This window comes from Microbispora triticiradicis (assembly GCF_005864065.1).
In the GTDB taxonomy this organism is placed as follows: Bacteria; Actinomycetota; Actinomycetes; order Streptosporangiales; family Streptosporangiaceae; genus Microbispora; species Microbispora triticiradicis.
The window spans coordinates 1-56,871 of record NZ_VANP01000017.1 but is presented as its reverse complement, the minus strand read 5'-3'; the positions used below and the strand labels follow the sequence as shown (position 1 = coordinate 56,871).

Sequence of the window (56,871 nt, the reverse complement as noted above, 5' to 3'; positions counted from 1 at the left end):
CGTCGCGGACCGCGGGCTGCGCGTCCTGTTCGCGAACACGGTGCTCGTCTCCGCGCTCATCATGGCGACGGCTCCGCCGCTGACCTTCCTGATGCTGCACGATCTCGGCCTGACGCCGCTGCAGTACGGGCTCGCCTTCGGCGTTCCCTGCCTGGGCGGCATCCTGGGCTCGCGGATCTCCCGCCCGCTCGTCCGCCGGTTCGGGCAGCGGGCGATGCTGCTGACGTTCGGCGTCGCGCGGGTGCCCTGGCTCGTCGGGCTCACGTTCACGGGGCAGGGCCCGGCCGGCCTCGCGCTGATCATGCTGGTCGAGTTCGGCCTGATCACCTGTATGGGCGTCTTCAACCCCGTCTTCGCCACCTACCGTCTCGAACGGGTCGAGGACGGCAAGGTGGCGCGGGTCCTGACCGCCTGGACCATCACCTCGCGGACGACGACCGCCACGCTCACGGCCGTGTGGGGCGTCCTGGCCGGCCTCGCCGGCGCCCGCGCCGCGATCGCGGTCGGCGCGGTGCTGCTCGTCGCGACGGCCGCGGTACTCCCGTGGCGTACCCCGTCTCGCGACGCCGCGCCCGCCCTCGTCACCACGTCTGCCGACTGACTCCCGCCGGACGACCTCGATCTGCGTAACCCCGGCCGTCACCGGAGTGGGCCGCGGGCGGTGCGTGTTCGACCGCCCGCGGCCCGGTCAGGACCTCACGTCAGCTGCGCAGGGTCCACTTCTGGTTGTTTCCGCCGTTGCAGGCCCAGAGGATGAGCTTCGTGCCGTTGGCGGTGCCGGCCGCGTTGGCGTCCAGGCACAGCCCGGACTGCACGCCGGTGATCGTGCCGTTGGAGTTGACGTTCCACTGCTGGTTGGTCTGTCCGTTGCAGTCCCAGATGATCGCCTGGGTGCCGTTCGAGGTGCCCTGGCCGTAGGCGTCCAGGCACTTGTTGCCGAGCACCTGCAGCTGCTTGCCCGAGGTGTACGTCCACCGCTGGTTGGTGCCGCTCCCGCAGTCCCACAGCTGCACCTGGGTGCCGTTGGTGGTGCTGGAGTTCGGCACATCGACGCACCGGCCGGACTGGCCGCCCACGATCTGGACGCCCTGCTGCGGGTTGCTACCGCCGTTCCCCTGCCTGACGAGCGACTTCGACTCGGCCGATCGATTGCCCTGGGCGTCGACGACGTAGAGCCGATACTCACCGTTCGACGCCGGAACGGCGATGGAGGTCGCGGTTCCGCTCGCCGTGGTCATCGTGTTGCCGGCGGAGAAGTTGGTCGTACCCGAGGGAGCCAGCCAGACCGTCTTGCTCGCGTCGCCGGCACTCCGGATCGGAATCGACGTCACACCGGCGGCGACGAACGTGCTGGCGGGCAGGACATAGTCCGGCAGGGAGAGATTGCTCTGCGGGACGATGTTCCGGTACGCGTCCTCGAGTCCGGAGTTCACGGCGATGCCGTAGGCCTGCGACGGCCAGACATAGTCGGAGTACACGAGGATGTCCTGGACCGTGCTGTTCGGCAGGTTCTTGTTGGAGACCTTGTTGATGGGGCCGTAGGTCTGCGTGATGCTCAGGTCGTGCTTACGCCCGAAGTCGTCGGAGTTGATGAGCCACGTGACGTTCTTGTCCACGCTCAGGACGTTGTCGCGGAAGGTGATGTTTCCCGAGCCCTCGTCCGGGTGGAGTCCGTACTTGTGACCGGAGGGGACGCCCTGCAGATAGTTGTTGGTGATCGTGGTACCCGGCTGGTTGCCCAGCGTGTAGATGGGCGCCGTGTCGCTCAGCCGCTGCACCGTGTCGATGAAGTGGTTGTAGCTGATGGTGTTGTTCCTCGCCGTGGTCGTCGGCCGGTTGGGCGCGATCGAGCCTGACGATCCGTCGAAGTTCCACCACCCCCAGCCGAGCGTGATACCGGACCACGGGGTCTTCTCGATGCGGTTGTGCTGGATGGACAGGGTGTCGGCGAAGTACGCCGAGATAGGGCTGTGCCCGTTGAACAACACGGCGCTGTCGTAGATGTAGTTGTTCTTGATCTCGATGTTCTTGGGGGCGCCCTCGACCTGAACGGGATACTTCTCGCGGTTCGAGGAGGTGTAGTCCCCGATGTAGACATGCTGGGGGTGGCCCACGTCGATGGCAGATCCGGCGATGTCGTTGGTGTAGTTACCGATCAACTGGGTGTTCACCACGTCGTTCGCCAAGGTGATTCCGTCGACGCCGGTGTGCTGAATCCGGTTGTTCTGCAGGACGAGCCCGTCGGCGTTCTCGATCTGGATCATGCCGGGCGCCAGGTCGACGTTGCGGTAGTAATAGGCGTGGAAGTTCTGCTTGGCGTACACCTGTGCGCCGAGATTGCCCTGCTGAGCCTGCTTGAACACCGAGCCGGCCACGTTGAACAGGTTCCAGTCGGAGTGCTGGACCGTGAGGCCGGAGAACGTGATGTTCTTGGCGCGGTTGCTCGTGGAGGTGCCGGCGACCTTGATAAGGGTGGACACGTTGTTCGGCGCCCAGACCGCGGCGGTCGTCATGTCCTCCGAGCTCGCCTTGTAGTAGTACAAGGTCCGGCTCGTCTTGTCGAAGAAGAACTCGCCCGGCGCGTCCAGGAACTCGTAGGCGTTCATCACCTTGTGGCTGCCGCCGACCTGGGCGTTGCCGTTGAAGGCACCCTGGGCGATGGCCGCTCCCGGCTGCTGGAACAGAGCTATGCGGTTCGAGCCCTCGGTGGTGACCTGCCGGACACCCACGATGGCCGTGGTCCAGGTCGTCGACGTCTCTATCTCGATGTCGTCCTGGTTGGCGGCGACAGCGGGGAAATCACTGAGGCTGTACTTCGCCCCCGCGCACTGCGAACCCGATTCCCACGCCCAGGACGCCTGCCCCGCCGTGATGTTGTAGGTCCCGTAGCATCCCGCCGAATTCATCGTCTTCGAGGCCATGTACGCCCGCTTGTCGTTGACATAGAGCGCACGGAGCTTGTTGCTGCGATTCAGTGGGGCTTTCCAGATGTTACCGCTGTGCTGCGTCCATCCGGTTACCTGGACGCCTCCGCTGAGGATCGGCGTCTCGTTCTGGTACGCGGCGTATATGACCCGGTAACCATTCGTGCCGGAGTCGGCCGGCGTGAAGTCGATTGTGCTGCCGACCGGATAGTTGCCCCCGCGGAGATACACGTAGATGTCGCCTGACATGCTGGCGTTCACCGTGCGGACGACGTCCCTCGCGCGCTGCAGGGTTTTGAACGGCGACGCTATCGTTCCGGGGTTCGCGTCGTTTCCGTCGGGAGCGACGTAGTAGGTTGCCTGGGTCGCTGCCGAGGCCGGGCCTGCGAAGGTCGGCAGCAACACGGCGGCGACGAACACCGCAAGCGCTGCTAACGCCTTCCCAGTGGTGGACAGGGCTGACTTCACGCTCTGTTCCCTTCGCTGGTTCCGAGCATATTTTCGCCGCGCGATCGACCCGCCACAGGAGAACTCATCGGGGGTGTGCCACTGCGCGGGTGTGGCGCCTGTCTTGTGGTCGAGGACTTCGATCGGAGGGCCGTGCGTCTTTCCGGGCCGAGGAGCCGGCCGTCCTCACGGCATGCGCGGCCATAACACGCCCTAAGAATCCGTGGCAGACATAGCGTTACCGGCTGTGACGCCGTAACGTATGACGTATGCCGTCTGATGTCGATGGGTAATGTGGCATTTTGAGGGGTGCCTCGCAAGAGTCGACGGAGCGTGGGAAGGCGCGCCTTCGCCCACCCCGGTGCCATAAGGCAAAGTGATCTTTCGCGACATAGTGGACTTCACGCGCATCGCGGCTGGGCGCCGCCGGTTATGCGAGCGGCGCACCCTGGCAGCTCCTGGGCACGACCTACCAGGTCAGGGGCAGGCGTCTCTGGCGATGCGCCGATTACCGGCGGCCCGGCGCGATCCGCCATGCGGCGCCAACGACACCCGGATCCCTGCCGGATCAGCCCGTATTCCGGGACAGGACGAGGCAGCGAACCGCTCACATCAGCAGTGGTGGATCACGTGCAATGGTGAAACTTTCAGCCGCGATGTGATCACACTCGTCGGCCCGCTCAGTCTCCCCCGGTCACGGAGCGGAGGCGCCGGCCGACCCCCACCGCCCAGAACCCGGCGGTCGTGTCTGTCCTGATTCGCCTCACGCTCCGCAAGCACGATGGAGCGAACCCGAGGCGACAGTTCGTGCACCAGCCAGGTGAGGGCTCTGGCACGTGCCGCCTCTTTGCGCTTCGGCCGATCGAAGCTGGGCAGGCGCCTAGTGAAGGTGGTCGGAGAGGTAGCGGCGGACGAGGCGTTTGCATTCGGCGATGAGGTCGGGGTCGCCGTCCGGGTGGGCGCGGAAGGCCAGTTTGAGCACGGCGTCGGCGGCCTCGACGGCGACCACGAAGGCGCGGGACAGGCCGTCGCCCGGCACGACGCCGAGCACCTCCACCATCATCGAACGCAGCCGGTCGGCCACGATCACGTTGTTCTCCAGGGCCTCGTCGAGCATCCGCTGGGTGCCGGGCAGGGCCGGGCCGCCGGGGGCGGCGAGCACCTCGCCGAAGTCCACCACCCCGAAGCCGGGCATGGTGCGCTTCATCCGGACGAACTCGTCGATGCCGAGGTCGACCGCGCCGGCCCAGTCGGACAGCCGCGCGTCGGACAGCAGGGTCGCCATCCGGTCCAGGTAGGCCTCCAGGTTCCGCAGCGCGAGCGCGCGGACCAGGCTCTGCTTGTCCGTGAAGAACTGGTAGAAGGTGCCGATCGGCACCTCGGCCCGGCGGGCGACCTCCTTGGTCGTCAGCGCCTCGTACCCCACCTCGTCGAGCAGCCCGGCGCACTCGTCGAGCATGCGCTCCACGCGCTCCTGGCTGCGGCGCTGGGCGGGCCGCCGGCGCAACGTTCCCCCTGTGGTCATGCCGCCATTGTCTCCCGCCCATCAGGCGGATACGTTAACGCGAGTAACGCTCATGATAACGGGAGACGGCATGTTCCTGTGGGGTACGGCCACCGCGTCCTACCAGATCGAAGGAGCCGTCGCGGAGGACGGCCGGGGCCCCTCCGTCTGGGACACCTTCTCCCACACCCCCCACAAGGTCCGTGACGGGCATACCGGCGACGTCGCCTGCGACCACTATCACCGGTACGCCGAGGACGTCGCCCTGATGGCCGGCCTGGGGGTGGACGCCTACCGGTTCTCGATCGCCTGGCCGCGGGTGCTGCCGACCGGCCGGGGCCGAGTCAACCAGGCCGGGCTCGACTTCTACGACCGCCTCGTGGACGCGCTCCACGAGAAGGGGATCACCCCGGTCCCGACGCTCTTCCACTGGGACCTGCCGCAGGCCCTGGAGGACGAGGGCGGCTGGCTCGACCGCGACACGTCGCGGTATTTCGCCGACTACGCCGCCGTCGTGGCCGACCGGCTCGCCGACCGGGTCTCCATGTGGATCACACTGAACGAGCCGTTCGTCCACATGGTGTACGGATACGCCCTCGGCATGCACGCCCCCGGCAGGACGCTCATGCTCGGCGCGCTGCCGACCGCCCACCACCAGCTGCTCGGCCACGGCCTGGCCACGCAGGCGCTGCGGGCGGCCGGAGCGCGCCACGTGCTGATCACGAACAACTGCACGCCCGTCTGGCCGGCCTCCGGCTCCGAGCAGGACCTCGCCGCCGCCGAGGCGTACGACATCCTGCACAACCGGCTGTTCAACGACCCGGTCCTCACCGGCGCCTACCCCGACCTGTCGGCGTACGGCGTGGAACTGCCCGTGAAGACAGGCGACCTGGAGACGATCGCCCAGCCGCTCGACGGCCTGGGCGTCAACTACTACATGCCGACGCGGATCTCCGGCCCCGGCGGGGGCGACCTGCCGTTCGAGTTCGAGCCGATCTCCGGTCATCCCGTGACCGCCTTCGGCTGGCCCGTCGTCCCCGGCGGCCTCCGCGAGCTGCTCGGCTCCCTCACCGCCCGGTACGGCGACGCGCTCCCGCCTGTCTACGTGACCGAGAACGGCTGCTCGTACGACGGCCTGGACGACCAGGAGCGGATCGCCTACCTCGACGGCCACATCCGGGCGATGCGGGAGGCGGACGCGGACGTGCGCGGCTACTTCGTCTGGTCGCTGCTGGACAACTTCGAGTGGGCCGAGGGCTACCACCAGCGGTTCGGCCTGGTCCACGTCGACTTCGAGACCCTGAGGCGCACCCCGAAGGCGTCCTACCACTGGTTCGCGGACTTCCTGAAGGCTCAGAGCACCGACACGTGAACGTGGTCGTAGTGGTTGGCGGTGATCCCCCCGCGGTCCGACATCATCCGCCACCCGGCCCCGGTGCGCATGTCGTAGAAGCGCTGCTGCCAGATGATGTACATGATCCCGTACTGGCTCGCGTGCTGAATGCACCACTGGGCGAGGGCGTCGCCCCGCTCCTTGGCCACCGCGTCGGGCATGCGGCCGCCGCTGCTCATCATGAAGTCGCAGGCGCGGCCCTTGCCGTGTTCGCCCGGGTCCCCCGGCCGCAGGCAGCCGACGCTGAAGGGCATCGGGAACTGCGACATGATCGCGTTGCGAACCGTGATCATGCGCTGGGTCAGGCCGCTGCCGGCGTCGGGGGCCTGGAAGCCGTACTTGGCCATCAGGGTCTCGATCTCGCGCCGCTTCGCCTTCAGCTCCTTGATGTGGCGCTGCAGCTTGTCGATCTCGGCGTCGGCGTCGCGGCTCGCCTTCCGCTGCTTGGCGATCAACGCCCTGATGCCGTTCAGCCGCTCCGACTTCGCGTCGCCCAGGTAGGCCAGCGTCGACAGGGAGCTCAGGTCGCCCGACACCGAGAAGAGCTGTGAGGCGTCCATGCCGCCGCTCATGTAGGAGGTCTGGGCGAACTGGGTGACCGCCCGCTGGGCCGCGAGCAGGTCCACCTTCAGCTTCCCGACCTTGGCGGACGCCTTCTTGGCGGCCAGTTCCGCGTCCTCCAGGCTGAGGATCTCACCGCGGTACTCCTTCTGCAGCGCGGCGGCCTCCTTCGTCAGCCTGCGCAGTTTGGCCTGCTGGCCGGGCTCGGCCGAGGCGGTGAACGCGCCTGAGACAGCGGGTGCGGCGAGGAGCACGGTGGTGACCACCGCCAGTCTGGCCCAGCGTCCCGACCGCACGTCGACCTCCACTCGGATTCGGTCCGAAACTATAGGAGACGATCTTTATGTCTGCTAGCGGAACAGGAGAAACTGTTGGGTTGAAAGCGAGCAATCGTCGGGTTCCGCGTTCTGTGATCGATTCGAGACTTACGCGTCGCCTTACTGCACTTGAACGCGGATTGACCGCGACGGAGATTCGGGAGATCGCTACCCCTCACGAAGGGCTCCTCGATGTCCCGACGAGTGATCGTCTCGACCCTGGCCGCCGTGGCTCTCGGCGCGGCGCTCCTGGCGCCGGCCGCGCCGGCGCAGGCCGGCCAGGGCGACCCGCTCCCGCCCACGGACCAGATCGACCTCTACCAGCTCGACAGCGCGCCCGGAACCGCGGCCACGCTGAACCAGAAGGGCTTCGACGTCGTCCAGCAGCACCCCTCGGGCGACCAGGAGCACGTCGAGCTGACGGCGACGCCCGCCGACGTCAAGAAGCTCCAGATCCTCGGCTACCGGCCGCAACCGGTTCGCAACCCCCAGGGCCAGACGCAGTTGCAGGCGGCCAGGGCCCAGGCGGCCGGCGGATACACCGTCTGGAGGTCCTACTCGGAGAAGGGCGGCATCGCCGACCAGCTCAAGGCCATCGCGGACGCCAACAAGGACGTCGCGAAGCTGGAGTCGATCGGCAAGACCGTCCAGGGTAAGGACATCCTTGCCCTCAAGCTGACCGCGCTGGCCCGGGTGCTGCCCGACGGCCTGAAGCCCGCCGTGCTCTACTCCGCCACCCAGCACGCCCGGGAGTGGATCGCGACCGAGGTCGACATGCGGCTGCTGAAGTATCTGGTGGCCAACAAGGGCAAGTCCGACGTCGCGAAGCTGCTGGCCACCACCGAGGTGTGGTTCGTGCCGGTGGCCAACCCCGACGGCTACGACTTCACCTTCACCGAGGGCAACCGGCTCTGGCGCAAGAACCTCCGCGACAACGACAGCGACGGCCAGATCACCGGCGTCGACGGGGTCGACCCCAACCGCAACTACCCCACCAAGTGGGGATACGACGAGGAGGGCTCCTCCAGCGTCTTCAGCAGCGAGACCTACCGCGGCACCGCCCCGGCGTCGGAGCCGGAGACCCGGGCCCTGGACGGCCTGCTCAAGCGGCTGCGCTTCAAGGCCCAGGTCAACTACCACTCGTACGGCCCGCTGCTGCTCTATCCCGAGGGCTGGCAGGTCCAGACGACGACCGCGGACGATCCCATCTACCTGGCCCTGACCGGGACCGACGAGAAGCCAGCCGTACCCGGCTTCGATCCCGGCGTCGGCGCCGAGCTCTACACCACCAACGGCGAGACCACCGACCACGCGCACAAGGCGTACGGCACGCTCGCCTGGACGCCGGAGCTGGAGGAGGGCTGTGACGGCTGCGGCTTCGTGTTCCCCGACGACGAGGGGCTGGTGCAGGCCGAGTTCGAGAAGCAACTGCCGTTCGCCCTGGACATCGCGAAGTCGGCGCTGAACCCGAGCGAGCCCGTCAGCCACCTCGGCAACACGGTTCCCGACTTCGTCGTCGACCCGTTCGACGTCAGCTACGGCACGGACCAGATCGTGCAGGTCGACGCCAAGCGCAAGCTCGGCCCCGTCGTCCTCAACTACCAGATCAACGGCGGGCGGACGAAGATCGCGCCGACGAGTGAGTGGAAGGGCGGCGAGCGGTACGGCGAGGGCTACGACACCTACTTCCACCGGCTGAGGGGCACGGTGAAGGGCGCCAAGCCCGGTGACCGGGTGAAGGTCTGGTTCACCTCGCTCCTCAGGAAGAGCGACGACTTCACCTACACGGTGTCCACGGACATCGGCGGGAAGGTGCTGGTCGTCGCGGCGGAGGACGTCACGGGGATCAGCCCCGCGCAGGGCGCGACCGAGGCGAAGTACGCCGGGGCCTACACCACGGCGCTGACGGGGTCCGGCTACTCCTCCGACGTGTACGACGTGGACAAGAACGGCCGGAAGGCGCCCCACCCGCTCGGGGTCCTCAGCCACTACAAGGCCGTCGTCTGGGAGACCGGCGACGACATCATCCCCCGCGCGGCCGGGCAGCCCGGCGGCACCGCCGCGAACCTGGCCGAGGAGCTGGAACTCGCGTTCCGCGACTACCTCAACGAGGGCGGCAAACTGCTCGTCACCGGGAAGTACGCGTTGTACGGCCAGAACGTCGACGGCGCCTACTGGTACGAGCCGGACTATCCGGCGCAGCCCGAGTGCACGACGCTGAGCAAGCCGCCGTGCCTGGCGCTCAGCAACGACTTCGTGCAGTACTACCTCGGCGCCTACACCTTCGTGGAAGGCGGCGGCCAGGACGCGGACGGCGCCACGGTGCCGCTGCAGGGCACGAGCGGCGCCTTCGCCGGGTTCCTCGGCACGCTCAACGGCGGCGACTCGCCCGGCAACCAGAACCACACCTCCGCGTTCGTCACGACCTCGTCGGTGCTGCCGGTCGGCCGGTTCCCGCAGTTCGCCAGCGCGGCCCCGCTGAAGTGGCAGTACGCCGGGGGCTCGCCCTTCGCGCCGCACACCGGCGCGTGGGACGTGCAGAGCGGAGAGGCGGACCAGTCGTACAAGCGGCTCACGAGGACGATCGACCTCACCGGCAAGACCAGTGGCGAGCTGTCGTTCTGGACGTCGTACAACACCGAGCCGGACTGGGACTTCCTGACCGTCGAGGCGCACACGGTCGGCCAGGACGACTGGACGACGCTCCCCGACGCGAACGGGCACACCTCGCAGGAGCCCGGTGAGAGCTGCGCCGGCGGCTGGGCGGACCTGCACCCGTTCACCGCCCACTACCAGACGTACGACGGCGCCTCGTCGTGCACGGCGACCGGCACCACCGGCGCCTGGCACGCGGCCTCCGGCGCGTCGAACGGCTGGCAGCAGTGGACGATCGACCTGACGCCGTACGCAGGCAAGCAGGTCGAGGTGTCGATCTCCTACATCAGCGACTGGGGCACCCAGGGCCTCGGCGTCTGGCTGGACGACGCGACGGTCAAGGCCGACGGCGCGGTCGTCTCGCAGACCTCGTTCGAGGACGGCCTCGGCGGCTGGACCGTCGCGGGCCCGCCCCCGGGCTCGGCGGACGCGCTGAACGACTGGACGCGCAGCGACCAGACGCTGGAGGACGGCGCGGGCGTCACGACGAAGGACACGGTCTACTTCGGCTTCGGCGCCGAGGGTGCGACGACCCAGGCCATGCGGACCGACCTGGTCCGCCGGTCGATGCGGCACCTGCTCGGACCGGCCCTTCCGTAGGGCTGCGCCGGAGAACCCGTGGCCCGGTCCTCGCCGTACGGCGGGGGCCGGGCCACGGCCGCGCTCCTGCCGCGCCGGCTCTTGCCAACACCGAGCAGAACATGATTCGGTCTCCGTGTGTGGTCAAGCCCGATCGGGGAGGCAGGCATGCGGCAGCACGACACACTGTTCGTCGGCGGCGACTGGGTGGCCCCCGCGGGCACGGGCACGATCGAGGTGGTCTCCCCGCACACCGAGGAGGTCGTCGGCCGGGTCCCGGACGGCACCGCGGCCGACATGAACCGCGCGGTCGCGGCCGCCAGGGACGCCTTCGACAACGGGCCGTGGCCACGCATGACGATGGCCGAGCGCGCGGCGGTGGTGGGACGCCTCGCGGAGATCTACGAGGCGCGCCAGGCCGAGATGGCCGAGCTGATCACGCTGGAGATGGGCGCCCCGATCACGTTCTCAAGGCTCGCCCAGACCCCGCAGCCGCTGGGGATGCTGAAGTACTTCGCCGGTCTCGGCGCCGCCTTCCCCATCGAGGAGGAGCGGCCCGGCCTGTTCGGCCCCGTGACCGTCCGCCGCGAGCCGGTCGGCGTCGTCGCGGCCGTGGTCCCCTGGAACGTCCCCCAGTTCGTCACGATGAGCAAGCTGGCCCCGGCACTCGTCGCGGGCTGCACCGTCGTGCTCAAGCCCGCCCCCGAGACGCCTCTCGACGCCTACCTGCTCGCCGAGATGATCCACGACGCCGGGATCCCCGCCGGGGTCGTGAACATCGTCCCGGCCGGCCGTGAAGCGGGCGAGCACCTCGTCTCCCACCCGGGCGTCGACAAGGTCGCCTTCACCGGCTCGACCGCGGCCGGCCGCCGGATCGCCGCGATCTGCGGCGAGCGGCTCAAGCGGTGCACGCTGGAGCTGGGCGGCAAGTCGGCGGCGATCATCCTGGACGACTGCGACCTGCCCTCGGCCATGGGCATGCTGTCGATGGCCACGCTGATGAACAACGGCCAGGCGTGCGTGGCGCAGACTCGCGTCCTCGCCTCCCGCGCCCGGTACGACGAGGTCGTCCAGGCCGTCGCCCACATGGTGACGAGCCAGCGGGTGGGCGACCCCGCCGACCCGGCCACCGGCATCGGCCCACTGGTGGCCCGGCGCCAGCAGGAGCGGGTCGAGGGCTACATCAGGTCGGGCGTCGAGGAGGGCGCCAAGCCCGTCGTCGGCGGCCTCGACCGGCCGTACGACCGGGGCTGGTACGTCGCCCCCACCGTCTTCGCCGGCGCCACCAACGACATGCGCATCGCCCGCGAGGAGATCTTCGGCCCGGTCCTCACGGTGATCCCGTACGAGGACGAGGCGGACGCCGTGCGGATCGCCAACGACAGCGACTACGGCCTGTCCGGCTCGGTCTGGACCGGCGACGCCGAACACGGCATGGGGATCGCCCGCCAGGTGCGAACCGGCACGTACGGCGTCAACACGATGCACACGCTCGACCCGAACAGCCCGTTCGGCGGGTTCAAGGCCAGCGGCCTCGGCCGTGAACTCGGCCCCGAGGGCCTTTCGGCCTACCTGGAGCACAAGTCCATCGCCCGCCTGGGCTGATGCGTGCGTCCCTCCGGCCTGGTGCGGCACGCGTGCCGCACCAGGCCGGTGGACCGCCCAGCGCGCCCCCGCGACGCTGGAGGGGTTTCCCCCTTCACCTCCACATAGACGACCCTTATGCGGGTTTGGTTCGCGAAATCCACCGACCAATTCTGCGAATCAGATCGGGGGTGGCCGCCGCCTCGGCGTGGCCGTAGCCGGGCTCGATCCAGAGCTCCTTCGGCTCCCCGGCGCTTTCGTAGAGCTGGTGGGCGTGTTCGATGGGGAAGAACGGGTCCCGGTCCCCGTGCACGATCAGCAAGGGCGTGGGGGCGACCATCGCCGCCGCCTCGTGCGGCGGGAGCGGCACGGGGTCCCATCCTTCGACCGCGATCCTGGTCCGCTTGGCCAGCCGGACCGCCAGCCGCCCGTGCCAGCGCTCGATCGCCCAGTGCACCTGGCGCATGGGCTTGGTGCCCCGGTAGTACCACCGGGCCGGACCGCTCACCGCGACCACCGCGTCCACGCCCCCGTGCAGCGCGGCGTGCCGTACGACGACGGCAGCGCCCATCGAGAAGCCGAGCGTGACGATCCGGCGGTAACCGATCGAGCGGGCCAGCTTGACCGCCGCGTCCACGTCGAGGACTTCCAAGTCACCGACCGTCGACCGGCCGCCGGAGCGTCCGTGGCCCCGGAAATCGAACGACACCACCCCGCCGAACCTCGACAGGACGTGCACGATGCGCCGGGTGTCCGGCCCTCTCCACGTGCCGGTGAACCCGTGCGCGACCACGACGCCGAGGTCGAGAGAGCCGTTGGGCGTGTGCGCCGCGTCGATGCGGACGCCGTCCGCCGTGCGCAGCATCGCTCCGTAAGCAGCAGCGAGAGCCATGCCTCCGACCTTATTTCCCCCCATGTCACTTCTCTCCCGCATGCCTCCCCCACGCGACGGGAAACTGTCACAGGTCGGCGGTCGAGCGCAGCCGGTCCCAGGCGACCCCCAGCCTGACCTCGTCGTCGTCGAGCGACTCGATCTGGTCCCACTCGGCGTACCGGATCTCGCCGTGCATGCGCCGCACGAGGGCGCCGAGCAGCGACGGCCGCCAGAGACCGGGACCGCGCTCGTACCCGAAGAGCCGCCCGGCACGCCGCCGGGCGATCAGCAGACCGGCGAGCCGGAAGGCCTGCCGGACCTCCGCGAGCAGCGGCCCGTCCTGAACGAGGCGGACGTCCGCCGTGTCACCGGCGACCTCCCCCGACGGGCCGCGGACCGTACGGCCGAGCAGTCCGCCGAGCCGCATCGTGTCCGGCCTGTCCTCCTCCCTCTCCCGCACCCTGAGGGTCTTCTCCGACGCGTCCCCCGCCGTGCTTTCGGGAGCATCCTGCTCGGGTGTGCCCGCCGCTCCCGGGATCCGGCCGACGACGTTCCTGGTCAGCCAGCGCTCCAGCGCCAGGTCCTGCGGGTGGCCGGCCACCCGCACGGCGCTGCCGACGTCGGTCACCAGGCTCATGTCGATGCGGTACGGCCCGGGCCGCGCCTCCCCCCGGAACAGGCGGTCGGTTTCCGTCATCAGCCATCCCGGCAGGCCGCCGAGACGTGGACCGAGCGCCAGCGGCCCCGACAGGATCGCCGTGACGTACGGCCGGTCGCCGGGCCGCACCTCCAGGTCGTCCACCTTGCACAGCAGGCGGTCGTCACTCTCCCTGACGACCTGCCGGTCGAGCAGGTGCAGGCGGGCGTGCAGCACCCGCGCGTGCTCGTTCACGGTTCCCTCGCCTCCCGGGTCGTCACTGGCCCGCCTTCGTCGCGATCATCAGGGGGATGGCCGCGAGCGCCACGACGAGCAGCAGCACCATGTAGAAACTGCCCAGCACGTTGCTGAATCTGCCGTTGACCTTCGCCCCCATGTAGTCGGGATCATTGGCGATCATGAGAACCGGCAGGTAGGTGAGCGGCAGGGCCGCGGCCGAGAAGACCAGCGAATACTCGGTCACCTTGATCGGGTCGATGGTGGTGAGGATCAGCGCGGTCGCGACGATCACCGAGGCGAGCACGGTCACGTGGAACCGGGCGGCGCGGCCGGGCACCACATACTTGCCCCACTGCCAGCCGAAATACTGGCTCAGCGAGTAGCCCGACGACAGGGCGGTCTCCAGCGTCGCTCCGAACGTGGCCGCGAAGACCCCGAGGATCACCACACCGAGCCCGACCTTGCCCAGTCCCTCGGCGACCGGCAGCACCATCTGCCCGAGCGAGCCGGGCTCGGCCTCGACCGGCATGAAGACGGTCGCCGCGCACGCCGCGATCGCCAGCGACAGCACGCCGCCGAGGGGGAAGCCGACGAACACGTTCGCCCGCGCGGTCACCAGGTCCTTGCGCGTCCACTTCTCCTCGACGCCGCCCGAGGAGAAGAAGAACACCTCGTACGGCGTCATCGCCCCGCCGAGCAGCGCGATCGCGTAGTAGAGGTAGGTCGGCACCCCCTCGTCCTGCGGCGGCCGGACGAGCTGCGTGGTCAGCTCGCCCCAGTCGGGCCCGAGCTGCCACAGCGCGACGATGAACACGACGAGCGCGAGCCCGGCGAGCCCGAAGACGCGTTCCATGGTCTCGAACTTCACCCGCCACATGACCAGCCAGGCGACCAGGGCCACCGGCGGCACCCACAGCAGGTAGTTGATCCCGGTCACCAGCTCCAGCGCGAGCGCGGAGCCGCCGATCTCGGCCGCGAGCGTGAGCACGTTGATGAAGAACGACGCGCCGAGGTTGACCAGCCCGGCACGCGGACCCATGCGCTCGCGGACGAGGTCGAAGACCGGCCGCTGCGACACCGCCGCGATCCTGCCGGACATCTCGGCGAAGACGCAGATCCCGACGATGCCGACGATCACCACCCACGCGAGGGACATCCCGAACCTCGACCCCACGACGGCGTTGGCGACGAGGTCGCCGATGTCCACGAAGCCGCCGAAGGCCGTCAGGATGCCGAGCGTGACCGCGAGGAGTCTCTTCATCTGTGCTTCTCCGCGAAGTCGCTCAGCTCGCTCGCGAGCCCGTCCAGCTCCCGTACGGCCGCCTCCGGGTCCTTGACCCCGTCGCGACGCCACTGGATGAGCAGGTCCGCCACCTCGCTCTCGGCCTTCTCGGTCAGGCGCAGCACCTCGTCCCTGACGCGGTCCGAGGAGTCCGAGGGCGGTTGCACGCCGCCGAACTGGTCGTTCACGCTGCTCAGGTCCCGCACCGCCTCGGTCAGCACCACCTCGGCGTACGGCCCGGTCATCCGGTCCCGGTGCGCCACGACGGAACGCGCGAACCGCACGGCCGAGACGGCCGACTCGGCCGTCTTCCCGGCCTTGAGCGCGTAGTCGTGGTCGTCCCACGCGGGGCTGACGCAGGCGGACAGCAGGAGTGCCGTCAGGAGGGCGAGCGGCGCCAGCCGAGCAAGCGGGATCATGTGCGCCGCCGCAGCAGGAGGTAGGCGAGGACGAGGAGCGGCACGAGCAACTCCGCCCAGGCGATCAGCAGCACGAGTCCTTCATCCGTCACAGCCGATTCATCTTCCCGGACGGCAGGCCTTTGAACGGAGTGGAATGCGGGCGGCGGCGCCGGCGTTGCTATCGAGGGCCCCGGAGCCGTCGGCGCGTGCCGGCGATCGGGATCAACTAAACTGGTATGGCCGCGTCTTGCGGCTGCTGTGCGTCTCGCTTCGGTCCCGGGACGCGGACGACACCCCGACGAACCAGAGCGAGACTTCCCTATGCCTATGAACACCCGCGACGACCTGCGGAACATCGCGATCATCGCGCACGTCGACCACGGCAAGACCACGCTGGTCGACGCCATGCTCTGGCAGTCCGGCGCGTTCCGGGCCAACCAGGACGTGGACGAGCGCGTCATGGACTCCAACGACCTGGAGCGCGAGAAGGGCATCACCATTCTCGCCAAGAACACCGCCGTCCGGCACGGCGGCATGACGCTGAACATCATCGACACCCCCGGCCACGCCGACTTCGGCGGCGAGGTCGAGCGCGGGCTGTCGATGGTCGACGGCGTCGTGCTCCTGGTGGACGCCTCCGAGGGCCCGCTGCCGCAGACCCGCTTCGTGCTGCGCAAGGCGCTGTCGGCGAAGATGCCGGTCATCCTGTGCATCAACAAGGTCGACCGCCCGGACGCCCGGATCGCCGAGGTCGTCGACGAGGTGTACGAGCTGTTCATCGACCTGGACGCCACCGAGGAGCAGATCGACTTCCCGATCGTGTACGCCTCGGCCAAGGCGGGCCGGGCGTCGCTGGCGCGTCCCGCCGACGGCGGCATGCCCGACTCGCCCGACCTCGAGCCGCTGTTCGAGACGATCAAGAAGACGATCCCGGCGCCGGTGTACGACCCCTCCGCGCCGCTCCAGGCGCACGTCACCAACCTCGACGCCTCCAGCTACCTGGGCCGGATCGCGCTGTGCCGGGTCCACCACGGCACCATCCGCAAGGGCCAGCAGGTCGCCTGGTGCCGCACCGACGGCACCGTCCAGCGCGTCAAGATCTCCGAGCTGCTGATGACCGAGGCGCTGGAGCGCAAGCCCGCCGAGGAGGCCGGGCCGGGCGACATCATCGCCATCGCCGGCATCCCGGAGATCATGATCGGCGAGACGCTGGCCGACCCTGACGACCCGCGCCCGCTGCCGCTGATCACGGTCGACGAGCCGGCGATCTCCATGACGATCGGCACCAACACCAGCCCGCTGGTGGGCAAGGTCAAGGGCGCCAAGGTCACCGCCCGCCTGGTGAAGGACCGCCTCGACAAGGAACTGGTCGGCAACGTCTCGCTGCGCGTGCTGCCCACCGAGACTCCGGACGCGTGGGAGGTCCAGGGCCGCGGCGAGCTCGCCCTGGCCATCCTGGTGGAGCAGATGCGCCGCGAGGGCTACGAGCTGACCGTCGGCAAGCCGCAGGTCGTGACCAGGACGATCGACGGGAAGCTGCACGAGCCGGTCGAGCGCCTCACCGTCGACTGCCCGGAGGAGTACCTGGGCGCGGTCACCCAGCTCCTGGCCGTACGCAAGGGCCGCATGGAGCACATGACGAACCACGGCACCGGCTGGATCCGGATGGAGTTCGTGGTGCCGTCGCGCGGCCTGATCGGCTTCCGCACCGAGTTCCTCACCGAGACCCGCGGCACCGGCCTGGTCCACCACGTCTTCGACGGCTACGAGCCGTGGTTCGGCGAGCTGCGCACCCGCAACACCGGTTCGCTGGTCGCCGACCGGTCGGGCCAGGTCACCGCGTTCGCCATGATGAACCTGCAGGAGCGCGGCACCCTGTTCGTCTCCCCCAGCACCGAGGTGTACGAGGGCATGATCGTCGGCGAGAACTCGCGCTCGGACGACATGGACGTGAACATCACCAAGGAGAAGAAGCTCACGAACATGCGCTCCTCCACCAGCGAGGAGACCGAGAAGCTGATCCCGCCGCGCGTGCTGTCGCTGGAGCAGGCCCTGGAGTTCATCCGCGACGACGAGTGTGTGGAGATCACCCCGCAGACCGTGCGCATCCGGAAGGTCGTCCTGGACTCCGCCCTCCGGGGCCGCGCCGCCGCCCGCGCCAAGCGCGCCAACTGACCTCGTCACCCGGCCGCCCGGCCGCGACGCCAAGAACGGGTAAACGGCGGGCACAGACGGCGTCGTTCGTCCTCCTCGGCCCGGCTCACCGTGCTCTGCTGTCGGATGCGTCAAGCGTCTGAGGAGGACAGCGTTATGCCTCGCCCACCCCGTTTCGCCCTGGGTCTCTCGCTGGGACTCGCCGTGGCCGGTGGCCTCGCCCTGGGACTCGCCGCCACGGCCGTCCCCGGGGCGTCCGCCGCTCCCGCGACACCGTCACGCACCGGTGGGACGGCGGCCGCCGTCGTCAGGGACGCCTCCGGGCGCGTCCTGGGCAGCGTCCGGTTCGAGCGGTACGACCTGGAGAAGACCAGGGTCAGCGTCAGCGTGCGCGGGCTCGCCCCCGGGTTCCACGGCTTCCACATCCACGCGGCGGGCGTGTGCGACCCGCGTGCCGTCGACCGGGCCACGGGCACGCCGTTCTCCAGCGCCGGAAGCCACCTCGGCCCGGGCACGCACGGCGCCGGGGCCGGGGACATGCCTCCGCTGCTGGCCGCGGACGACGGAACCGCCTCCGCCTCCTTCGTGACCGACCGGTTCACGCTGGAGGATCTCGCGGACGCCAACGGAAGCGCGGTCGTGGTGCACGCCGGGCCGGACAACTTCGCCCACATCCCGAAGAGGTACTTCCACCGCCCCGACTCGATGGGGGCCACCGGCCCGGACCTGACCACCCGCAGGACCGGCGACGCCGGCGCGCGCGTCGGCTGCGGTGTCGTCAGGCCGCGCGCCTGACCGGCATGCCCGACCCGCGTGCCCGGGGTGGACGGACAGCGGGGACGCTCCCGGCGCCGAGCCGTCAGCGGTTCGTGTACGTCTTCCCCGGTGCGGGGCTGCCGAGCAGTTCGGAGACGGTGACGTACGTGAAGCCCTTGCGGTCGAGCTCGTCGAGCAGGTGGGGCAGCGCCTGCACGGTGGTGGGGTGGATGTCGTGCATGAGCACGATGTCGCCCGGCTTGGCCGCGGCGCTGCGCTGGGCGATCACGGTGGGATTGCGGTTGAGCCAGTCGAGGGTGTCGACCGCCCACAGGATCTGCGCGAGGCCCTCCTGCTTCGACTCCTCCTCCACCGACTTGTTCGTCGCGCCGTACGGCGGGCGCATGAGCCGCATCCGGACACCGGTGACCGTCCGTACGGCCTCCTGGGTCCGCTCCAGCTCACGCCGAAGGGCCTCGGGCGGGAGGCCGGACAGCGAGGCGTGGTCCCAGGAGTGGTTGCCGAGCTCGTGCCCCTCGGAGGCCATGCGGCGGACGAAGTCCCGGGTCTCCCCCGTGATCATCTGGCCGAGCATGAAGAACGTGGCCCGGGCGTGATGGGCGGCGAGCAGGTCGAGCACGTGCCCGGTGTACTCGGCGGGCCCGTCGTCGAAGGTCAGCGCCACGCACCGGTGCTGCCGGCAGTCGACCTGCCGGGGCGGCGGCACCGCGGGCAGGCGTGCCCCGGGCGCTCCCCGCTGCGCCCCGGCGAGCCGCCAGCGCAGCAGGTCGGCGTCGAACCGCCGCACGGGCCCGAAACGGAAGTGCGGCGCCACGGCCCGCACCGCCTTGCGCTCGGCTCCCCGCAGCGAAGGCCCGGACCGGCTCTGGGCGCATCCGGCGACCAGCGCCAACGACAGCAGCACGAATCCGATCCGCATACGACCCCCCGGAGCAGGCGGGGGGCGACGAACGTCACGGATAGCCGCCGGCGGCTCCCCCCCGCAGAACCCTGTCCAGCTCCTCCCACCAGGGCGGCACGTCCGCTTTCAGTTCGGCGTGTCTGCGAGCCACCCGGACGGCGCACCCTGCGGGATCCGTACCCAGGTGCCGGCACTTCACGGCACCCTCGCGCCAACGGTAAAACCCGTCACGGAAGGTCACGACGAGGCCTATCCACACCGAGAGGGTAGCCTCGTCGCCGATCTCGTACGCGTCGGCCACCCCGAGCGCGGCGAGTTCCGCGCGAAGTTTTTCCACCGCGACCCGCGACTCGCTCACCGGGCACCGCCCCCCTGCCCACCAGACACGTACAAAAAGGGATGTACCCAAGCTTGGGGCGGCGCCTTCCGATTCATTCTGTAATCATCGACCACTCAGCGTCACCGCGCAGCCCTTACTCGTGAGTCATGTGGCCCCAGGCGCGGCCGGATGGCCGCGATCTAGGGCGAGGGCTCCCTGGGTTCGGTGACGACCATCACGAACCGCAGCGGCGCGTCGCCCTCGTTGGCGTACCGGTGCGGGCGGTCGGCGCTGAACACGACCGCGTCGCCGGTCCCGACGACGTGGCTCCGGCCGTACACGCCGAGGGTGAGCCGCCCCTCCAGCACGGTGAGCATCTCGCGGGTGCCCGCGGGGTGCGCGTCGCCGTCGTGATGCTCGCCCGGCGCGAGGCGCCAGTCCCAGAGTTCGAGGATCGCGGGCGCGTCGGTCCCGACGAGCAGGCGGGCCGATCCTCCCCCGGGCTGCTCGAACGTCACGACCTCCGACTCGGGCACGATCCGGACGACCGGCGTGTCGGCGACCTCCACCAGCCGGGCGAGGGTGACGCCGAGCGCGTCGGCGATGCGCGTGAGCGTGTTGACGCTGGGGTTGGTGCGGCCCTGCTCGATCTGCACGAGCATGCCGCGGCTCACGTTCGACCTGGCCGCGAGTTCGTCGAGGGTCATCCCCCGGTGGGCGCGCTGGCCGCGCACGTTCGCGGCGATGGCCGCGGTGATCGTCCCGGGTTCCGGCATGCGTCCATTATATTGGTCTACTATTGCAGTCCATTGCACTATTCATGAAGTTTTCTTGGGGGTTGGTCGTGACGGCGATCACGCTCGCGACCGCATGCGCGGTGATCTTCGGTACGGCCGACTTCTTCGGGGGCCTCGCCACCAGACGATCGAAGGTGCTGGCCGTCGTCGTGCTCTCGCAACTGGGCGGCATGCTGCTGGTCGTCGCCCTCCTCCCGATCCTGCCGGGGCACGCCAGTACGGCGGCGCTGCTCTGGGGGACGGCGTCGGGCGTCGCCGGGGCCTTCGGCATCGTGCTGTTCTACCGCGGCCTGGCCACCGGCATGATGTCCGTGGTCGCCCCCACCACCGCCACGACCGCGATGGCGGTCCCGGTGGTCTTCGGCCTGCTCACCGGCGACCGTCCGTCGCCCCTGGCCCTGGGCGGGGTCGCGCTCGGCCTGTTCGCCGTCCTGCTGGTCAGCCGGGAGCCGGGCGGCGGGGCGAGCCGTCCGAGGCTCGGCCCAGTCGTCGCCGCGCTGGTGTCGGGAGCGGGCTTCGGCGGGTTCTTCGTGCTGCTCAAGCTGGCCCCGGCCGACTCGGGGGCCTGGCCGCTGCTGGGGGCGAGGCTCGCGTCGATCACGCTCGTCGCCCTGCTCGCCCTCGCCACGCGCAGGGGCCTGCGCCCGGCGCCGGGCTCCCTGCGGGTGACGGTCGTGGCCGGCGTGCTCGACATGGCCGCCAACGTGCTGTATCTCTTCGCGGCGCAGCGGGGGATGCTCACCCTGGTGGCGGTCCTGGTGTCGCTCTATCCGGCGAGCACGCTGCTGCTGGCGAGGTACGTGCTGGGCGAACGGCTGAGTCCCGTGCAGATCACCGGCGTCGGCTTCGCGCTCGGCGCGATCGCCCTCATCGCCGCCGCCTGACCAGCCCCGCTGAGAAGGCCGGGCTCAGGCGGCGCGGCCCGGCTCGGAGAAGCCGGGCTCAGGCGGCACGGCCCGGCTCGGAGAGGCCGGGCTCAGGCTGCGCAGGCGGGTTCGGGCACCCGGACGACGCCCTCCTCGCGGGCGTAGCCCTCGAGCATTCCCCGCAGCTGCCGGCGGCCCCGGTGCAGGCGGGACATGACGGTGCCGATCGGGGTGCCCATCCGGTCGGCGATCTCCTTGTACGCGAACCCCTCCACGTCGGCCAGGTAGACCGCCACCCGGAACTCCTCCGGCAGGGCGCGCAGGGCGTTCATCACGACGCTGTCGGGGATCAGGTCGAGCGCCTCGGTCTCGGCGGAGCGCAGGCCGGTCGACATGTGCGACTCCGCCGCGGCGAGCTGCCAGTCCTCGATCTCCTCGGCGGCCGACAGCTTGGGCGACCGCTGCCTCTTGCGGTAGTCGTTGATGAAATTGTTGGTCAGGATCCTGTGCAGCCACGCCTTGAGGTTCGTGCCCTCGCGGAACTGGTGGTAGGAGGTGTACGCCTTGGCGACCGTCTCCTGGACCAGGTCCTCCGCGTCGGCGGGGTTGCGCGTCAGGCGCATGGCGGAGGCGTAGAGCTGGCTCGTCACCGGCACGACCTCACGCTCGAACCATGTCTGCCGCTGCTCGTCGGTCGAGATCATCTCTTCCCCCTACGGAACTTATCCCCCGTTACCCGTCCGGCCCGAACACATGCGAGGACGACCGTTCATTGTTCTGCCAAGGACATCGTGCCGGTCGGGGCCTAAGCACGCCGTTAGCTCGTCCGGAGTGGTCATCCTCATCCCTCAGCCCCATCATTCAGCGCCATCGCTTCCGGGGGCCGGTCCCACGCGGCCAGGTCACGCGCAGGCCGAACAAGTCTCATTAGCGTAACACTGAAGCCTCAATCCGGCGTAAAATGTGGCGGAGTTCACTGGCTAAAGTGGCGCCATGAACCACCTGGACCGGCATGACGCCGCGACGCGGGCGTGGGTGGCCGAGGCCATCCAGGCCGTCGAGGCCGACGCCAACCGAAGCTGCGACACTCATCTTCACGCCTTCCCGCTCCCTTCGCACTGGGGTGTCGACCTCTACCTGAAAGACGAGTCGGTACACCCGACCGGTTCACTCAAGCACCGTCTCGCCCGGTCCCTCTTCCTGTACGGCCTCGCCAACGGCTGGATCGGCCCCTCCACGACGATCATCGAGGCGTCCAGCGGGTCCACCGCCGTGAGCGAGGCGTACTTCGCCCGCCTGCTCGGCCTGCCGTTCATCGCGGTGATCCCGACGGGCACGTCCCCGGAGAAGCGGGAGATCATCGAGTTCTACGGCGGCAAGTGCCACCTCGTGGACGACCCGAGGGCCATCTACGACGAGTCGCACCGCCTCGCCGCCGAGACCGGCGGCCACTACATGGACCAGTTCACCTACGCGGAACGGGCGACGGACTGGCGGGGCAACAACAACATCGCCGAGAGCGTCTTCCAGCAGATGGCCCTGGAGCGGCACCCCGAGCCCGCCTGGATCGTGGTCGGCGCGGGAACCGGCGGGACCTCGGCGACGATCGGCCGCTACATCCGCTACCGCCGCCATCAGACCCGGCTGTGCGTGGCGGACCCGGAGGGCTCGGCGTTCTACCCGTCCTGGATCTCCGGCGAGGAGCGCGGCGGCGCCGGATCGCGGATCGAGGGGATCGGCCGGCCGAGGGTCGAGCCGTCGTTCCTGCCGACGGTCATCGACAGGATGTGCCAGGTCCCGGACGCGCTGTCGATCGCGGCCATGCACTGGGTCAGGGAGGTCACCCGCCGGGAGGTCGGCGGCTCGACCGGCACCAACATCGCGGCGGCCGTACAGATCATCCGGGAGATGCGCGAGCGGGGCGAGCGGGGCAGCGTGGTCACCCTGATCTGCGACGGCGCGGAGCGCTACCGCGACACCTACGGCAGCCCCCGCTGGCTCGCCGACCAGGGCATCGACATCGGGCCCCACCTCGGCGACCTGCGCGCGTTCCTCGCGAGCTGACCCGAGCCCCGATCGAGCTGAGCTGCGCCGGCCCGAGCTGAGCCGGCCTGGCCGGGGCGACCCGGCTCCCGGCCGTGGCTCCTATCGGACGACGCGCAGCCAGATGGTCGTCGCGGCCGGCGTCTCGGTCAGGCTGAGGCGTTCCAGCCGGACCCGGGCGCCGCCCGCGTGCTCGAACAGCCGGACCCCGTCCCCGAGCAGGACGGGCGCCACGAACACGAGGATCTCGTCGAGAACCCCGGCCTCGACGCACTGCCGGGCGACCTCGGCGCCGAGGATGTTGACGTACTTGTCACCCGCCGCGGCCTTGGCGGCGGCGACGCCCTCCATCAGGTCGCCGACGAAGGTGACACCCGGCACCGGCGTCGCCGGGGCGAGGTGGGTGAGCACGAACTGCGGCCCCTCCCACCCGCCGCCGAAGGGCTTGCCCTCCTTGTCGGTGCCCCGATGCGGGTCGTCGCCTCCGAACGTGCGATTGCCGACGAGCAGCGCGCCGATGTCGCGGATCAGCCGATCCACCAGCGGGTTCGGCCCGATGTGCTCGGTCAGCCAGGACATGTCGCCGCCGGGCCCCGTGATGTAGCCGTCCACCGACATCGTGGCCGAGTACAGCATCTTCGCCATGACCTACCTCCACAGGATGGATCCTCGTCGAGGCAAGATAGCGAGCGGCCCTGACAAACAACCGGCCCTGACAAACAACCGGCCCTGACGAACACCGGCGGGTCCGGGGCGGGCCGCCGGGCCCGCCCCGCCCGCCGCTACTCGCCGATGAGGGCGTCCACGAAGACCTCGGGGTCGAACGGCGCGAGGTCGTCCGGGCCCTCGCCGAGGCCGACGAGCTTCACCGGCACGCCCAGCTCGCGCTGGACCGAGATCACGATGCCGCCCTTGGCGGTGCCGTCCAGCTTGGTCAGGGCGATGCCGGTCACGTTGACCACCTCGGCGAAGACCTGCGCCTGGCGCATGCCGTTCTGGCCGGTGGTCGCGTCGAGGACGAGCAGCACCTCGTCCACCGTCGCCTTCTTCTCGATCACCCGCTTGACCTTGCCCAGCTCGTCCATGAGCCCGGTCTTGGTGTGCAGCCGCCCCGCGGTGTCGATGATCACGGTGTCGGCCTTGTCCTCGATGCCCTTGGCCACGGCGTCGAACGCCACGGACGCCGGGTCGCCGCCCTCGGGGCCGCGTACGACGCCCGCGCCGACCCGGTCACCCCACGTCTGGAGCTGGTCGGTGGCGGCGGCCCGGAAGGTGTCGGCGGCGCCGAGCACGACCTTCCCGCCGTCGCCGACCAGCACCCGGGCGAGCTTGCCCGAGGTGGTGGTCTTGCCGGTGCCGTTGACGCCGACGACGAGCACGACGGCGGGCCGCTCCCCGTGCGGCCGGGTGTGGAGGGTGCGGTCGAGGTCCGGCGCGATCTGCGTGAGCAGTTCCTCGCGCAGCAGCCTGCGCACCTCGTCGGGGGTGCGGCTGCCGAGCACCTTCACCTTCGTCCGCAGTTCCTCCACCATCGCGCGGGTGGGCGCGACGCCGACGTCGGCGGTGATCAGGGTCTCCTCGATCTCGTCCCAGACGTCGTCGTCGAGCCGGTCCCGCGACAGCAGTTCGAGCAGTCCCCTGCCGAGGACGTTCTGCGAGCGGGCCAGGCGGCTGCGCAGCCGGACCATCCGTCCCGCCGACGGCGGCGGGACCTCGATCTCCGGAGCCTTGATCAGCTCCTCGATTGGAGGAGGCAGCGTGGTCGTCGTGCCGCCGTCCTCCTCGCCCAGTCCCGCCTTGAGCGGCTCCTCCACTACGGGAGCCTTCGGCTCGGGCGGGGCCGGCGGCGCGGGCGGCAGGTCCTTCGCCTTCGGCCGGAACAGCAGCCACAGGCCACCCACCGCCAGTATGGCGACGATGGCCACGATCACGATGATGCCGAGGTAACCGTCCACACCATGCAGTTTCCCAGACAACCGGCAGTGCTCGGTCGCGCGGACCTGCCCGCCGCGCGCCTCCGGCACGCCACGGCCGTCACCGGATCGGGGTGCCCGAGGACCGGGCGGGCTAGACCTTCTCCCGCAGGCGCTGACTCACGACCTGGGTGACGCCGTCGCCGCGCATCGACACGCCGTACAGCGCGTCGGCGATCTCCATGGTGCGCTTCTGGTGCGTGATCACGATGAGCTGTGAGGTCTGTCTCAGTTCCTCGAAGAGAGTCAGCAGCCGCTGGGTGTTGGTGTCGTCCAGGGCCGCCTCGACCTCGTCCATGACGTAGAACGGCGACGGACGGGCCTTGAAGATCGAGATGAGGAACGCCACCGCCGTCAGCGACCGCTCGCCGCCGGACAGCAGCGACAGCCGCTTGACCTTCTTGCCCGGCGGCCGGGCCTCGACCTCGACTCCGGTGGTCAGCATGTCGGAGGGGTCGGTCAGCAGCAGGCGGCCCTCCCCGCCGGGGAAGACCCGGCCGAAGATCTGCTCGAACTCGCGTGCCACGTCCTCGTACGCCGCCGCGAAGACCTGCTCGACCCGGTCGTCGACCTCCTTGACCACGAGCAGCAGGTCGCGCCGGGTCTTCTTGAGGTCCTCCAGCTGGGAGGTCAGGAAGGCGTGCCGTTCCTCCAGCGCGGCGAACTCCTCCAGCGCCAGCGGGTTGACCTTGCCGAGCTGGGTCATCTGCCGCTCGGCCGTCCTGGCCCGTTTCTCCTGCTCCTCCCGCACGTACGGCATGGGCGGCTCGCCCGGCACCGGCGCCGTGGGGCCGTACTCGGCGATGAGGGGTTCCAGCTCGATGCCGTACTCCTCCAGGGCCCGCTGCTCCATCTGCTCCAGGCGCAGCCGCCGCTCCGTCCTCGCCATCTCGCTGCCGTGGACCCGGTTGACGAGGGCGTCCAGCTCCGAGCCGAGCTCGCGGACGCGCAGGCGCACCTGCTTCAGCTCGGCGTCGATCTGCCCGCGCGCCCGCTCGGCCTCGTCGCGCTCCTCGGCGGCCCGCGCGAGCGAGCCCTCCAATGCGGTCAGCGCGGTGCGGGCGCCCTCGGCGACCGCGGCGGCGATCTCGGCCTGCCTGCGCCGGCGTTCCCGGTCCGCCGCGGCCCGCGCGCGGTCCTGCCGCTCCCGCTGGGCCGCGCGGAGCAGGCCGTCGGCGCGGCCCGCGATGCCCCGCGCCCGCTCCTCCGCCGTACGGACGGTCAGCCGGGCCTCCATCTCGGCCTGGCGGGTGACGCCGCAGACCGCGGCCAGCTCGTCACGGGTGTCGGTGGTCGGCTCGGCCTCCAGCTCGGCGGCGTACTCCGCTTCGGCGAGCTGTTCCTCCAGCTCCACCACCACGGCCTGGGCCTGTTCGCGGGCCTCCTGCGCGTCACGCACCGACCCGCCCAGCCGGGCCGCCTCGTCCTGGGCGGCCTTGACGGCGGCCTCCAGCCGGGCGAGCTGCTTGGCCGCGGCGGCGGCCCTCTGGTCGGCCTCCCGCTGCCTGCCGCGCAGCCGGTCGAGCACCGCCTGCGCCGCGTTCAGCCCGTTCTGGGCGTCGTTGACGCCGCTCTGAGCCGCGCTCACGCCGCTCTGCGCCTCGGCCACCCGCGTCTGGGCCTCCTCCAGCGCGAGCTGGAACTCCCGCTCGGCGGCCACGGCCTCCGCGAGCGCCTCGGCGTGCCGCTCGGCCCCGGCTATGGCGGTGGCCAGGTCGGCGGCGGCCTCGTCGAGGGCGGTCCGCATCTGCAGGAGCGAGGACCCCCCGCCGGAGCCGCCGTGCGCCGCGTGGACCCCGAGCAGGTCGCCCGACGTGGTGACGGCCCGCAGCTCCGGATGGGAGTCCACGACCTTGCGCGCGGCCGGCAGGTCGGGCACCACGACCACGTCGGACAGCAGCGCCTCCACCGCCGGGCGCAGCTCGTCCGGCACGGCCACCAGGTCGGCCGCCCACTCCGCGCCCGCGACGGGCGGCTCCGGCCGGTCGCAGGATTCGTGCCGGTCCGCCGCGACGAGCAGGGCGGCGCGGCCGGCGCCGGCCTCGCGCAGATGCTCGACGGCCGCCACGGCGGCGGTGAGCGAGGCGACGGCCACGCCGTCCACGGCCAGCACGGCCGCGACGGCGGCCTCCGCCCCCGGCCGTACGGCCAGCAGCGTGGCGACGGGGCCGAGCACCCCGGGCAGGCCCGCCCCGAGCAGCGCGGCGGCCCCGTCGGCGCCTCCGGCGAGGCTCATCTCCAGGGCCTCGCACCGGGCCTGCAGGGCGGCGACGGCGCGCTGCGACTCGGAGTCGGCGGCGCGGGCGGCGCCGACGGCGGCCTTCGCGGCGGCCAGCGCGGCGCCGGGCGCGGCCAGGGCGGCCCGCTCCCGTTCCACCACGGCCCCGGCCCGCTCGGCGACGGCCCTGGCCTCCTCCACCGCGGCGCGGGCGAGGTCGACGCCCTCCTGCGCGGTCTCCAGCTCCGCTACGAGCTCGGGGTCGGCCGCGGGCTCGTCGAGCACACCCGTGTCCAGCTCGTCCTGGGCCTGCTCGGCGCGGCGGGTGGCGTCCTCGACGGCCCTGGTGAGCCGGCCGATCTCGTCCCCGGCGGCCCTGGCGCGGCTCCTGGCCGACTCGACCTGGCCGCGCAGGCGGGCGAGCGCCTCCCTGCGGTCGGCCGCGGCGCGGGCGGCGACCGAGAGGCGCCGCTCCTCGGCGGCCAGCGCCTCCTCGGCCTCGGCACGCACCTCGACGGCGGCGGCGAGCCGCTCGCGCGCCTCGTCCAGCTCGTCGGCCAGCACCCGCTCCTGCTCGCGCACCTCGGCGGCCTCGCGCTCCAGGTCCTCCGGATCGCGCCCGCGCCGTTCGACGGACGCGGCGTCGGCGGCGTGCCGCCTGCGCTCGGCCGCCAGGCTCTCCACGCCGCGCAGCCGCTCCCGCAGGCCAGAGAGGTGGTAGAAGGTCTCCTGGGCCGCCTTCAGCCGCGGCTGGGCCTCGTTCGCGGCGGTCTCCAGCTCGGCCTCCCGGCGCTGGCCCTCGGCCAGCTCGGCCTCCACCCGGGCCCGCCTCGCCTGTACGGCCGCCTCGTCGGCCTCCTCGCGCTGCAGGGTGTCGCGAAGGGTCACGACGTCGTCGGCGAGCAGGCGCAGCCGCGCGTCACGCAGGTCGGCCTGGATGACGGCCGCCTTCCTGGCGATCTCGGCCTGCCGGCCGAGCGGTTTGAGCTGGCGGCGCAGCTCGGCCACGAGGTCCTGGACGCGGGTGAGGTTGGCCTGCATCGCGTCGAGCTTGCGGAGCGCCTTCTCCTTGCGCTTGCGGTGCTTGAGCACGCCCGCGGCCTCTTCGATGAACGCCCTGCGCTCCTCGGGGCCGGCGTGCAGCACCTGGTCGAGCTGGCCCTGGCCGACGATGACGTGCATCTCCCGGCCGATGCCGGAGTCGGACAGCAGCTCCTGGATGTCGAGCAGGCGGCAGGTGTCGCCGTTGATGGCGTACTCACTCTGGCCCGACCGGAACATCAGCCGGCTGATCGTGACCTCGGTGTAGTCGATCGGCAGCGCGCCGTCACCGTTGTCGATCGTCAGGGTGACCTCGGCGCGGCCGAGGGGCGGGCGGCTGGAGGTGCCCGCGAAGATGACGTCCTCCATCTTGCCGCCGCGCAGCGACTTGGCGCTGTGCTCGCCCATCACCCAGGCGAGGGCGTCGACGACGTTGGACTTGCCGGATCCGTTGGGGCCGACCACCGCCGTGATGCCGGGCTCGAAACGGAGGGCGGTGGCCGAGGCGAACGACTTGAAACCGCGTAAGGTGAGCGTCTTCAGGTACACGTCCGCCCCCCTCGGTCTCGCCCGTCGGCTGGGGGGAAAGACTACAGGTCCCGGGGCCGGAGTACGCGGAATAGACGCCGCTTGACATCCGGCCGGCCGGGGTGGCAATTCCCGTGGAACAGTTCCGGAAATGGCAAGGGACGCCTTTGCGGGGCGTCCCTACAATCCTTTTCCTGTTCCGGCCGGTCCCTCAGGTGAGAGCCGGCTCGCGATCCTGCAGCCGGACCAGGGCCTCATCACGAGTTTGCGCCGCGAGCGCGTCGTTCTGGGCCTGGAGCCGGTTGAGTTCTGCCTCGAGGTCGCGGATGCGCTGCTGGAGGCGACGCATTTCCGAGATCATTCGAGGATCAGGACCGCCGACGTGGCCGAGTAGAGCCTTCGCCATAGTAAAGGGTCCTCCACGCTGAGTGACCAGACTGGTTCGCGCACTTCATGCCGCGGGAGGGGTGCGCGTGGTTCCTCTCAAGAGTCGCACCGGCATTGGAGACGGTCAAGTTGAACGCTCCGCACGATGAAGCCGGTGGGCACTCTCGCTAGGTAAATATACCGGATTTACGGGGTTTGAGGGAAGCCCTACCTCTCGACAAACCCGGCGATACTCCGCTTCGCTTCGCTCCAGCGCTCGACCACCCCCTCGACGTGGCCGGGCGTGTCACCGCCGCGTAACAGGTCCAGGAGCTTGTCACACGACTCCCTGGGACCCTCGGCGACGACCTCGACCCTTCCGTCGGCCAGGTTCGCGGCCCACCCGACCAGCCCGAGTTCCAGCGCGCGGGCGCGGGTCCACCAGCGGAACCCCACGCCCTGCACCCGTCCCCGGACCCAAGCCGTCAACCGAATCACGAATACAAGTATCCAGATCGCCTCCGGCGGCGATCGCCGGGGGTGGGGCCACGGGCGGGCTAGGGCCGGGCTAGGGGCGCGCGTTCCTCGGGCGGGGCTGGCACTTCGGGCAGCTGTAGGAGGACCGGTTCATGAACGCCTCCCGCCTGACCGGCGTGCCGCACCGGCGGCAGGGCTCGTCGCGCCTGCCGTACACCGCGAGCGACCGGTCGAAGTAGCCGCTCTCGCCGTTCACGTTGACGTACAGGCTGTCGAAGGACGTGCCGCCCTGGCCGAGGGCCTCGGTCATGACGGCGCGGACCGCCGCGAGCAGCTCGAAGATCTTCGGCCGGGTCAGCGCCTCGGTCGGGCGCGCCCAGTGCAGCCGCGCCCGCCACAACGCCTCGTCCGCGTAGATGTTGCCGACCCCGCTGATCAGCGACTGGTCGAGCAGCGCCCGTTTGATCCCGGTACGGCGCAGCCGCAGCCGGACGGCGAACTCGGCGTCGTCGAAGGCGTCCTCCAGCGGGTCGGCGGCGATGTGCGCCACCGGCTCGGGCACCGCCCGGCCCCGCCCCGCGGTCATCGGGGCGACCAGCAGGTGCCCGAAGGTGCGCTGGTCGACGAAGCGTAACTCCGGCCCGCCGTCGGCGAAGCCCATGCGGACCCGCAGGTGCTTCTCGATCGGCGCGGTCGGGTCCACGACGAGAAGCTGGCCGCTCATGCCCAGGTGGGCGAGCAGCGACTCCCCCGCCTCCTCCGTATCCGCGGGACCGTCCAGCAGGGGCAGCCACAGGTACTTGCCCCTGCGCTCGGCCGAGGCGAGGGTGCGGCCCTTGAGCTGGGCGGCCAGATCGCCGGTGTTGCGGCGGACCGCCCGGGGGTTGAGCACCTCGGCCGCGGCGACCGTACGGCCGGCGACCCAGCGTTCCAGGCCCCTGCGTACGACCTCGACCTCGGGCAGTTCGGGCATGTTCCCTCCCCGGGCGGGGTCAGGCGCGGACTGGGCCGGCGCCCTCGCGGGCGTCGCGCATCGCGCGGATCGCGGTCCAGGCCGCCTCGGCCGCCTGCTGCTCGGCCTCCTTCTTGCTGCGCCCGGCGCCCTTGCCGTACTCCTTGCCGCCCACGCGCACGACGGCCGAGAAGGACTTGGCGTGGTCGGGCCCGCTCTCGTCGACGTGGTACTCCGGCACGCCGAGCATCTCGGCGGCGGTGAGCTCCTGCAGGGACGTCTTCCAGTCGAGCCCGGCGCCGAGCGACGCCGACCGCGTGATGAGGGGGTCGAACAGCAGGTGGACGACGCGGAACGCCTCGTCCAGGCCCTTGTCGACGTACACGGTGCCGATCAGGGCCTCCAGCGTGTCGGCCAGGATGGAGGACTTGTCCCGTCCGCCGGTGCCCTCCTCGCCGCGGCCGAGCCGCAGGTACTTGCCGAGGTCGAGCGTCCTGGCGACGTCCGCGAGCGCCCGCATGTTGACCACAGCGGCGCGCAGCTTCGCGAGCTGGCCCTCCGGCAGGTCCGGGTGGTTGCGGTACAGCGTGTCCGTCACCACCAGGCCGAGCACCGAGTCACCCAGGAACTCCAGGCGCTCGTTGGTCGGCAGCCCGCCGTTCTCGTACGCGTACGAGCGGTGCGTCAGCGCCCGCTCCAGGATTCCGGTGCTGAGCCGGACGTCCAGCAACTGGTGAAGCTCGTCTCTGGCGATCTCGACGGGCACGGGTTTCGCCGATGGTGCGGCCATGGATTCCTCCCAACTCCTGCGCGGGACAGGGCCGTGCGCGGGAGGCAGGTGGATCCGCCGATGGCCCGAAGGCGTGGTGGACGCCGGTCCGCCGGGAGCCGATGGCCCCGGCGTCCACCACGGCCGCGGGCGTGCATGCCGGTGCGTGTCTACCGTCCTACCGCCGCACGTTCCTCAAAGAACGGTAACGCCGGCCGGGTCCTGTTGACGATCCGGCCGGCGTCCCGATTACTGTGCGCGGCCCGGAGACTGGTCTCCGGGCCGCGCTCGCGGCAGCTTGCGCGCGATCAGGCCGACGGCTCGACGACCTGACGGCGGTTGTAGGTGCCGCAGGTCGGGCACGCCACGTGCGGGCGCTTGGGCGAGCGGCACTGCGGGCAGCTCACGAGTGCGACTGCCGCCGCCTTCCACTGGGACCTGCGGGCGCGGGTGTTGCTCCGCGACATTCTCCGCTTGGGGACGGCCACGTCAACCCTCCTGATCGTCTTCCTGTTCCACAACCAAACCCTGCAGCGCCGCCCAGCGGGGGTCGGCCGTCTCGTGCCGGTGGTCCGGGCCGGCCTCCGCCAGCCTGACTCCGCACTCCGCGCAGAGACCGGGGCAGTCTTCACCGCACACCGGGCTCAGCGGCAGTGCGAGCACCACCGCGTCACGGAATACCGGCTCGAGATCGAGCAGTTCGCCGTCGAGGAGCAGATCGTCCTCTCCGGCGTCCTCCGCCGAGTAGAAGTAGAGCTCCTGGAAGTCGACCTCGATCTCCGAGGTCAACGGGTCCAGGCAACGCGAGCACTCCCCCGTGAGGGGAGCCTGCGCCGTGCCCGTCACGAGCACGCCCTCCATCACCGCCTCGAGCCGGATGTCCAGCTCGACGTCGGCGTCCTTGGGAACGCCGATCATTCCGACCGCGAGGTCCACCGGCGCCGGGAGGGTCGGGGCGAGGGTGCGCATCGATCCCGGTCGGCGTCCCAGATCGTGGGTGGAAATCACCCAGGGGGCACGGGGATCGAGGCTGCGCAGACTCATCCTGCTCTCGTTAGGCATGGCGAATCACCGCCGTCGTGCAAGGCTGAAAGGCAAGAATACCAGCCCCGTTCAGCCTCTGAGCCGCTCGATGAGCAGCTGGTGGACGAGGTCCGGGACCAGGCCCGACACGTCGCCGCCGTACCGGGCGATCTCCTTGAGCCTGCTCGACGACAGGAACGAGTACTCCGGGTTGGTGGACATGAACAGCGTCTCCACCCCCGACATCCGATAGTTGAGCTGGGCCATCTGCAGCTCGTAGTCGAAGTCGCTGACCGCCCGCAGGCCCTTCACGATGGCCGGGATGCCCTGCTGCCTGCAGAAGTCCACCAGCAGACCGTGGAACTTCTCAACCCGGATGTTGCCGTACTCCTTCGTCACCGCCTGGAGCATCTCGATGCGCTCGTCGACGGTGAACAGGCTGCGCTTCTCGATGTTGATCAACACGGCCACGACGACCTCGTCGTACAGCCGTGACGTCCGGCCGATGATGTCCAGATGTCCGTTGGTGACGGGATCGAACGACCCCGGGCAGACGACGCGACGCAACGCGCACCCCCATAGATTCACGGGTTCCCGGCGGCGCGACCGTACCAAACGGCCGCTTCGCCGTACCGGCGGACCCTGTCCTCGGTGAATCCCTCCGGCCACACCAGGTCCTTACCCCTGGACTCCCGCTCGACGGCCACCAGCGCGCCCTCCGCCAGCCAGCCGTTGTCGCGCAGCGCCGCGAGCACCCGCGAGACGGCCTCGTCCGAGACCGCGTAGGGCGGGTCGGCGAAGACGAAGTCGTACGGCTCCTCGCACGGGCGGCCGACCACCCGCTCGACCTTCTCGGCCCGCAGGAACGCCCCCGGCAGCCCGAGCGACGCGATGTTCTCCCTGATCGTCCGCGCGGCCCTGGCGTCCGACTCGACCAGCAGCGCGTGGGCGGCCCCCCGGCTCAGCGCCTCCAGGCCCACGGCGCCCGACCCGGCGTACAGGTCGAGCGCCCGGGTCCCGTCCAGCGGCCCGAGCGTGGAGCCGACCGTCGCGAACACCCCCTCCCGGGTGCGGTCGCTCGTCGGCCTGGTCGATCTCCCCGGCGGGACGGCCAGCCTGCGGCCCCCCGCCGTCCCTGCGATCACCCGCGTCACGTCCTCATTGTCCCGCCCGCGACGGCCGCCGCGGCACGCCGGTGACGGGCCGGGCGTAGATCAGCCCGGTCAAGAGTGGGCAAGCGGCGGCGAGGAAAGGGTAAGAGCCGTATCCCTGGCCCTGTCCCATGCGCATCATGAGTTCTGCGGCCTTCACGGTGACCCAGCGGGAGGCTGGCCGGCGTGATCGTGAGCCCTTCCGCACGTCGGCGCCTCCGGCACCTGACCCGGAGGCGGGCCCGGCCGGGGACGGCATTCGGGGGGAGGCCGTCCCCTGAGCCGGGCTCTGGGTCGTCACACGGGCGTCGTGTTCGCACGGCGCCCGTTCCAATTCCCCCGGCTTCCCCGGGCTTTCCCCGGCTCCCGTCGCCCCACGCCGCCGGACTCCCGATCGGGCCGGTCAGGCCTTCTCCAGGAACTCGGCGCGTTCGTCGGAGACCAGGGCGTCGATCTCGGCGCGCAGCGCCGGGTGGCCCGACAGCCCGGGGTCGGCGGACAGCAGCGAGGTCGCCTCGGCGCGGGCGGCCTCGATGACGTCCTCGTCCCGCAGCAACTGCAGCAGCTTGAGCGACGACCTGCGCCCGGACTGGGCGGCGCCGAGCACGTCGCCCTCCCGGCGCTGCTCCAGGTCGACCCGGGACAGCTCGAAGCCGTCGAGGGTCGTCGCCACCGCGTCGAGCCTGCGCCGCGCCGCGGTGCCCTCCGGCGCCTCGCTCACCAGCAGGCACAGCCCGGGCAGGCCGCCCCGCCCGACCCGGCCGCGCAGCTGGTGCAGCTGGGAGACGCCGAAGCGGTCGGCGTCCATGATGACCATGACCGACGAGTTGGGGACGTCGACGCCGACCTCGATGACCGTGGTCGCCACCAGGACGTCGATCTCCCCCCGGGCGAAGGCGCGCATCACCGCGTCCTTGTCCTCGGGCGCCAGCTTGCCGTGCAGCGCCTCGATCCGCAGACCGGCAAGAGGCCCCTCCGCGAGCGTCCGCGCGACGTCGAGCACCGCCAGGGGCGGCCGGCGCTCGTCGTCGGCCTTCGCCAGGTCGCCCTCGTCGCCCTCCTGGTCGCCGATCCGCGGGCACACCACGTACGCCTGACGGCCGAGGCCGGTCTCCTCGCGGACCCGCTGCCACGCCCGGTCGAGGTAGTGCGGCTTCTCGGCGGCGGGCACCACGTGCGTGGTGATCGGGGCGCGGCCGGAGGGAAGCTGGGACAGCGTGGAGACCTCCAGGTCGCCGAACACGGTCATCGCGACGGTGCGCGGGATCGGCGTCGCCGTCATGACCAGCACGTGGGGCCGCCCGCCGCCGCCCTTCTCGCGCAGCGCGTCGCGTTGCTCGACGCCGAACCTGTGCTGCTCGTCGACCACGACCAGCCCGAGGTCGAAGAACTGGACGTGCTCCTGGAGCACGGCATGGGTGCCGATCACGATGCCGGCCGTGCCTGAGGCCGCGTCGAGCAGCGCGCTCCTGCGCGCCGCCGCGCCCATGGACCCGGTGAGCAGCGCGACCGCCGTGCCGCCGAGCATGCCGCCGCCCGCGAGATCGCCCAGCATGGCCACGATCGACCGGTGGTGCTGCTGGGCGAGCACCTCGGTGGGGGCGAGCAGCACGGCCTGGCCGCCGGAGTCGACCACCTGGAGCATCGCGCGCAGCGCGACCACGGTCTTGCCCGCGCCGACCTCGCCCTGCAGGAGCCGGTGCATGGGGTGTGCGCGGGCGAGGTCGGCCGCGATCTCCTCGCCGACCCGCCGCTGCCCCTCGGTGAGCTCGAACGGCAGCCGCTTGTCGAACTCCCCGAGCAGCCCGCCGTCGCGCGGGGCGCGTGGTGTGGCGGCCCACGCGGAGGCCTCGATCCGCCGCCACACCAGGACGGCCTGCAGCACGAACGCCTCGTCGAACTTCAACCGGTCGTGGGCCCGCGCGACGTCCCCCTGGCCGCGCGGCCGGTGGACCAGGCGCAGCGCGTCCTCGATCGGCAGCAGGCCCAGCCGCTCCCGCAGCTCGCCGGGGACGGGGTCGTCCAGGCTGAGCACGTCGAGCACGGTCTGCACAGCCCGGCGGATCTTCCAGCTCGGCAACCCCTGGGCCGAGGGATAGATCGGCACCAGCGCGGAGGCGAACTCCTCGGCCGTCTCCGCCGTCTCGTCGAACGACTCGTACTCGGGATGGGTGAGCGAGACGCGCCGGGACTTCCCGGCGACGAAGACGTTGACCTTCCCCGAGAACATCGCCTCGGTGCCCGGCGGGAGCCGCTGCTCGGCGACGTAGGCACCCTTGCCGAAGAAGGCCAGGTGCAGCCGCTCCCTGCCGTCCGTCACCACCATGTCGAGCCAGGTGCCCTGCCGGTTCTTCATCGGCCGGCGGACCGCGGACGACACCTTGGCGACCACGGTCACGTGCTCGTCGTGCTCCAGCGACGCGATCGACGTCAGCTCACCCCGCTGGGCGTAGCGCCGCGGATAGTGGCGCAGCAGTTCGCCGACCGTGCTGATGCCCAGCGCGCTCTCCAGCGGGGCGGCGGACCTGCCGACCGCCTTCTTGAGCGGCTCGTCGAAGCTCGTCACGACACTCATTACTACCCGTACGCGCCGACAATCGGGCTCACTCGGCGCCGATCAGGAGGGGATACCCGCCCTGCCCGCCCTCGTACACGACGATCTCCAGGTCGGGCCGCGTCCGCTCCAGGTGGTCCTCGACGGCCCGCGGGACCTCGGGCGGGGCGCCCACGCCGACGACCAGCGTGACCATCTCGGTGCCGCCCGACACCAGGCGCCGGGCGACCTCGACGGCGGTCTCCGCCAGGTCCGCGCCGATCAGCGCGACCTCGCCGTCCACCACGCCGAGGACCTCGCCGGGACGGCACAGGCCGGCACTGGTCACCGCCGCCCGGTCGGCCACCCACACGTGCCCGTGGCGGGTGTGCCCGGCCGCGTCGGTCATCCCCACGACGTCGTCGTCGAACCGGCGGAGGGGATCGTGCACGGCCAGCGCGGCGAGGCCCTGCACGGAAGCCCGGGTGGGCAAGACGCTGACGGTCGTGCCCTCCTCCCTGGCGATCTCGGCGGCGGCCACGGCCACGTCGTACACGGCGGCGTCGTTGGGCAGCACCGCGACCTCGGCGCCGGCCCCGCGGATCGCCCCCACCAGCGCGGCGACCGGCGGCACCGACCCCGGCTCGCGCCGTACGACCACCGCTCCCGCCTCCGCGAACAGGCCCGCCAGGCCGTCTCCGGCGGCGACCGCGACCACTCCCCTGGCCGGGCCCGGCTCGTGCGGCCGTCCCCCGAGCCAGGTGACCTTGATCCGGTGCGGGCGCCCGGCCCGCAGCCCGGCCTCGACGGCCGCGCCCGCGTCGTCCACGTGGACGTGGACGTTCCACAGGTCCTCCCCGCCGACGATCACGAGGCTGTCCCCGAGCGCGTCCAGCTCCGCTCTCAGCCGGCCCACCTCGTCCGCGCCCGCGTCCAGGAGGTACATGACCTCGTAACCGGGGCCGTCCCCGTGCCGCCGCCCCGCCTCCTCCGGCACGATCCCTCCGCGCGCCTCCGGCACGACTTCAACGCCCGCCTCGGGCACGACCCCGACGCGCGCCTCCGGCGCGACCCGACCGGCCGGGGCAGGCACCTCGTGCCGCTCGCTGTACGCCTCGGTCACCACCTCGGCCAGGCTCTCCAGGACGATCACCAGCCCGGCCGCGCCCGCGTCGACCACCCCGTTGCGGGACAGCACGTCGAGCTGCCCGGTCGTGCGGCGCAGCGCCCGCCGTGCCTCGTCGGCCGCCAGGCGGGCCACCCCGGCCAGGTCGTCCGGCGCGTCCCGTACGGCCCGCGCGGCGGCGGACAGCACGGTGAGCAGGGTGCCCTCCACCGGCCTGGCCACCGCCGCCCTGGCCGACTCGGCCGCTCTCACGAGGCCGGCGCGCAGGCCGGCGCCGTCGCCCCGGGCCGGGCCGAGCGTGTCGGCCAGCCCCTTGAGCGCCTGGCTGACGATCACGCCGGAGTTGCCCCGCGCGCCGAGCAGCGCTCCGCGTGCCAGCGCCGCCCAGGTGGCGCCGACGTCCGCGTCCGGGGGCAACGCGTCCAGCGCGTCGGCCGCGGAAAGGAGCGTGAGGTGCAGGTTCGTCCCGGTGTCCCCGTCCGGCACGGGAAAGACGTTGAGCGCGTCGATCTCCGCCCTGGCCCGGCCGAGCGACGTGGCGCAGTGCCGGGACCAGCGCCGTACGGCGGGGGGATCGAGCTCCTTGAGCATCCGCCGTCCTTCCTTCCGCGCGCCCCGGCCCCGCGATGCGCTACCGTTGGCGGGTACGAGACTATCCCCGTTCGCCGGGCTCCCGTTTGGCGTGGACCGGCGCACATCGGATATCCTCGTGTGGCCAGCCGGTTGTCCCGGCATTGCTCGGATGAGCCGCTGCACCGGCGCCGGGCCGATCGACTGATTCAAAGGAGCGATTACCGTGGCTTCCGTCTGCGACGTCTGCGCCAAGAAGCCGATTTTCGGCAACAACATCTCCCACTCGCACCGCCGCACCCGCCGCCGCTGGAACCCCAACATCCAGACCGTGCGCGCGGTGGTCAACGGGACGCCGAAGCGGATGAACGTCTGCACCTCCTGCATCAAGGCGGGCAAGGTCACCCGCTGACCGTGTGACTCCGCGAGAGCCCGCCACCGGTTCGGTGGCGGGCTCTCGCACTCCCCGGACCGGTGACGGGCACGTGCCGACCGCGCACGACTCCCGCGGAGCCGGATTCCGGCCCATGATCGTTCGAGTCGGCCGGGCCCGCGCACGCCGGATCATGCGGGTTCGATCCGTGACGCCGACGCCGTTCCGGACATCGGCGAGCCAGGAAGGGTTCGGGCTGTTGAGCGAATACACGCTGCGCGTGATCGGGCGAGTGGAGTCGCCCCTCACCGACCGAGCGGCGGCACCCCTGCAAGCCGACGAAGGCGCCCCCGGCGCCTGGCTGGTCTTCGACGAGCGGTACGCGCCCGCCCTGGAGGGCCTGTCGCCGGGCACCGACGTGCTCCTGCTCACCTGGCTCGACCGTGCCGACCGCGACACGCTCACCGTCCACCCGCGCGGCGACGCCACGCGTCCGCGCGCCGGCGTCTTCACCACCCGCAGTCCCGACCGGCCCAACCCGATCGGCCTGCACGAGGTCCGCATTCTCGCGATCGCCGGAACGCGCGTCCAGGTCGGCAACCTCGAAGCTCTCGACGGGACCCCGATCCTCGACGTCAAGCCTCTCCTCACGCCGGACCGGTGACGCGACGGACCTCCGCCGGCCGCGCCACGGTACGGGCGCGGCCGGCGTGATCCCGCTCAGACGTCCGCGCGCGTTCGCCAGCCGTGGTCGACCGGGCCGATGCCCGCGCCCAGCGGGAACCCGTGCGCGATCGCGCCCGTGACGTACTCCTTGGCCCGCCGTACGGCGCCGGGGACGTCCTCGCCGAGGGCGAGGTAGGACGCGATGGCGGAGGCGAGCGTGCAGCCGGTGCCGTGGGTGTGCCGGTTGTCGAGCCGCTCGGCGGTGAAGCGGTGCTCGGCCGATCCGTCGGTCAGCAGGTCGACGGGCTCGCCGGGCAGGTGCCCTCCCTTGACGAGCGCCCACTTCGGGCCGAGCGCCAGCACCGCCTCGGCGGCGCGGGGCAGGTCGGCCTCGTCTTCGACCTTGACGTTCGTGAGCTGCTCGACCTCCCACAGGTTGGGGGTGACCACGGTCGCCGTGGGCAGCAGCGTCCTCCTGACCGTCTCCACGGCCTCCGGCCGGAGCAGGCTGTCGCCGTGCTTGGACACGCCGACGGGGTCCACCACGACGGGAACGGCGACGCCCGCGAGGACCTCGGCGACGGTCTCCACCAGCGCCGGCGAGGCCAGCATGCCCGTCTTGATCGCCTGCGCTCCGATGTCGCCGAGGACCGAGTCGAGCTGCGCCCGCACCGCCTCCGGGGGCAGCTCCCAGTAGCCCTGCACGCCCAGCGAGTTCTGCGCCGTCACCGCGGCGATCACGCTCATGCCGTGCACGCCGAGGGCCAGCATGGTCTTCAGGTCGGCCTGGATGCCGGCGCCGCCGCCGGAGTCGGAGCCCGCGATCGTCAGAACACGTGGTGGGGTGGTCATGGCCCCCATCCAACCAGGTCCCCCTTGACGCGAGCCGCGCCCCTTCGCGGGTCACCCGGGCCCGGCCCCGGGCTCCGGCGCTGACCTCACCGCACGCCGTGACGCGCGGCGAGCCGCCCACGACGCACACCGCACGCCGCGACCATGCCCACGGGTCGCTCTGCGGCGGGGTCAGCGGTGGTGGCGGCGGGACGAGCGCTCGCGGCGGCGCGTCACTCCTCGGTGACCGCCGCCGGGGCACGGGACCTGGGCACGAGCGTCAGCGGTGACGGTGGCGGGACGAGCCGCTGGTGACGGCGCAGCTCCCTTCGGCGAGTGAGCATTCGGCCGGAGTGCGGGAGGTGCCCTCCGCGTCGAAGGCGACCCCGATCTCGCCGCCCTCGGCGAGCGACTCGCCGGTGACGACCAGGGTGTCCCCCTGCTGCTCCCAGCCGGAGGCGCCCTGCACCGCCGTCACCCGCCCGCCGACCGGCAGCCGGAGCGTCCAGGAGGACAGCGCCGGGCCCTCGTTGCGTACGGCGAGCCTGGCGGTATAGGCCGCGCCGCGCCTGCCCGCCGCCGAGTAGGTCACGCGGACGGCGCCGTCGCCCCGCGCGGCGGCGGGGGCGGCCGCGTCGGTGTGCGGGGCTTCCCCGCCCGAGTTCGCCGAGCCCGCCTCGTCCGGCTCCGAGGTGTCCAGGGCGACGGGGCCGCCCGGGTCCGTGCCACCCGTCGTGCCGCCCGCTCCGGGGGCGTCGGCCGTCGCGGGAGCGCCGACGTCGGCGGGCGTGGATCCGGCGCCGGTCCGCGCGCCGCTCCGGTTCCGGGCGGGTGACGTGGCACGCGGCTTCGGGGAGGTGGAGGACGAGGTCCGCGCCTTCTCCCGGCCACGACCCGGATCGGCGCCCGGGACGGGGCCGGAATCGGGCTGGGAGCCGGGACGGGGGGACGCGCCGGGACCGGTGTCGCCCTGTGCCGGGTCCTCGCCGGTCCGGCCGTCCGCGGCTCCGTCTCCCACTGTGCTTCCCGCCGCGCCTCCCGCCGCGTCGCCTGTCTGCGGGGCGGAGCCGGTCTCCTGCGGAGCCCCCGCGCCGAGAGAGGGGGCGCTGTTCGCGGCACAGTCCACGGTGGACACGCAGGCCTGCCGGGGCGGGTCGACGGTCAGCGTGCTCCGCCCGGCCATCAGCCGCGCCCCGCCCGTCGTCACGCCGACGGCCAGCAGCACCGACAGGCCGGACACCAGCGCCATCCGCCGCAGGCGCTTCGGCGGCTCCGGCCGGTCGTTCCAGCCGGAGCCGAGGAAGCCGCGAGGGGCGTCGTCGTGGGAGGCGAGGCTCTCGGGAGACAGCGCGGCGAAGGTCCTGGTGCCCGGTCCCGGTTCCGGGTCGCCGGGGTCACCCACGTCCGGCGTCCCCTCCCCGGCCGGGGGGAGGTGACCTTCTCCGGTGTTTCGTCCTGCCGCGTGACGGCCCATGGCGGTCCTCTCTGTCGCCGACCGCCATACTTAATAACAGATCTAATACACGTATGTCACAAATTTCACATCATTCACGGAAGTGGTCCCATCCCCCCACCGTCCTGACCTGCCCGTCCACGCGGACGCCCTGACCCTGCTCGACCTCGCCGATGACCGTCCACTCCGGCGGCAGCCGTACGGCGGGAGGGAAGGTCGCGGCGAGCGCGTGGTCGTCGCCGCCGGTCAGCACCCACTCCAGCGGGTCGGCCCCCAGTTCGCCGGCCGCCGCGGCCAGGACCTCCGCCACGGGCAGGGCGGCGGCGTCCAGGGCGACGGCCACTCCCGAGGCCTCCGCGACGTGCCCGAGGTCCTGCAGCAGGCCGTCGCTCACGTCGAGCATGGCCGTCGCGCCGAGCAGCGCGGCCCGGGGCCCGCAGGCGTACGGCGGCCGGGGGCGCCGGTGCGCCTCCGGAAGCTCCCGCAACTCCGGCGACCCGGCGCCCGCCCCCGCGGTGAGCAGGGCGAGACCCGCCGCCGCGTGACCGAGGCGTCCCGCCACCGCGACCACGTCCCCGGGCCGCGCGCCCGACCGGGTGACCGGCGGCCGTCCGCCGAGGTCCCCCAGCGCGGTCACCCCGAGCACGACGATCTCCGAACGCGTGACGTCGCCCCCCGCCACGGTCGCGCCGACGAGGTCGCACTCGTCGCGGAAGCCGTCGGTCAGCGCGTCCAGCCAGTCGGCGGCGGCGTCCGGGGGCAGGCCGAGCCCGACCACCAGCGCGGTGGGATCGGCCCCCATGGCGGCGATGTCGGCGAGGTTCTGCGCCGCCGCCTTGCGGCCGATGTCGTAGCCGCCCGACCAGTCGCGGCGGAAGTGCCGTCCCTCGACCAGAAGGTCCGTGCTCACCACCACCCGGCCGTCGGGCGCGCGCAGGATCGCGGCGTCGTCACCGGGGCCCAGCAGTACGGCCGCGCCCTGGGTAAGCCGTCCCGATATTCGCTGAATTACTCCGAATTCGCCCAGTTCTCCGACTGTGATAGCACACCCCTTGTGCATCCGAGGTACGGTTACGCTCCGGCACTGATCTCTACCCGGAGGGCGTCATGGTGCAGGCCTACATCCTTATCCAGACCGAGGTGGGCAGGGCGGCCAACGTGGCCGAGGAGATCTCGTCCATCCCTGGGGTGACGCAGGCCGAGGATGTCACCGGCCCCTACGACGTGATCGTCCGCGCCCGGGCCAACAACGTGGACGAACTCGGCAAGCTCGTGGTGGCCCAGATCCAGGCGGTGCAGGGCATCACTCGTACACTGACGTGTCCGATCGTCCACATCTGACCGCGAACCGACCGGGGGGACGATGCGCGTGGCGAGGCGGCCCGCAGCGGCGGGCACGGCCGCGGCGGGGGTGACGCTGGTCCTGATCGCGGCCTGCTCGTCCACCGTCCACGTGGAGCCGCCCACGCCCGCCGGCGAGGCCGCGGCAGCCTGCCGCAGGCTCGGCGCGGCCCTGCCGGAGACGCTCGACGGGCTCGGCCGGGCCGGCTCCGAGCCGCCCTCGCCGTACGTCGCCGTCTGGGGCGACGGCCAGATCGCCCTGCGCTGCGGTGTGCCCCGGCCGGCCGCGATGGAGCCGACGGCCGAGGTCGTCGACGTCAACGGCGTCGGCTGGTTCCAGGATCCCCGGCTGCCGACGCTGTTCACCTCGGTCAACCGGGTGGCGTACGTCGAGGTCACCATCGCCAAGAACCACCAACCGGCCGCGGTGCTCGTCGATCTCGCCGGGCCGGTCAAGCGGAACGTCCCCGACTAGCCGGCGCGAGCCGTCGGGACGGCATGGTCAGCGCAGCCCGGCGGGGCGGCGCAGGGCGAGCTGGATCAGGCGGTCCACCAGGTCGGCGTACGGCAGCCCGGTGGCGGCCCACAGCTGCGGCGCGACCGACAGCGAGGTGAAGCCCGGCATGGTGTTGATCTCGTTGACGATCAGCTCCCCGGACGGCGTGTAGAAGAAGTCGACCCTCGACAGTCCCTCGCAGCCGAGCGCCTCGTACGCGCGCACCGCCATGGCCCGGATCGTCTCGGCCACCTCGGCGGGGATGTCGGCCGGGGCCCGCAGCTCCATCTGGCCGGGGTGATACTTGGCCTCGAAGTCGAAGAACTCGCGCTCGCCCCGCACCAGCACCTCGCCGGGGACGCTGGCCTCGGGAGCTGCGCCGTCCGGCGACTCCAGCACCGCGCACTCGATCTCCCGGCCGACGACGGCGGCCTCGACCAGCACCTTCGGGTCGTGCTCGCGGGCCCGCTCGATCGCCTGCTCCAGCGACTCGGGATCGTGCGCCTTCGAGATGCCCTGCGACGACCCGGCCCTGGACGGCTTGACGAACACCGGCCAGCCCAGTTCCTCGATCTCCTTCAGCACCCGGCCGCGGTCGAGGCGCCAGTCGCGGTCCCGTACGACCACGAACGGGCCGACCGGCAGGCCGGCGGCGCGCAGGACGAGCTTCATGTACGCCTTGTCCATCCCGACCGCGCTGGCCAGCACGCCCGAGCCGACGTAACGGACCCCGGCCATCTCCAGCAGGCCCTGGATGGTCCCGTCCTCGCCGAACGGGCCGTGCATGACCGGGAAGACGACGTCCACCTGCCCGAGCGGGAGCGGGATCTCGCCGGGCTCCAGGGCCACGAGCGCGCCCGAATCCGCGGGCAGCGCGAGCGCCGTGCCCGAGTCGTCCACGACGGGGAGGCGGCCCGACTCGATCGCGTACGTCTGACTGCCGGAGGCCAGCACCCAGCGCCCGTCCTGGGCGATGCCGATGGGGACGACCTCGTACTTCGTCCGGTCGATGGCCTGCAGCACGCTGCCCGCGCCCATCAGCGAGACGGCGTGCTCGGAGTTGCGCCCGCCGAAGACGACTGCCACGCGCACGCGTGACGGGGACTCGCGATCCTCATTCATGATGCCCGAATCTACCGTGTTCGAGGGGCATAACGGCTTGTCAGCCGCGCGCGGCGGAGAGCCGGACGGCTGGTCAGACGCCGTAGCGCTCCGGTTTCGGCGTGCGGGACATGAGCAGCACGGCGGCCTCTCCGGGGGTCATGCCGTCGTGGACGACCCCCACGACCACCTCGGTGATCGGCATCTCCACGTCGTGCTTCCTGGCCAGTTCGAGCACCGACTCACACGACTTGACGCCCTCGGCGGTCTGCTTCGTGGCCGCGACGACCTCGGCCATCGTCATCCCGCGGCCCAGGTTCTCGCCGAAGGTCCGGTTGCGCGACAGCGGCGAGGTGCAGGTCGCGACGAGGTCGCCCATGCCGGCGAGACCCGCGAAGGTGTGCTGGTCGGCGCCGAGCGCCGCGCCCAGCCGGGCGATCTCGGCGAGCCCCCGGGTCATGAGCGTGGCGCGCACGTTGTCGCCCAGGCCCATGCCGGCCGCGACACCGACGGCCAGCGCGATGACGTTCTTGACCGCGCCGCCGAGTTCGACGCCGACCACGTCCGGGTTCGTGTACGTCCGGAACCACGGCAGGTGGCACGCCTCCTGCAGCCGGGCCGCCACCTCCTCGTCGGTGCAGGCGACGACGGCCGCGGCGGGCTGCCGCCGGGCCAGTTCGGGGACCAGGTTGGGCCCGGAGACCACGGCCACCCGGCTCTCCGGCACCTCCGCCACCTCGCAGACGACCTCGCTCATCCGCTTGCAGGTGCCGAGTTCGACGCCCTTCATCAGGCTGACCAGCACGGCCCCGGGCGGGATGTGGTGCTTCCACACCTGGAGGTTGCCGCGCAGCGTCTGGGACGGGATGGCGAGGACCACGAAGTCCGCGCCGTCCATTGCCTCGGCGGGGTCGGTCGTCGCGCGCAGGGTGTCGGGCAGCCGCGTCCCCGGCAGGTACTCCGGATTCTCCCGGGTCTCGTTGATCGCGTCGACGATCTGCGCCCGCCTGCCCCAGAGGGTCGGAGTGGTGCCCGCCTCGGCGAGGATCATCGCGAACGTGGTGCCCCACGAGCCCGTACCAAACACAGCCGCCCTGGTCACTGGACGCACCACTCCTCTTGCCTCGCGCGCTCACCCCTCACCGTACGCTCCGGTCAGCCGTTGGAGTCGTTCTTCGGGTCATAGGGGACCTCTGGCGCCTTCTCATCCCGAATCTCGGCGAGCAGGGCGGTGATGGCCGCCATGATGTCCGCGGTCGCGTCGCGCAGGACCGAGCCGCGCAGGGGCTGCCCGGCGTACCGGGACAGGTCGACCGGCGGCCCGGCGAGCACGTGGAAGGTCGTGCGAGGCAGGAGGCGAGGCTTCTTCTCGCCGTACGGCAGCAGCTCCTGGGCGCCCCAGTGGGCGATCGGGATGACCGGCACGCCGCTCGTGAGGGCCAGCCGGGCGACGCCGGTCTTGCCCGCCATCGGCCACATCTCGGGATCGCGGCTGATCGTGCCCTCGGGATAGAACATGATGCAGGCGCCGTTGCGCAGCCGCTCTTCGGCGATCTTGAGCGACCGCGTGGCCTCGGTGCTGTTGCGCTCGACCGGGATGGCCTGGAGCTGCCTGACGGCGCGGCCGAGGACGGGCAGCCGGAAGAGGCCGGCCTTGGCCAGGATCGTCGGCCACCGCCCGTTGTTGTAGAGATAGTGGGCGAGCAGCACGGGGTCGGACCACGACAGGTGGTTGGCCGCGATGATCAGCCCTCCCGTGCGCGGGATGTTCTCCCCGCCGCGCCACTTCCGCCGTACGAACAGCCGGGAGATCGGCTTGACGACGACGACCGCGAGCGCCTCCCACCGGCGGGGCGGCCGCCCGGCCCGCCGGCTCACCACCCCTTGGGGACGACCGGAACCGGGGTCGGCGGCGCGGGGTGCGGGAGTGCTCGGGTCGGGTGCGGGGTCGCTGGGGTGGCTCACAAGGTCTCCAAAATCACCAGAATCCGGGACAAGTCTCCCGGTTGGCCATGCGCGATGTCGAGGCGGGATGCTACAACCATGCCCCTGGTGCGATGGTCAATTGTGGTTCCGGTGAAGACCCTGATCCGGGCCAAGACCCGGCTCGCCGCCGCGGCGGGGCCGTACCGGGCCGACCTGGCGGTGGCGGTGGCCCTCGACACCGTGGCGGCGGCGCTGCGCTGCCGCCTCGTGGCGCGGGTGGTGGTCGTGACGGCCGACCCGCTGCCCGCGCGGCGGCTGGCCGCCCTGGGCGCCCACGTGGTGGCCGATCCCGACCGGGGACTGAACACGGCCCTGCGGACCGGCGCGGAGGAGGCCGTGCGGCTCGCGCCGGGCGACGCGGTCGGCGCCCTGCAGGCCGACCTGCCCGCGCTGCGGCCCGCGGAGCTGGAGACGGTGCTCGGGGCCGCGCCGGAGTTCGACCAGGCGTTCGTCCCCGACGCCGCCGAGGTCGGCACCACGTTCTACGGCGTACGGCCCGGCGTGCCCTTCCGGCCGGGGTTCGGCGGCGAGTCGCGGGCCCGGCACCTCTCGCGGGGGGCCAAGGAGCTGGCCCCGCCCGGGATCGCGTCGGTGCGCCGGGACGTCGACACGGTCGAGGACCTGCGCGAGGCCCTCGCCCTCGGAGTCGGCCCCGCGACCGCCGAGGTCGCCGCCCGGATCCTCGGCGGCGCATCGCGCTGACGCGCCGGCGGCCGGACCGTGGTGGCAGGGAAAGGCGGTCACGCCGAGCCCCCGCTCCGGCATGACCGCCCGCGACTCCGTCGTGCCCGCTAGTGGGTCGCCTCCGCGTTCTCGCGGGCGTGCCTGGGCAGGAGGAACGCCACCGCGAACGTCACGACGAGCATCCCGGCGACGACCCAGAGGGTGACCTTCATGGCCTGGTCGAAACTCGCGGCGGTGGGCAGGTCGCCGAGCAGGTCGAAGAAGATCGTGCCGAGCAGGGCCACGCCGAAGGCGTTGCCCAGCTGCTGGACCGCGGTCATCGTGCCGGAGGCCGAGCCGGTCTCGTGCTCCTCCACCCCGGCCAGGACGATGTCGAAGAACGGCGACATCAGCATGCCCATGCCGACCCCGCTCACCAGCAGGGCGGGGACGAGCTGCCAGGCGGTCACCTGCGTCCCGGTGACGGTCAGCGTGAGCAGGACGCCGAGGACCCCCAGCGTCATGACCAGCGTGCCGAGGTGCAGCAGCCGGCGCCCGAGCTTCTGCAGCGGCTGGGCGACCCCGAAGCCGACGATCATGCCGGCGGACCACGGGACCATCACCAGGCCGGCCTTCAGCGCGGAGTAGTGCAGCCCGATCTGGCAGTAGAGGTTGAACGCCAGCATGAACCCGGCCATGCCGGAGAAGAACACCAGCCCGGTGAACAGGCCGCCGGTGAACGCGCGCTTGCGGAACAGGCTGGGCACGATCAGCGGGTCGCCGCCCGCACGGCTCCTGCGGGACTGGAACCATCCGAAGGCGGCGAAGACCACAACCGAGGCGGCGAGCATGACGAAAGCCCAAGCCGGCCAGTCGTGCTCACGCCCCTGCACGAGGGGGTAGATCACCAGGAAGCCGCCCAGGGAGGCGAGGACGACGCCGCCCAGGTCGAGCCGCAGCGGGTGCGGCGACCGCGACTCGGGCAGGAAGCGCAGACCGGCGGACAGCGCGGCGAGGCCGAGCGGCAGGTTGACCAGGAAGATCATGCGCCAGCCGGTGCCCCAGTAGTCGGCCTCCACGAGCCAGCCGGCCAGGATCGGGCCGCCCACGGCGGACAGGCCCATCATCGGCCCGAACATGCCGAACGCCTTGCCCATCTCGGCCGGCGGGAACATCTCCTTGATCATGCCGAGCCCCTGGGGCAGCATGACCGCGCCGAACAGGCCCTGCACCACCCGGGCGCCGATGAGCATCTCGGGCGACTGCGCGACGGCGCACAGCAGGGAGCCCGCGGTGAAGCCGGCGGCCCCGATCAGGAACATCCGCTTGCGCCCGAAGATGTCGCCCAGCCGGCCGCCGGTGATCAGGCCCACGGCCATGGCCAGCGTGTAGGCGGCGCCCAGCCACTGGATGACGGACTCCGATCCGCCCAGGTCGGCGCGCATGCTCGGCGCCGCGATGTTGGTGACCATCGCGTCGAGCAGATCCATGATCTCGGCCGCGAGGATCACGAAGAGAGCGGCCCAGCGCCACCGGTACGCGGGCGCCTCATCCACCGGCGCCTCGGACGCCGCGGTGCTGACGGTGTTCGCCATCACCCCTCCTTGAGTTTCTGAACAGTGTTCACCAACAACTGAGCGCTGTTCTATCATTGAACGGCGTTCAGTTCAAAGTCCGCTGTTCTCAAGATATATCTCGTTCGCCGAGCACACAAGATATATCTCGTGTGGAGAGCGGTGTTCGCTGAGCGGAAGCGGTGTTCACTACCATGGGCGTGAGAGTGGGAGGTTCTCGTTGACGCAGCCGGACATGCCGACGCCGCCGTGGGAACGCCCGCCGAAGCGACGCAGGCCGCCCAGGGCGCCCCTGAGCCGGGAGCGCATCGTGGACGCCGCGTACGCGGTCCTCGACCGGGAGGGCTACGACGGGCTGAGCATGCGCCAGGTGGCCGCCGAGCTGCACGTCGCCGTCTCGGCGCTGTACGTCCACGTGCGCGACAAGGACGAGTTGCTGCAGCTGATGTACAACCGGCTCTTCGACGGCTACGAGCTGCCCGAGCCCGATCCCGAGCAGTGGCGGGAGCAGCTCAGGAACTTCGCCCGTCAGGGAAGGCAGCGCCTGCTCAGCCACCGGGACATGGCGAAGATCTCGATGGCCCACGTCCCCTTCACCCCGGAGCTGCTCCCCCACGTCGAACGGATGCTGGCGATGTTCACCGCCGCCGGGCTGCCGCGGAAGGTCGTCGCCATCGCGGGCGACCTGCTGTCGACGTACATGGACGGGTTCGTGCTGGAGGAGAGCCTCTGGCGGGACCGCTATCCGGAGAACGGCGGTGCGGCTCCCGAGAAGATGCGCGAGGAGATCCAGAGCTACTTCTCCTCGCTGCCGCCGGACCGGTTCCCGAACCTGGTGGAGCTGGCCGACGTCATGGTGGACGAGTCGAACGACTACCGGTTCGAGCTCGGCGTCGAGATCATCCTGCGCGGCATCGCCTCCTACATCGGCGAGCCGGACCCCGGGGACGACCAGCCGGAACCGGGCTGAGCCTCAGCCCACCCGGCGGATGCCCGGCGCCAGCAGGATCGGCAGATGGGCGAGCGCGTACGCGCCGCAGGCCGTCCAGAACGCCACGCGCACCCCGGCGAGCTGCCCGAGAGTGCCCGCCAGCAGGCCGCCGAGCGGCGTCGGGCCCCACATGAGGAACCGCATGGTGGCGCTCAGGCGGCCGAGCAGGTGCGGAGGGCAGATCGACTGACGGTAGGTCCCCTGCGCCACGGAGAAGACGGTCGTCGCGACCCCACTGGCCGCGAGGGCCGCCGGGAAGATCAGCAGGCGCGCGCCTCCCCCGGTGAAGGCGAGCGGAGGGATGAACAGCGTGGCCGCCAGCGCCGACGCGTACATGGCCCGGCCCGTGCCCATCCGGGCGACGGCTCTCGGGCCGAGCCAGGCGCCGAACACCCCGCCGGCCGCGCCCGCCGACAGCAGCGTGCCGTACGCGCCTGGGGACACGCCGACCTCACGGACGAGGTACAGCGGCACGGTGGCCGACCACAGGCCGAACGACGTCATCGTCAGCGCCCCGACCATGGCGACGCGGCGCAGGACGGGCTGCCCGAGGACGAACCGGAGCCCTTCGGCGATCTCGGACCGCAACCCGCCGCGCGCCGCCTCGCCCTGCTCCTCCGCCCGCCCCTCGCCCTGCCTTTCGCCCTGCCCTGTGCCCTGCCTTTCGCCCTGCTCTGTGCCCCGCCCCTCGCCCGGGCTCCCGGCCCGCCCTCGCCCCTCGTCCGTCCGTACGCGGACGAGCAGCAGCGCGGAGACGGCGTAGCTGAGGGCGTCGGCGACGACCGCCATGGGCGCGGTGAGCGCCTGGACCAGCCAGCCGCCGATCGCGGGGCCCGACAGTTCGGCGACCGAGACGTTCGCGGCCAGCACGCCGTGCCCGCGGGCGAGGCCCCGCGGGCCCACGATCGCGGGCAGGTAGCTCTGGTGCGCCACGTCGAAGAAGACCGTGCACAACCCGGTCAGCAGGGCCACCGCGTACATCTGCGGAAGTCCGAGCGCGCCGGCCACCGCGGCGGCGGGAATCGACAGCAGCGCCGCCGCGCGGACCACGTCGGCCGCGACCAGCACCGGACGGCGCGGCATCCGGTCGACCCAGGCTCCGGCGGGCAGCCCGACGAGCAGGAAGGCCAGCATCTCCGCGGCGGTGAGCAGGCCCACCTGGAACGGGCTCGCGTGCAGGGTGATCGCCGCCGTGAGCGGCAGGGCGACCAGGGAGACCTGGCTGCCGACCTTGCTGATCGCGTCGGCGCCGGCGTAGCGCCGGAAGTCCCGGGCACGCCACAGGCTCCGGCTCGCCGTCGTGGTCACGCCGGACGATGCTGGCACCCGCACGATCAGGACGTCAACGGAGTTTCACGGCGGTCCGGGACGCGGCGATAGGCTGACGACGTGCGGGTGACGGTGCAGGCGACGGTGCGGAGCTTCGATCCGGAGAGCCGGTCGGGCGTGGTCCTCCTCGACGACGGCGCCCGCGTCCCCTTCGACCGCGAGGCGTTCGACGCCGGGCCGCTGCGACACCTGCGTCCCGGCCAGCGGGTCGCCCTCCTCATGGCGGACGGCCGGGTCTCCTACCTCACGCTGTCGACCTTCCCCCTGCCCGGAGAAGGGGACCTCATGGTTGACACCGGGCGGGTTTGACCGGACGCCCTGGCCAGGGGTGTACTGAAAGGGCAGGCACCTCGTTCGGTGAGGCGTCTGCGCGGACACAGGCCACTGACCCTCCTCGTCGAGAGACGTCCCGGGTCAGGACAGGTCTCCCCGGCTTAAGGGGTGACCCCAAGTGGCTTCCCCGCTCGCGGGGATCACGCCGCGCAGTGCCGAAGCTCTTACGTGAGGGGTGCGTGCGCGACGCGGTACGGCGAGGGGCGCGGTCGTCGCCCCATGACCGTGAGGAGGTGGTCGGGATGAGTTCCGGCAGTCCACATCCGTTCCGTCCCGTCACCCTTCCCGCGCCCGGCGGGCTCCGCCGGAGGTGATCCGGCTCGTCGCGCGGGCCGAGACCGCGCAGGCGCGTCCGGCCCCGCCGCCCGGCGTGTGACGGGTGCCCATCCGTGCCCGGATTCCCGGCGCGTGACAGGAGGTCCGTCATGACCATCACGATTTCTGTCCCGTTCGCGCTGCCGCCGACCCTGGTCAGGGCGGCTCGCGCCCTGTTCCCCGTCCTGATGCCGCTGGCGCTCGCGCTGGTGGGCACCGCCGACGCGGGAGTCGGCCTCGTCGTGGGGCTGGAGATCGGGCTCGCGATCCTGCGGCATCTGCTGGGACCCTGACCGCCGTACGGCAGACCTGCGCGAGGCGTGCCGATAGGGAGTGTGCGACACCCATAACCGGCGGCTCGCCCGTCGAAGTACGACTCCATTCGCCTGGGATCCACAGGCCCATCATGTCCGCCCGTCGGGAGGCCAGGTCCTTGCTGTCGCCTACTGCCGTCCTTGGGTGAACTTGCTCAACGCGTCGTCGACGATCCCGTGCAGGGCTCTCGCACAGGCCGAGACCCTGCCGTTGGGCGGGTAGTAGACGCTCGCGACGGGCGGCTGATCGCAGTAGTCCTTGCCGTGCTGGCTGCAACACCGCTCCGTGGCCGCCACGCTTCTGGGATCGTGAAAGGCCTGGTCGAACGGCATAACGATCCGAATCTCCATGGGCTCCATGCGGCGAAGCGTAGAAGCAGAGCGGCTGTCCGTCGAGGCCGTCCTGTGGACGGCGTGCAGGCCTTTCAGAGATGAATCGCGACCTGCGGGACCCGACGGCACCGAGGATGATGACGAGATCTGAGTGAAGGGGTCTCGATCGCCGAGGCCAGCGCCAGCGTCGCGTCGATCTGGGAATCCATCGCGACCGCCGACGGGTCCTCCGCACGGCCGGCGGGGTCGGCCCGGTAGAGGGTGGCGGAGCCGCCGGTGCCGACGTCGCCAGCCCAACGAGCCAGCCCCGGACCAGTCGCAACACCGGGTCGCGGTACTAGCCTGCGGTGGTGACCGGAACCGAACTGGACGAGTTGATCGTGGCTGACAGCGCGGCGCTGCGCGCGTGGCTGCTGGGCAACCACACTGCCTCTCCTGGCGTGTGGCTCGCCCTGACCAGGAAGGGCGGCTCCGTCACCACGCTGACCTGGCAGCAGGCGGTCGATGAGGCACTGTGCTTCGGCTGGATCGACGGGCAGGCCCGCAAGCGCGACGAGGAGAGTTCCTGGAGACGGTTCACCCCGCGCCGGTCCCGCAGCGTCTGGTCGCAGCGCAACGTCGCCAACGTGGCCCGGTTGGAGGCGGCCGGCCTGATGCTGCCCGCTGGCCGTGCCGCGGTGGAAGCCGCGAAGGCCGACGGGCGGTGGACGGCCGCCTATGCACCGCCGTCGGAAGCGGAGGTCCCGGCCGACCTGCGAGCCGCGATCGCCGCCGACCCAGCGGCGCAGGCGATGTTCGAGGTGCTCACCAAGACCAACCGCTTCGCTCTCATCAGCCGGGTCAATGCCGTCAAGCGGGCCGAGACGCGCACCCGGAAGATCGCCGAGTACGTGGCGATGCTGGCCCGGCACGAGACGATCCACCCTCAGCGAGCCAGGCCGACGCACCCGCCGACGTCGTTACCGGATGTCTGCCAGAACAGACGAATCCACGTTGTTCACCAAGACTGTGCTCTCGAAACTCCGTCTGGTCCGCTTCAAGAAGCGCGAAGATCTCCGCTGGTGCACGGTCCGAGAAGTGCGACAGCTGCAGGTCGCGTCGGCGTACCTGCGCTTCGCTGAACCGTGGGCATCGCAGGAAGATGACGGAAAGGCGATCGGCAGTACCTTCCCGCGATCGAATCATGCTCGTCGAGCATTCTCAGCACGTGGGCTGAGCGCCCGTGCCGGCGTCAGCTGTATCGCTCGACGAGCGCGTTGCCGATCGAGGCCAGGTGGTCTCGCACACCCGGAGGGCCGGTCACTTCGAGCCATTCGACCAGCCCGGCGACTTCGCCGGCGAGGGTGTAGTCGTCATGGCCGCGGATCACGACGTCGATGCGTCCGTCGGTCGTGGTGCCTCCGACTTCGAGTCGGTCGCCGAACCCGATCCGGAGAATGCCTACGGCGTGGGGCGCGCAGACGGCCTGGACCTCCAGAGGTGTTCGTCTGCGGTCGATCTCGTCGGCGATCTCGCGCCAGCTCTCGGCGAGGTCGAAGTCCTCGGGCCGGTGCACGGGATCGCCGGTCGGGTCGGCGGATGTCACGCGGTCGATGCGGAAGGTCCGTCGGCCGGTCTCGGTGTGGGAGACGAGATACCACGCCGGGCCTTTGGCGACGATGCCCAGCGGATGGACGGTCCTCTCGGTTTCGGCGCCTTTGCTATCGACATAGCCGAGCCGCACCTGGACGCCGCGGATCACCGCGTCCTGGAGGTCGTCGAGGAAGCGAGGTGGTCGGTGCTCGACCCGGCTCGACCCCCATCGTCGCGGGTCCATGACCAAGGATGATGCTGCTGCTTCGGCTTGGGCGCGGAAGGGTTCTGGCAGGGCGTGGACGAGTTTGCGCAGGGCTGCTTTCACGGCCGGAGTCGCGGCCGAGGCCGGGCCGGCGACCAGGAACAGGGCGCGGGCCTCACCTGCGGTCAACCCGGACAGGTCGGTACGGGCGCCGCCCACCAGGCGCCAGCCGCCGCCCCGTCCTTGCGTGGAGTACACGGGCACCCCGGCCATGGCCAGGGCGTCGAGGTCGCGGCGGGCGGTGCGCTCGGAGACCTCCAGCTCCCGGGCGACCTCTGCCGCTGTCACCTGCTCACGCCGTTGCAGCATGAGGAGGACGGCCACCAGCCGGTCGGTTCGCACGCCCATAAAACTCCCACACAAACCGGTCATGAGGTGACCGGTTTCGGCGTCAGGATGGCGCCATGACCTCAACCGATTTCCCCAAGCCCACCCTCATTCCGGTCAACGGTGTGGAACTCGAAGTCTTCGAAGCGGGCCGAGAGAACGCGGGAAGGCCCATCGTGCTCTGCCACGGCTGGCCGGACCACGCCTTCACCTGGCGCCACCAGATGCCCGCCCTCGCCGCGGCCGGCTACCACGTCATCGCCCCGAACCAGCGCGGCTACGGCAACTCCTCCCGCCCGGCCGAGGTGACGGACTACGACATCGAACACCTGTCGGGTGACCTCGTCGCGCTCCTGGACCACTACGGATACCAAGACGCCACCTTCATCGGCCACGACTGGGGCGCGTTCGTCGTCTGGGGCCTGACCCTGCTGCACCCCACACGTGTGAACAAGGTGATCAACCTGAGCTTGCCCTACCAGGAGCGCGGGGAAAAGCCGTGGATCGAGTTCATGGAAGACATGCTCGGCGGCGACTTCTACTTCGTCCACTTCAACCGGCAGCCGGGCGTCGCCGACGCCGTATTCGAAGACAACACCGCCCAGTTCCTCCGCAACCTGTACCGGAAGAACCAGCCGCCGCCGGAGCCTCAGCCGGGCATGGCACTGATCAACCTCGCCAGAGCGCAAACACCCCTCGGCGAACCCATCATGAGCGACAGCGAACTGGCCGTCCTCGTCTCCGCCTTCGAAACATCCGGATTCACCGGCGGCATCAACTGGTACAGGAACCTCGACCGCAACTGGCGCCTCCTGGCGGACGTGGACTCGATCATCCACCAGCCCGCCCTCGTGATCTACGGCGACCGGGACCCGGTCGCGAGGTCGGAAAACCTGGCAGAGTTCGTGCCCAACGTGGAAGTGGTCTGCCTGGACTGCGGCCACTGGATCCAGCAGGAAAAACCCGAAGAAACAAACCAGGCCATTCTCAACTGGCTGGACAAGCGGGATGACGCCTAACGTCTCGTGATCCCAGCCTGCGATAAACGCCTGGCCACTGAGGATTCTGGGCTTACTACCGGCAAGGCAGCTACCACCAGCCGCCAGCTGTGACTGATCCACAGGTCAGGGCGCTGGTGCTCAGGTCTCCGCAAGGGTCTGAAGGAACAGTTGGCCGCACGGGTCGCTCCAGTCGTGGATGGTCATGCCGACGCCGAACAGGACGCCCCGGCCAGACAGGCTCGTCAGGATGTCGTTGGCCTCAGCCATGTTGCGGGCGAACCGGTCGAACTTTGTCACGGTGAACACGCTGCTGTCCCAGACGGGATAACGGCGGCAAATACGCCATGAGCGCCAAAGGGCTCGGCAAGACCGCATGTGCTTCCAGTGACCTCGCCTTCGTTTTCACTCTCGGACCGACGCTGGTCCGCATCGCCTATTACGGCACCAAGGCCACCACGATCCATCAGCTCTGGCCGGGCATCGCGACCGAGAGACCCAAGATCGCCTTCGGCACCCTTCGGTACGTCGGAGACGGAAATCCGGGCCCCAGCATCAGCGGCGTCGTGATTTTCACCCCGGAGGGTGGCCGGCCGATGAAACTCGGGTACGACTGGATGGCTGGATTCAACCGAATCACTGAGGCATGTAACGCCGACTGGCTCACCGGTGGTGATCCGCGCAACGCCCCAACCGGGAGCCTCGTTGCTGTCTTACCCTGCCGCGATTCCCCTGTCGAACCGCACCCTTGCCCGTCTGGCCGAGCTCATCTGCTCCCACCGCGCCGAACACCGCAGCCGGTGGCGGCGCCTGAACCCCGGGCAACAGGCGTTACTGGTGCTGGCCCACCTGCGCAACGGCGACGCTTACACCCGCCTGGCCGCCGGCTTCTCCATCGGCACCACTACCGCCTGGCGGTACGTGCGCGAGTCGGTCGACCTGCTCGCCGCCCTGGCCGACGATGTCCACGCCGCCGCGACCCGGGCTTTCCGGCTGGCCCACACCATCCTCGACGGCACGCTCATCCCGATCGACCGCGTCGCCGACCAGAAGCCGTACTACTCCGGCAAGCACAAGCGCCATGGGATGAACGTCCAGGTCCTCGCCGATCCCGCAGGCCGCCTGGTCTGGGCCTCTCCTGCTCTTCCCGGCGCGGTGCACGACCTGAGCGCAGCCTGGATCGTGGGTCTGATCGACGCACTGACGGCCAACGGCGTGCTGACCTTCGCCGACAAGGGCTACCAAGGCGCAGGTGGCACGGTCCGCACCCCGTTCAAGCGCCACTGGCACCGGCCGCGGCTGTCACGCGGGCAGAAGGACGTCAACCGTGCCCACGCCCGCATCCGAGCCCTCGGCGAACGCGCCATCGCGACTCTGAAGACGTGGAAGGTCCTGGCCAAGCTCCGCTGCTGTCCTCGCCGGGCCACCGCGATCGTGCAGGCCGTCCTCGTCCTGCACGCCGTCGAAGCCGACCCCTACTCAGGATTGAAAGGGCTCAATGGACCAGCTGAGATTGCGATATCCGAGTTGACCTGCCAGTCGTCATTGAGCGCCTTGCGGGACTCCGCCCGGCCGACCCGCGTGCCGCCCATCATGGCGTCTGCTGGTCGCGGCGGGTCTGCTTCTTC

At 71.1% G+C, this 56,871-nt stretch carries 53 protein-coding genes, 1 pseudogene and 1 riboswitch (1 of these 55 only partly in view); of the genes and pseudogenes, 19 read left to right on the top strand and 35 right to left on the bottom strand.

Annotation, left to right across the window (positions count from 1 at the left end):
• Positions 1–601, top strand: partial view of an MFS transporter gene (locus tag FED44_RS31015; RefSeq protein WP_138462898.1) — the 3' portion only. Its footprint begins 641 nt before the window's first position; the window shows 601 of its 1,242 coding nt (coding positions 642–1,242); its start codon lies off the left edge, out of view; the stop codon is at positions 599–601.
• A 100-nt stretch (positions 602–701) separates the two neighbouring features.
• Here FED44_RS31015 and FED44_RS31010 read toward each other — a convergent pair whose 3' ends face one another.
• Both FED44_RS31010 and FED44_RS31005 read right to left on the bottom strand, forming a co-directional pair.
• A complete protein-coding gene (locus FED44_RS31010; protein WP_117408438.1) occupies positions 702–3,392 on the bottom strand; it encodes an RICIN domain-containing protein in 2,691 nt (896 codons plus the stop codon).
• An 859-nt stretch (positions 3,393–4,251) separates the two neighbouring features.
• Entirely contained in the window at positions 4,252–4,896 is a 645-nt protein-coding gene (locus tag FED44_RS31005; RefSeq protein ID WP_117408437.1) for a TetR/AcrR family transcriptional regulator, read from the bottom strand.
• Between the two features lie 70 nt (positions 4,897–4,966).
• On the opposite strand from FED44_RS31005, the gene FED44_RS31000 reads away from it, so the two are divergent.
• Complete coding sequence (locus tag FED44_RS31000) at positions 4,967–6,247, top strand: GH1 family beta-glucosidase (RefSeq protein WP_117408436.1); 1,281 nt, start codon at positions 4,967–4,969, stop codon at positions 6,245–6,247.
• On the opposite strand, the gene FED44_RS30995 is transcribed toward FED44_RS31000, so the two are convergent.
• Positions 6,229–7,125 carry a coiled-coil domain-containing protein gene (locus tag FED44_RS30995; RefSeq protein ID WP_138462897.1) on the bottom strand — a complete coding sequence of 299 codons (897 nt, stop codon included), beginning with the start codon at positions 7,123–7,125 and terminating at the stop codon, positions 6,229–6,231. The genes FED44_RS31000 and FED44_RS30995 overlap by 19 nt on opposite strands.
• A gap of 213 nt (positions 7,126–7,338) precedes the next feature.
• Here FED44_RS30995 and FED44_RS30990 point away from each other — a divergent pair, with 213 nt between their 5' ends.
• The gene (locus FED44_RS30990) at positions 7,339–10,401 is read left to right on the top strand and encodes a M14 family metallopeptidase (RefSeq protein WP_138462896.1); all 3,063 of its coding nucleotides are present in this window, start codon (positions 7,339–7,341) and stop codon (positions 10,399–10,401) included.
• 147 nt (positions 10,402–10,548) lie between these two features.
• Positions 10,549–11,985 carry an aldehyde dehydrogenase gene (locus tag FED44_RS30985; protein WP_117408434.1) on the top strand — a complete coding sequence of 479 codons (1,437 nt, stop codon included), beginning with the start codon at positions 10,549–10,551 and terminating at the stop codon, positions 11,983–11,985.
• A 115-nt stretch (positions 11,986–12,100) separates the two neighbouring features.
• Here the strand turns inward: FED44_RS30985 and FED44_RS30980 are convergent, their stop codons facing one another.
• From FED44_RS30980 to FED44_RS30965, 4 genes are all read right to left on the bottom strand, one after another.
• Positions 12,101–12,856: an alpha/beta hydrolase gene (locus FED44_RS30980; RefSeq protein ID WP_244302424.1), complete on the bottom strand. Its 756-nt coding sequence runs from the start codon at positions 12,854–12,856 to the stop codon at positions 12,101–12,103.
• A gap of 67 nt (positions 12,857–12,923) precedes the next feature.
• Complete coding sequence (locus tag FED44_RS36750; RefSeq protein ID WP_182885906.1) at positions 12,924–13,730, bottom strand: hypothetical protein; 807 nt, start codon at positions 13,728–13,730, stop codon at positions 12,924–12,926.
• 22 nt (positions 13,731–13,752) lie between these two features.
• The gene (locus tag FED44_RS30970) at positions 13,753–14,976 is read right to left on the bottom strand and encodes an NRAMP family divalent metal transporter (protein ID WP_117408432.1); all 1,224 of its coding nucleotides are present in this window, start codon (positions 14,974–14,976) and stop codon (positions 13,753–13,755) included.
• Positions 14,973–15,416, bottom strand: coding sequence for a hypothetical protein (locus FED44_RS30965; protein WP_138462895.1), 444 nt, complete (start codon positions 15,414–15,416; stop codon positions 14,973–14,975). Before FED44_RS30965 ends, FED44_RS30970 begins: the two co-directional genes overlap by 4 nt.
• A gap of 303 nt (positions 15,417–15,719) precedes the next feature.
• Between FED44_RS30965 and typA the strand changes: the two genes are divergently transcribed.
• Together typA and FED44_RS30955 are read left to right on the top strand one after the other, a co-directional pair.
• Positions 15,720–17,573 (top strand): translational GTPase TypA, encoded by a 1,854-nt coding sequence (typA, locus tag FED44_RS30960; RefSeq protein WP_117408430.1) that lies wholly within the window; start codon positions 15,720–15,722, stop codon positions 17,571–17,573.
• A gap of 135 nt (positions 17,574–17,708) precedes the next feature.
• The gene (locus tag FED44_RS30955) at positions 17,709–18,347 is read left to right on the top strand and encodes a superoxide dismutase family protein (protein ID WP_165900795.1); all 639 of its coding nucleotides are present in this window, start codon (positions 17,709–17,711) and stop codon (positions 18,345–18,347) included.
• Between the two features lie 64 nt (positions 18,348–18,411).
• Here FED44_RS30955 and FED44_RS30950 read toward each other — a convergent pair whose 3' ends face one another.
• The 3 genes from FED44_RS30950 to FED44_RS30940 form a co-directional block, all read right to left on the bottom strand.
• The gene (locus FED44_RS30950; RefSeq protein ID WP_117408428.1) at positions 18,412–19,248 is read right to left on the bottom strand and encodes a polysaccharide deacetylase family protein; all 837 of its coding nucleotides are present in this window, start codon (positions 19,246–19,248) and stop codon (positions 18,412–18,414) included.
• A 34-nt stretch (positions 19,249–19,282) separates the two neighbouring features.
• On the bottom strand, positions 19,283–19,588 hold the full coding sequence (locus tag FED44_RS30945) for a hypothetical protein (RefSeq protein WP_117408427.1): 306 nt from the start codon (positions 19,586–19,588) through the stop codon (positions 19,283–19,285).
• A 161-nt stretch (positions 19,589–19,749) separates the two neighbouring features.
• A complete protein-coding gene (locus FED44_RS30940; protein ID WP_117408426.1) occupies positions 19,750–20,325 on the bottom strand; it encodes a helix-turn-helix domain-containing protein in 576 nt (191 codons plus the stop codon).
• Between the two features lie 44 nt (positions 20,326–20,369).
• On the opposite strand from FED44_RS30940, the gene FED44_RS30935 reads away from it, so the two are divergent.
• Positions 20,370–21,230, top strand: coding sequence for a DMT family transporter (locus FED44_RS30935; protein WP_220499233.1), 861 nt, complete (start codon positions 20,370–20,372; stop codon positions 21,228–21,230).
• 92 nt (positions 21,231–21,322) lie between these two features.
• On the opposite strand, the gene FED44_RS30930 is transcribed toward FED44_RS30935, so the two are convergent.
• On the bottom strand, positions 21,323–21,916 hold the full coding sequence (locus FED44_RS30930) for a sigma-70 family RNA polymerase sigma factor (RefSeq protein ID WP_117408425.1): 594 nt from the start codon (positions 21,914–21,916) through the stop codon (positions 21,323–21,325).
• A gap of 289 nt (positions 21,917–22,205) precedes the next feature.
• On the opposite strand from FED44_RS30930, the gene FED44_RS30925 reads away from it, so the two are divergent.
• On the top strand, positions 22,206–23,276 hold the full coding sequence (locus FED44_RS30925) for a PLP-dependent cysteine synthase family protein (RefSeq protein ID WP_117408424.1): 1,071 nt from the start codon (positions 22,206–22,208) through the stop codon (positions 23,274–23,276).
• Positions 23,277–23,357: 81 nt separating this feature from the next.
• Here FED44_RS30925 and FED44_RS30920 read toward each other — a convergent pair whose 3' ends face one another.
• From FED44_RS30920 to FED44_RS30860, 13 genes are all read right to left on the bottom strand, one after another.
• Positions 23,358–23,900 carry a dihydrofolate reductase family protein gene (locus FED44_RS30920; protein WP_117408423.1) on the bottom strand — a complete coding sequence of 181 codons (543 nt, stop codon included), beginning with the start codon at positions 23,898–23,900 and terminating at the stop codon, positions 23,358–23,360.
• Between the two features lie 137 nt (positions 23,901–24,037).
• Positions 24,038–25,210 carry a signal recognition particle-docking protein FtsY gene (gene ftsY / locus FED44_RS30915; RefSeq protein WP_117408422.1) on the bottom strand — a complete coding sequence of 391 codons (1,173 nt, stop codon included), beginning with the start codon at positions 25,208–25,210 and terminating at the stop codon, positions 24,038–24,040.
• Positions 25,211–25,322: 112 nt separating this feature from the next.
• Positions 25,323–29,036, bottom strand: coding sequence for a chromosome segregation SMC family protein (locus FED44_RS30910; RefSeq protein WP_138462894.1), 3,714 nt, complete (start codon positions 29,034–29,036; stop codon positions 25,323–25,325).
• A gap of 190 nt (positions 29,037–29,226) precedes the next feature.
• On the bottom strand, positions 29,227–29,421 hold the full coding sequence (locus tag FED44_RS30905) for a hypothetical protein (RefSeq protein ID WP_079312688.1): 195 nt from the start codon (positions 29,419–29,421) through the stop codon (positions 29,227–29,229).
• Between the two features lie 188 nt (positions 29,422–29,609).
• Entirely contained in the window at positions 29,610–29,879 is a 270-nt protein-coding gene (locus tag FED44_RS30900; protein WP_182875400.1) for an acylphosphatase, read from the bottom strand.
• Between the two features lie 70 nt (positions 29,880–29,949).
• The gene (gene mutM / locus FED44_RS30895) at positions 29,950–30,831 is read right to left on the bottom strand and encodes a bifunctional DNA-formamidopyrimidine glycosylase/DNA-(apurinic or apyrimidinic site) lyase (RefSeq protein ID WP_111698177.1); all 882 of its coding nucleotides are present in this window, start codon (positions 30,829–30,831) and stop codon (positions 29,950–29,952) included.
• 19 nt (positions 30,832–30,850) lie between these two features.
• On the bottom strand, positions 30,851–31,600 hold the full coding sequence (gene rnc / locus FED44_RS30890) for a ribonuclease III (RefSeq protein ID WP_111698175.1): 750 nt from the start codon (positions 31,598–31,600) through the stop codon (positions 30,851–30,853).
• A 287-nt stretch (positions 31,601–31,887) separates the two neighbouring features.
• On the bottom strand, positions 31,888–32,067 hold the full coding sequence (gene rpmF, locus FED44_RS30885) for a 50S ribosomal protein L32 (RefSeq protein ID WP_111698173.1): 180 nt from the start codon (positions 32,065–32,067) through the stop codon (positions 31,888–31,890).
• Position 32,068: 1 nt separating this feature from the next.
• Entirely contained in the window at positions 32,069–32,623 is a 555-nt protein-coding gene (locus tag FED44_RS30880; RefSeq protein WP_111698197.1) for a YceD family protein, read from the bottom strand.
• 69 nt (positions 32,624–32,692) lie between these two features.
• A complete protein-coding gene (coaD, locus tag FED44_RS30875) occupies positions 32,693–33,169 on the bottom strand; it encodes a pantetheine-phosphate adenylyltransferase (protein ID WP_111698171.1) in 477 nt (158 codons plus the stop codon).
• Between the two features lie 17 nt (positions 33,170–33,186).
• On the bottom strand, positions 33,187–33,756 hold the full coding sequence (gene rsmD, locus FED44_RS30870; protein WP_138462893.1) for a 16S rRNA (guanine(966)-N(2))-methyltransferase RsmD: 570 nt from the start codon (positions 33,754–33,756) through the stop codon (positions 33,187–33,189).
• Positions 33,757–34,156: 400 nt separating this feature from the next.
• Positions 34,157–36,319 carry an ATP-dependent DNA helicase RecG gene (gene recG / locus FED44_RS30865; RefSeq protein ID WP_138462892.1) on the bottom strand — a complete coding sequence of 721 codons (2,163 nt, stop codon included), beginning with the start codon at positions 36,317–36,319 and terminating at the stop codon, positions 34,157–34,159.
• A 37-nt stretch (positions 36,320–36,356) separates the two neighbouring features.
• Positions 36,357–38,003, bottom strand: a complete 1,647-nt coding sequence (locus FED44_RS30860; protein WP_138462891.1) for a DAK2 domain-containing protein — start codon at positions 38,001–38,003, stop codon at positions 36,357–36,359.
• A 205-nt stretch (positions 38,004–38,208) separates the two neighbouring features.
• Between FED44_RS30860 and rpmB the strand changes: the two genes are divergently transcribed.
• On the top strand, positions 38,209–38,394 hold the full coding sequence (rpmB, locus tag FED44_RS30855) for a 50S ribosomal protein L28 (RefSeq protein WP_030506042.1): 186 nt from the start codon (positions 38,209–38,211) through the stop codon (positions 38,392–38,394).
• 220 nt (positions 38,395–38,614) lie between these two features.
• On the top strand, positions 38,615–39,019 hold the full coding sequence (gene tsaA / locus FED44_RS30850) for a tRNA (N6-threonylcarbamoyladenosine(37)-N6)-methyltransferase TrmO (protein ID WP_111698165.1): 405 nt from the start codon (positions 38,615–38,617) through the stop codon (positions 39,017–39,019).
• Positions 39,020–39,075: 56 nt separating this feature from the next.
• Here the strand turns inward: tsaA and thiD are convergent, their stop codons facing one another.
• The 3 genes from thiD to FED44_RS30835 form a co-directional block, all read right to left on the bottom strand.
• Positions 39,076–39,882, bottom strand: a complete 807-nt coding sequence (thiD, locus tag FED44_RS30845) for a bifunctional hydroxymethylpyrimidine kinase/phosphomethylpyrimidine kinase (protein WP_111698163.1) — start codon at positions 39,880–39,882, stop codon at positions 39,076–39,078.
• 250 nt (positions 39,883–40,132) lie between these two features.
• Positions 40,133–41,254: a hypothetical protein gene (locus FED44_RS30840; RefSeq protein WP_138462890.1), complete on the bottom strand. Its 1,122-nt coding sequence runs from the start codon at positions 41,252–41,254 to the stop codon at positions 40,133–40,135.
• A gap of 142 nt (positions 41,255–41,396) precedes the next feature.
• Positions 41,397–42,365: a thiamine-phosphate kinase gene (locus FED44_RS30835; protein ID WP_111698159.1), complete on the bottom strand. Its 969-nt coding sequence runs from the start codon at positions 42,363–42,365 to the stop codon at positions 41,397–41,399.
• Between the two features lie 47 nt (positions 42,366–42,412).
• Here FED44_RS30835 and FED44_RS30830 point away from each other — a divergent pair, with 47 nt between their 5' ends.
• Positions 42,413–42,646 (top strand): Lrp/AsnC family transcriptional regulator, encoded by a 234-nt coding sequence (locus FED44_RS30830; RefSeq protein WP_111698157.1) that lies wholly within the window; start codon positions 42,413–42,415, stop codon positions 42,644–42,646.
• Between the two features lie 22 nt (positions 42,647–42,668).
• Positions 42,669–43,121: a DUF3515 domain-containing protein gene (locus FED44_RS30825; protein WP_138462889.1), complete on the top strand. Its 453-nt coding sequence runs from the start codon at positions 42,669–42,671 to the stop codon at positions 43,119–43,121.
• Between the two features lie 27 nt (positions 43,122–43,148).
• Here the strand turns inward: FED44_RS30825 and FED44_RS30820 are convergent, their stop codons facing one another.
• The 3 genes from FED44_RS30820 to FED44_RS30810 form a co-directional block, all read right to left on the bottom strand.
• Positions 43,149–44,264: a D-alanine--D-alanine ligase family protein gene (locus FED44_RS30820; protein WP_138462888.1), complete on the bottom strand. Its 1,116-nt coding sequence runs from the start codon at positions 44,262–44,264 to the stop codon at positions 43,149–43,151.
• A gap of 73 nt (positions 44,265–44,337) precedes the next feature.
• Positions 44,338–45,345, bottom strand: coding sequence for an NAD(P)H-dependent glycerol-3-phosphate dehydrogenase (locus tag FED44_RS30815; RefSeq protein ID WP_138462887.1), 1,008 nt, complete (start codon positions 45,343–45,345; stop codon positions 44,338–44,340).
• Positions 45,346–45,398: 53 nt separating this feature from the next.
• Positions 45,399–46,208, bottom strand: a complete 810-nt coding sequence (locus FED44_RS30810; protein WP_316246856.1) for a lysophospholipid acyltransferase family protein — start codon at positions 46,206–46,208, stop codon at positions 45,399–45,401.
• A gap of 78 nt (positions 46,209–46,286) precedes the next feature.
• Between FED44_RS30810 and cofC the strand changes: the two genes are divergently transcribed.
• Positions 46,287–46,931, top strand: coding sequence for a 2-phospho-L-lactate guanylyltransferase (cofC, locus tag FED44_RS30805; RefSeq protein ID WP_138462886.1), 645 nt, complete (start codon positions 46,287–46,289; stop codon positions 46,929–46,931).
• 89 nt (positions 46,932–47,020) lie between these two features.
• On the opposite strand, the gene FED44_RS30800 is transcribed toward cofC, so the two are convergent.
• Positions 47,021–48,487 carry an MFS transporter gene (locus tag FED44_RS30800; protein ID WP_111698144.1) on the bottom strand — a complete coding sequence of 489 codons (1,467 nt, stop codon included), beginning with the start codon at positions 48,485–48,487 and terminating at the stop codon, positions 47,021–47,023.
• Positions 48,488–48,686: 199 nt separating this feature from the next.
• On the opposite strand from FED44_RS30800, the gene FED44_RS30795 reads away from it, so the two are divergent.
• Positions 48,687–49,436 carry a TetR/AcrR family transcriptional regulator gene (locus FED44_RS30795; protein WP_208759270.1) on the top strand — a complete coding sequence of 250 codons (750 nt, stop codon included), beginning with the start codon at positions 48,687–48,689 and terminating at the stop codon, positions 49,434–49,436.
• 3 nt (positions 49,437–49,439) lie between these two features.
• On the opposite strand, the gene FED44_RS30790 is transcribed toward FED44_RS30795, so the two are convergent.
• A complete protein-coding gene (locus FED44_RS30790; protein WP_167521638.1) occupies positions 49,440–50,765 on the bottom strand; it encodes an MFS transporter in 1,326 nt (441 codons plus the stop codon).
• An 81-nt stretch (positions 50,766–50,846) separates the two neighbouring features.
• On the opposite strand from FED44_RS30790, the gene FED44_RS30785 reads away from it, so the two are divergent.
• Both FED44_RS30785 and FED44_RS30780 read left to right on the top strand, forming a co-directional pair.
• Positions 50,847–51,095: a cold-shock protein gene (locus tag FED44_RS30785; protein WP_244302421.1), complete on the top strand. Its 249-nt coding sequence runs from the start codon at positions 50,847–50,849 to the stop codon at positions 51,093–51,095.
• A gap of 33 nt (positions 51,096–51,128) precedes the next feature.
• Positions 51,129–51,301: riboswitch (M-box (ykoK) riboswitch) on the top strand.
• A gap of 243 nt (positions 51,302–51,544) precedes the next feature.
• Positions 51,545–51,727 (top strand): hypothetical protein, encoded by a 183-nt coding sequence (locus FED44_RS30780; protein WP_111698140.1) that lies wholly within the window; start codon positions 51,545–51,547, stop codon positions 51,725–51,727.
• Positions 51,728–51,877: 150 nt separating this feature from the next.
• Here FED44_RS30780 and FED44_RS30775 read toward each other — a convergent pair whose 3' ends face one another.
• Positions 51,878–52,099 (bottom strand): hypothetical protein, encoded by a 222-nt coding sequence (locus FED44_RS30775; protein WP_138462884.1) that lies wholly within the window; start codon positions 52,097–52,099, stop codon positions 51,878–51,880.
• A 332-nt stretch (positions 52,100–52,431) separates the two neighbouring features.
• Between FED44_RS30775 and FED44_RS30770 the strand changes: the two genes are divergently transcribed.
• On the top strand, positions 52,432–53,202 hold the full coding sequence (locus tag FED44_RS30770) for a YdeI/OmpD-associated family protein (protein WP_208759269.1): 771 nt from the start codon (positions 52,432–52,434) through the stop codon (positions 53,200–53,202).
• A gap of 110 nt (positions 53,203–53,312) precedes the next feature.
• Here FED44_RS30770 and FED44_RS30765 read toward each other — a convergent pair whose 3' ends face one another.
• On the bottom strand, positions 53,313–54,266 hold the full coding sequence (locus tag FED44_RS30765) for a helix-turn-helix transcriptional regulator (protein ID WP_244302419.1): 954 nt from the start codon (positions 54,264–54,266) through the stop codon (positions 53,313–53,315).
• A gap of 56 nt (positions 54,267–54,322) precedes the next feature.
• Between FED44_RS30765 and FED44_RS30760 the strand changes: the two genes are divergently transcribed.
• Positions 54,323–55,264 (top strand): alpha/beta fold hydrolase, encoded by a 942-nt coding sequence (locus FED44_RS30760; protein WP_111698136.1) that lies wholly within the window; start codon positions 54,323–54,325, stop codon positions 55,262–55,264.
• 120 nt (positions 55,265–55,384) lie between these two features.
• On the opposite strand, the gene FED44_RS30755 is transcribed toward FED44_RS30760, so the two are convergent.
• Positions 55,385–55,543 (bottom strand): recombinase family protein, encoded by a 159-nt coding sequence (locus tag FED44_RS30755; RefSeq protein WP_208759268.1) that lies wholly within the window; start codon positions 55,541–55,543, stop codon positions 55,385–55,387.
• Positions 55,544–55,948: 405 nt separating this feature from the next.
• Between FED44_RS30755 and FED44_RS30750 the strand changes: the two are divergent.
• Positions 55,949–56,728, top strand: a pseudogene (locus tag FED44_RS30750) (transposase family protein); the annotation flags it as partial.
• Between the last annotated feature and the right edge of the window lie 143 nt (positions 56,729–56,871).

Bases quoted from the DNA above. Each gene is read 5' to 3' on its own strand.
- FED44_RS31005 (WP_117408437.1), bottom strand. From the start codon at position 4,896: ATGACCACAGGGGGAACGTTGCGCCGGCGGCCCGCCCAGCGCCGCAGC.
- FED44_RS31000 (WP_117408436.1), top strand. From the start codon at position 4,967: ATGTTCCTGTGGGGTACGGCCACCGCGTCCTACCAGATCGAAGGAGCC.
- FED44_RS30990 (WP_138462896.1), top strand. From the start codon at position 7,339: ATGTCCCGACGAGTGATCGTCTCGACCCTGGCCGCCGTGGCTCTCGGC.
- FED44_RS30985 (WP_117408434.1), top strand. From the start codon at position 10,549: ATGCGGCAGCACGACACACTGTTCGTCGGCGGCGACTGGGTGGCCCCC.
- FED44_RS30980 (WP_244302424.1), bottom strand. From the start codon at position 12,856: ATGGCTCTCGCTGCTGCTTACGGAGCGATGCTGCGCACGGCGGACGGC.
- FED44_RS30970 (WP_117408432.1), bottom strand. From the start codon at position 14,976: ATGAAGAGACTCCTCGCGGTCACGCTCGGCATCCTGACGGCCTTCGGC.
- FED44_RS30965 (WP_138462895.1), bottom strand. From the start codon at position 15,416: ATGATCCCGCTTGCTCGGCTGGCGCCGCTCGCCCTCCTGACGGCACTC.
- typA (WP_117408430.1), top strand. From the start codon at position 15,720: ATGCCTATGAACACCCGCGACGACCTGCGGAACATCGCGATCATCGCG.
- FED44_RS30955 (WP_165900795.1), top strand. From the start codon at position 17,709: ATGCCTCGCCCACCCCGTTTCGCCCTGGGTCTCTCGCTGGGACTCGCC.
- FED44_RS30950 (WP_117408428.1), bottom strand. From the start codon at position 19,248: ATGCGGATCGGATTCGTGCTGCTGTCGTTGGCGCTGGTCGCCGGATGC.
- FED44_RS30940 (WP_117408426.1), bottom strand. From the start codon at position 20,325: ATGCCGGAACCCGGGACGATCACCGCGGCCATCGCCGCGAACGTGCGC.
- FED44_RS30935 (WP_220499233.1), top strand. From the start codon at position 20,370: ATGAAGTTTTCTTGGGGGTTGGTCGTGACGGCGATCACGCTCGCGACC.
- FED44_RS30930 (WP_117408425.1), bottom strand. From the start codon at position 21,916: ATGATCTCGACCGACGAGCAGCGGCAGACATGGTTCGAGCGTGAGGTC.
- FED44_RS30925 (WP_117408424.1), top strand. From the start codon at position 22,206: ATGAACCACCTGGACCGGCATGACGCCGCGACGCGGGCGTGGGTGGCC.
- FED44_RS30920 (WP_117408423.1), bottom strand. From the start codon at position 23,900: ATGGCGAAGATGCTGTACTCGGCCACGATGTCGGTGGACGGCTACATC.
- FED44_RS30905 (WP_079312688.1), bottom strand. From the start codon at position 29,421: ATGGCGAAGGCTCTACTCGGCCACGTCGGCGGTCCTGATCCTCGAATG.
- mutM (WP_111698177.1), bottom strand. From the start codon at position 30,831: ATGCCCGAACTGCCCGAGGTCGAGGTCGTACGCAGGGGCCTGGAACGC.
- rnc (WP_111698175.1), bottom strand. From the start codon at position 31,600: ATGGCCGCACCATCGGCGAAACCCGTGCCCGTCGAGATCGCCAGAGAC.
- FED44_RS30880 (WP_111698197.1), bottom strand. From the start codon at position 32,623: ATGAGTCTGCGCAGCCTCGATCCCCGTGCCCCCTGGGTGATTTCCACC.
- FED44_RS30860 (WP_138462891.1), bottom strand. From the start codon at position 38,003: ATGCTCAAGGAGCTCGATCCCCCCGCCGTACGGCGCTGGTCCCGGCAC.
- thiD (WP_111698163.1), bottom strand. From the start codon at position 39,882: ATGGGGGCCATGACCACCCCACCACGTGTTCTGACGATCGCGGGCTCC.
- FED44_RS30835 (WP_111698159.1), bottom strand. From the start codon at position 42,365: ATGCACAAGGGGTGTGCTATCACAGTCGGAGAACTGGGCGAATTCGGA.
- FED44_RS30830 (WP_111698157.1), top strand. From the start codon at position 42,413: ATGGTGCAGGCCTACATCCTTATCCAGACCGAGGTGGGCAGGGCGGCC.
- FED44_RS30825 (WP_138462889.1), top strand. From the start codon at position 42,669: ATGCGCGTGGCGAGGCGGCCCGCAGCGGCGGGCACGGCCGCGGCGGGG.
- FED44_RS30820 (WP_138462888.1), bottom strand. From the start codon at position 44,264: ATGAATGAGGATCGCGAGTCCCCGTCACGCGTGCGCGTGGCAGTCGTC.
- cofC (WP_138462886.1), top strand. From the start codon at position 46,287: ATGCCCCTGGTGCGATGGTCAATTGTGGTTCCGGTGAAGACCCTGATC.
- FED44_RS30800 (WP_111698144.1), bottom strand. From the start codon at position 48,487: ATGGCGAACACCGTCAGCACCGCGGCGTCCGAGGCGCCGGTGGATGAG.
- FED44_RS30780 (WP_111698140.1), top strand. From the start codon at position 51,545: ATGACCATCACGATTTCTGTCCCGTTCGCGCTGCCGCCGACCCTGGTC.
- FED44_RS30775 (WP_138462884.1), bottom strand. From the start codon at position 52,099: ATGGAGATTCGGATCGTTATGCCGTTCGACCAGGCCTTTCACGATCCC.
- FED44_RS30765 (WP_244302419.1), bottom strand. From the start codon at position 54,266: ATGGGCGTGCGAACCGACCGGCTGGTGGCCGTCCTCCTCATGCTGCAA.
- FED44_RS30760 (WP_111698136.1), top strand. From the start codon at position 54,323: ATGACCTCAACCGATTTCCCCAAGCCCACCCTCATTCCGGTCAACGGT.